Here is a 55799-nt window from a genome sequence, read left to right as displayed (position 1 = left end):
CCGCATCATCGGCGAGACCCGGAAGGCCGGCATCATCGTCGAGGGGCGCGACATCACGACGGTCGTGGCGCCGACCGCCGGGGTGCGGATCCTCCTGACGGCGAGCGAAGAGGCTAGGATGGCGAGGCGTTCGCGCGAAGTCACCACGCAATCCGCTGAAGCGACGGGTCAGGCACTGCGGTCCAGGGACCGCGCCGACTCCCAGGTGGTGGACTTCATGAACGCCGCAGACGGAGTCACTCTTCTCGACTCCACTCACCTCGACTTCGAGCAGACCGTCGATGCGGTCATCGCCGAGGTCCGAACTTCGAGAGCAAGGGCCGATCATGGCACAGGACACGCACGTCGGTGACGACGAGCTGAACTTCGGAGACGACGACCTCGTCGAGCGCCTCGGCGACCTCGACGAGCAGCTCGCCTCCTCGCGCGCCCAGGCGCTGCGCAGCGGACTCGAGGACTACGACCTCGACGAGGAGGACCGCGACCTCCTCGAGTACGCCACCGAGGACCCCGACGAGGTGCGCTACCTCCCGGCGCTGCCGGTCGTGGCGATCGTCGGCCGTCCCAACGTCGGCAAGTCGGCGCTGGTCAACCGCATCCTCGGCCGCCGCGAGGCCGTCGTCGAGGACACCCCGGGCGTCACCCGCGACCGCGTCTCGTACAAGGCCGACTGGCTCGACCGCCAGTTCACCGTCGTCGACACCGGCGGCTGGGAGCCCGACGCCCGCGGCATCGACGCCTCCGTCGCGATGCAGGCCGAGATCGCGATCGACCTCGCCGACGCCGTGATCTTCGTCGTCGACGCGAACGTCGGCGCGACCGCGACCGACGAGCACGTCGTGAAGCTGCTCCGCAAGACCAGGAAGCCCGTGTTCCTCGCGGCCAACAAGGTCGACGACGTGCGCCAGGAGCCGAACGCCGCCTCGCTGTGGTCGCTCGGCCTCGGTGAGCCCCACCCCGTCTCGGCCGTGCACGGCCGCGGCGTCGCCGACCTGCTCGAGACGGTGCTGGAGAAGCTGCCGCTCGAGTCGCTCGTCGCCAAGCGCGAGGTCGGCGGCCCGCGCCGCGTCGCGATCCTCGGCCGCCCGAACGTCGGCAAGTCCAGCCTGCTGAACAAGGCCGCGGGGGAGGAGCGGGTCGTCGTCAACGAGCTGGCCGGCACCACCCGCGACCCGGTCGACGAGCAGGTCGAGATCGCCGGCAAGATCTGGCGCTTCGTCGACACGGCGGGCATCCGTCGCCGCGTGCACCTTCAGCAGGGCGCCGACTTCTATGCGTCGCTGCGCACCTCGACCGCGCTCGAGAAGGCGGAGGTCGCGGTCGTCGTGATCGACGTCTCCGAGCCGATCTCGGAGCAGGACGTCCGCATCATCGACCTGGTGCTCGAGTCGGGCCGCGCGCTCGTTCTCGCCTTCAACAAGTGGGACCTCCTCGACGACGAGCGCCGCCGCTATCTCGAGCGCGAGATCGAGAAGGACCTCGCGCACGTGGCGTGGGCGCCGCGCGTCAACATCTCGGCCAAGACGGGCCGTCACCTCGAGAAGCTCGTGCCCGCGCTCGAGCTCGCCCTCGAGTCCTGGGACACCCGGATCCCGACCGGCAAGTTCAACGCGTTCCTCGCCGAGCTCACCGCGGCGCACCCGCACCCCCTGCGCGGCGGCAAGCAGCCCCGCGTGCTGTTCGGCACCCAGGCGTCCTCGCGCCCGCCGACATTCGTGCTGTTCACCACCGGCTTCCTCGACCCGGGCTACCGCCGCTACATCGCGCGCCGCCTGCGCGAGATCTACGGCTTCCAGGGCTCACCGGTGAACGTCAACATGCGCGTGCGGGAGAAGCGCGCGCGCTGACACGTTCTGTCGCGGCGGCTCCGGCTCGTCGTTCCGCGTCCGGCTCGTCGGGATCCTCGGATCCCGCGAGCCGGACGCGTTTCTGCGTGCCGGAGGTCGACCGCGAGGGCTGCTGACGTTGGACGGTCTCGATACGCCCCTGCGGGGCTACTCGACCAGCATGGGTCGAAGCTTGCTGATCGAGTAGCCCGCGCAGCGCGGCGTATCGAGATCCGCCCCCGCCCGCGCATCCGGCGATCGATCGGTCAGGAACGGTCGTGCTCCGCGCGCCGACCCGACCACTCGTGACGGATCGATGCCCGCGGGCGTCAGTCCTGCGTGGCGAACGGCCACCAGGACGGCAGCAGCCGCCGGTACGCCGCGAGGTAGGTCTCGGGAGTGCGCGGCTCGGGGAGCCGCAGCCACGCCTCCATCAGGCCGGTCGAACCGGCGGCGAGGAAGGAGGCGGTGCCGTCCGCGAGGAACGGGGTGATGTCGTCGCCGTCGGGCAGCTGCAGCGTCCCGGTCTCGAGCGTCGCGAGGACGGCCGCGCGGAAGTGCAGCGCGAGCATCGCACGGACACCCGAGTCGCCGCCGGGAGCGTCGAACGCGCGCAGGTAGAGGTCGCGGCGCGTCTCGAGGTGACCGAGGATCCGCGCCGTGCCCTGGCGGATGGTCGAGTCGGTCGCCGCCCCCGCTCGGAGGGTGTCGAGATACTCGTCGCGGATCGCGTCGAGCTCGTCGGCGAGTGCCGCACAGAGCAGCTCGGCGGCCGAGGTCGCGTGCGCGTAGAAGGTGGAGCGGTTGACGCCGGCGCGGTCGGTGATCTCGGAGACCGTGAGGCTGGAGACGTCTCTGGCAGTCGCCAGATCGATGATGGCTCGGTGCAGGGCCACCTGCGATCGCTTCTGCCGCGCGTCCACTGCTGCTGCCTCCTGTAGGGCGCTCGCTCCGGTCCGCCCGGCGCGCGCCGCCTCAGCGATTCTACGGGCGCCGAGCGTCGGTCGTTTTCACTCTCGGCCCCGCGATCCGCTAAGGTAGTCGAGTTGCCCGGGCCTCGGTCCGGACTGCCACGGGCTGTGGCGCAGCTTGGTAGCGCACTTGACTGGGGGTCAAGGGGTCGCAGGTTCAAATCCTGTCAGCCCGACAGAAAGCCCTGATGAGACGTCCGTTCGCGGACAGCACTCGTCAGGGCTTCGTCGTTTCTGGCGCCGCCGTGCGCGCGTGCCGAGCCGCTCAGCGCAGCAGCTCCGCGACCTCCGCGAAGGCCGCCTCGCGGCGAGCCACCCGCGCCGCCCGCTCGATCGGGTCCTTCGTGAAGAGGGCCTGCGGAGACGGGTGGAACGTGCGCACGACGGCCAGGCCGCGCTCGCGCTCGATGCCCGGGTGCAGCCGGAGCAGGCGGCGCCAGCCGTGGTCGGCGTCGGCGCCCTGCAGCAGGACGACCTCGATGGTCGGTGCGAGGTCGAGCAGGTGCAGGACCGTCGGGATCCCCGCGTCGAGCTGCTCCGCGGTCGGTGCCTTGCCGATGTACCAGGGGTAGGCGTTCCAGGGCAGGAGATCGAACGGCGACAGTCCGACGTCCGTGAGGAGGCGCGACATCAGCTCGGCGGAGCTGTCGTCGTTCTCGGTGCAGAGGAACCCGCTGCCCGCGCCGTCCCGAGTGCCGGGGCCCGGATCGCGGAGGATGCTCAGCACCCGCGCCTCGGTGCCGCCGTGCAGGGGAGCGACGTAGGGGAGCCAGCCGCGGTCGTACGGGTTCCGCAGCTCGTCGATCCAGCGGTTGATCGGGGCGACGTGGGGCGCGTAGCGCTGCTCCCACTGCTGGCGGCGGAATTCGAGGTCGGCCATGGCGCGGGGCATGACTGCACCCTACGGCGGACATCCGACTTCGCGGGTCCCCAGAGCCGCAGGCGGCCCTGATCAGCGGGGGTTCGAAACTTCGATGGACTGGGTCGGGAGTATCCTGCCGCCGACTCGCTGTGGTGAGAACTGCGGAGATGCGAAGGGATCGGAGCGGTGAGTGGGGAGAGTGCGAGCCTTCAGCTCTGCGACTCCTGTCGCTCGTGGAACCAGTCGTCGAGATCGACGCCGTTCACTCCGAAGAGTCGTGTTCTGTAGGCGTCGAGCTCGACCGCGGCTCGCTCTGCTGCGTCGAAGGCAGTCGTGCGTCGAGCTGCCACCTCCGCCGGCAGCAGCTTCGTGGTCGGGTCGTTCTGCCACTTGTAGTGCGCGAAGGCGTTCCGTCTGTTCGCGACCGTCTCGATGTCGGTACGCAACTGCTGCGGGAAACTCTCGTCGAAAAGGAGCTTCCAGGTCAGCCCGGTCTTGTCGTGAAGTGAGCGCCGCATGAGATCCACTGCCTCGTTCTCTGCGAGACCGAGCTGGATCGCACGGTCACGAATGGCGAGGTTCAACGTGTGTTCGATGTAGAGGCCGTGGAAGACCAAGGAGTACTCGTCCCTGCCCTCGAGGAAGAAACTGCGGGCATGCTCGAGCGTCGAGGACCGGTGATCGATGGTGAACGTGAAGCCGGCGCCTCCTTCGAAATGCTCCCTCAGACGCTCCATCGCGAGTCCGTGGACATCGGACGGACTCGTCACTGTCGGATCGACCTCGCCGGTCAGCACCATTCGCCGGGCGATCTCGCTGAGGAATGTCTCCGCGACGCTGTGTGCGAGGTCCTCGAACTAGATCCGCGCGGACCCGTTTCCTTCTCGGGTGGTCATAGCGTTCGCGAGGGGAAGCGCTGGGCAGCGGCCCCGCATGCGCCGGCCCGGCCAGCGAGTTCATTCAGATGTGCAGCGATTGCGGAGTTCATCCGCACATCCTCACAGTCGCTCACCACCGCGGCCCTCGCTGTCGCGTTATGCAGCTTGGCGGGAGTCGACCTATCCGGTGCGGTTCGATGCGCATCGTGGCTGTCGAGGCCAGCAATCGTTGCCGGGATCGCCGGCGGGGCGAAGGATCGCTCGACTAGCGTCCGAGCTTCGCGTGGGAGCGGGAGTAGGCGAAGTAGATCGCGAAGCCGATGGCCAGCCAGATCAGGAAGCGCAGCCAGGTCTCGATGGAGAGGTTGAGCATCAGGTAGGTGCAGATCAGGGCGGAGAGGCCGGGCAGCCAGGGGTTGAGCGGGACGCGGAAGCCGCGCTGGAGCTCGGGGCGCTTGCGGCGGAGCACGATGACGCCGACGGAGACCAGGACGAAGGCGGAGAGGGTGCCGATGTTCACCATCTCCTCGAGGACGCCGATCGGGGTCAGGCCGGCCAGCAGGGCGACGATGATCGTGACGACGACGGAGGTGACCCACGGGGTGCGCAGGCGGGGGTGCACCTTCGCGAGGCGCTGGGGGAGCAGGCCGTCCCGCGACATCGCGAAGATGATGCGGGTGGCTCCGATGAGGAGGGTCAGCACGACGGTGGTGAGGCCGGCGACGGCGCCGGCGGAGATGACCGTCGCCATCCAGGTCTGGCCGTGGTAGGCGAAGGCGTTCGCCAGTGCGGCGGAGGGGTCGAGCTCGCGGTAGGGGACCATGCCGGTGACGACGAGGGCGACGGCGCAGTAGAGCACGGTGCAGATGATCAGCGAGGCGATGATGCCGATGGGCATGTCGCGCTGCGGGTTGCGGGTCTCCTCGGCGGTGGTCGCGACGACGTCGAAGCCGATGTAGGCGAAGAAGACCAGCGAGGCGCCGGCGATGATGCCGCCGACTCCGAAGGTCGCCGGCTCGATGCCGGAGAGGAACTGCAGCAGCGGCTGGGCGAGGCCGGACGCGGCCTGGGACGCCTCCGCGGGCGGGATGAACGGCGAGTAGTTGCTCGCGTTGATGAACTGCAGCCCGGCGATGATGACGAACAGCACGATGAAGAGCTTCACGGCGACCAGCACCAGGTTGACGCGCAGGGACTCCTTGATGCCGAAGGTCATCAGGGCGCCGAGCACGAGCACCAGAAGGATCGCGGGGACGTCGACCACGCCGCCGTAGGAGATCGCCGCCGGCAGGACGATGCCGAGCTGCCCGAGGAAGGAGCCCAGATAGGCGCTCCAGCCCTGGGCGACCACGCTCGCGCCGAGGAACAGCTCGAGGATCAGGTCCCAGCCGATGATCCAGGCGAAGAGCTCGCCGAGCGAGGCGTAGGAGAACGTGTAGGCGGAGCCGGAGACCGGCACCGTGGAGGCGAACTCCGCGTAGCACATGGCCGCGAGCGCGCAGGCGAAGGCGGCGACGATGAAGCTCAGCACGATCGCGGGCCCGGCGATGTCGTGCGCGGCGCGGCCGGTGAGCGTGAAGATGCCGGCGCCGATCACGACGCCGACGCCGAAGACGGTGAGGTCGAGGGCGCTCAGCGACTTCTTGAGGCGGGTCTCGGGCTCGTCGGTGTCGGCGATGGACTGCTCGACGGACTTGGTGCGGAGGAGGCTCACGGTGGTTCTCTCTGGTGAGGTGACGCGGTGTGCAGCGGGTCGCGATGCGACGGCACTCCGGGAGACTAGCGGCGCGACGGGTCGGTGCGGCAGCCCTCGCACCGATGCCGGGTGACGGACGCCCGGAATGCGTCGACCGGGCGGAGGATCAGTCCGTCGTGAGCTCGGCCTTCGCCGCTTGAGTGCCGATCATCCCGGGAAGCGGCGGTCCGGTGTACACGGGACCCCGGACGACGGTCACCGTCACCAGGGAGCGCTGCGGGGGATCGTTGTAGAAGAGGAGATGCGGAGAGCCCCCCGTCAGCGCCGCTACCTTGGCCGCCCCGCCGACGAGGTACGGAAGGGAACCCGGGTAGGAGCCCGCCGGGATGATGATGTGCCCGGCGCGGCGACTGTCGCGGACGACCTGCCTCGACAGGATGACGAAGTCGTGATCCGTCGCGAAGTCCACCCGGGCCTCCTCCGGGAGGACGACCGGTGTTCCCGCGACGCCGTCGCCGTTCACGAAGACGGAGAGGGTGAAGCGGCGTCGGGCGCCGACATCGGTGGTGCCGAGCCCGTCGTCGACAGCACGGACGCCCAGGAACAGGGCGGGGAGGACGGGGGAAGGAGGGACGGACGCGGCGGCTCCGGGCGCCGCCGCGCAGGCGGCGACGACGGGCGTCGACCATGCGGCGGCTAGAGTGGCTCGGCGGGCGACTCCCGCTGCCGGAGCGGAGTCGGATCCGTCCTGATCTCCGGGATGCTCGTCGAACGTCATTGCACGGCCTCTCGTCGGTGGGTGGCGATCCGGAGGCCGTCCTGGACGGGAGCCGGAGGAGCGGTTCGGGATCGCTGCAAGGGTCCGACACCGATCGTCGGCGCGGCGAATCGGTGACGGGGAACGAGCGCTCTGGCGGGTTCTGCGAGCGCCGGAGAGGCTCAGTCGTGCGAGGTCCCGTGAGCAGCTTCATCGTGGCCTTCCCCCTTGGGCTGGGGTCGACGCCCGCGGTCTGCGCGGCGCGAGCGCGGGGTCGATCGCCGGGGGCTGCTCGGTGCGGCCTCGCCGTGGTCGGGGGTGCGCGGCTACCCTTCGACGCATGCACCGGATCTTCACGACGAGCGTCGCCTCCGTGTACCCGCACTACGTGGCGAAGGCCGAGCGGAAGGGGCGGACGAAGGCCGAGGTCGACGAGGTGATCGTGTGGCTGACCGGCTTCTCGGACGAGGAGCTGCACCGCCACCTCGAGGCCGGGACGACCTTCGAGGACTTCTTCGCCGCGGCGCCGATGAACCCGAGCGCGGCCCTGATCACGGGAGTCGTCTGCGGCGTTCGCGTCGAGAGCGTCGAGGATCCGCTGATGCAGCGGATCCGCTGGCTGGACAAGCTGGTCGACGAGCTGGCGAAGGGCAAGGCGATGGCGAAGGTGCTGCGCGGCTGACATCGCGGCTGCTCGCGGCGCGGTCACTCTCCGGCGGCCCGGCTCCTGACACTGCTCGCACTCTCGCCCGCGCTTCCGTCGGCGCCCTCGCCCCGATCTGGGCCCGGCCGACCCGAAGTCGGCGCGCCGGTGGGCGGTCCGCGTCGACGGCGGACGGCCACCACCAGGAGCGCGACGACGGCGACGACGGCGAGCCAGGGGAGGAGGAAGCCGAGGCCGATGAGGGCGCCGTTCGCGGCGACGACCAGACCGTTCCAGCCGGCGAGCAGGCCGTCGAGGAAGCCGGTGGGCCGGGCGGTGACGGGCGACGACTGCGGAAGGACCGTCACCGTGAGGGTCGCCAGTGACACCTGACCCTCGAGGGCGGCGAGCTGCTGCTGGGAGGACTCGAGCGAGGCCTGGCGATCGGCGAGGGCGGACTCCGCGGCGAGGAGGTCGGCGAGGCTGCCGGCCTGGGCGATCAGCTCGGTCAGCCGGTCGACGGAGGCCTGGGCGGCTTCGACCCGCGCGCGGAGGTCGATCGCCTGGGTGGTCACGTCGCGCCGGTCGATCGACGAGCCGGTCACCGTGCCGAGGGCCGCCAGCGACTCTCGAGCGTCGGTGAGCCGGTCAGCGGGGACCCGGATCGAGACGCTCCCCGCGCCCTCGGGGAGGGGCGCGTACTGCGACGGGTCGAGAGCGGGATCGGTTCCGGCCGTCGACGCGCTGGTGCTGGAGCTGATGGTGGAGCTGGAGCTCTCGACGTAGCCGCCGAGCGCGGCGGCGGTCGCGCTGAGCGCGGCGATCGCGTCGGCGACGGAGTCGGCCTCGAGCGTCGCGTTCGCCGTGGACACGACCTCCCGGCCGGTCCCCTCCGCGGACGCGTCGCCGGGCGCCTCCGCCGCGCCCTGCGCCGAGCCGTCGGCGAACTGCGGTGCGGACTCCGCGCCCGACTGCCCGAAGTCGAGACCGCCTGCCTCGCTCGAGGACCCTGCCGCGCTCGAAGCGGACCCCACTCCGGCACCGCCTCCGACCAGGGGACCTACGACGACGGCGACCACGAGGAGGCCCGCGGCGACGCTCCCGATCGCGGCGACGCGTCGGCGACGGGCTCCCCGCTCGCGGCGGGCGGCTGCGACGGCGCGGAAGACGCGCGCCTCGAGTGCCGAGACGCGGTCCTCGTCGAGGGTGTCGAGCTCGGGCGCTGGGCGATCTGAGGCCTGGATCTCGGGAGGTTCAAGCTCGGAGGCCTGGAGCTCATCTCCCCGCGAGTCTGTGGGTTCGGTCATGACGTCTCGGCTCCTCGGAAGTCGTCGACCACCAGGCGGAGGCGTCGACGGACGCGGGACAGGCGGTTGCGGACGGTGGCGTGCGAGACGCCCAGGGTGACGGCGGCCTCCTCGTACCCGCGCCCCTCGGTGGCGCAGAGGCGGAAGATCGCGCGATCGAGCTCGGCGAGCCCGGCCGTCTCGCGGAGGATCGCCTCGGCGAGCGCGGCGGTGACGATCTGCTGCTCGAGGTCGTGCGGCGAGGGCGTCTCGTCGTCGGCCTCGACGGTCCGCTCCCGGTCGCGGAGGCGGGAGCGCAGGCGGTTGGCCGCCTGGAAGCGGCAGATCGTCGCGAGCCAGGGGAGGAGGGAATCGCTCACCAGCTCGAGCCCGCCGAGCCGGCTCCAGGCGAGGACGAAGGTCTCCTGCGCGACGTCCTCGGCGTCCCGGGGGTCGCGGAGGATCCCGTGCGCGAGCCAGTAGACGGGGCGGACGTACGCGCGATAGAGGGAGCGGAAGGCGAGCTCGCTGCCGGCCGCCGCGCGGCGGACGAGCTCCGCGTCGGTCTCCTCCGGCGGCAGCTCCGACGGCGGCTCTCGCGGCGGCTCGGACGGCCCGGCCGACTTCTGCGCTGCCGTCGTTCCCCCGACAGACGTGCTCTCCTGAGTGGGCGTCATCCGCGGACCTCCTCTCCCTCTCACTCTGACAGTGTCGGGCCAGCGCGGATCGTCTCAGAATCCGATCCGGCCGCCGAGGAGAGCGCCGCCGCTACGACAGATCCGGGATCACGATCTGCTGCAGTGCCCAGGTGTTGCCGTCCGGATCGGCGAAGTGCACGAACTCGCCCCAGGGCTGCGAGTCGACCTCGGACACCTCCGCACCGCGGGCCAGCAGCTCCTCCCGGGCCTTCGCCGCGTCCGCGACGACCATCTGCAGGCCCTTCTGCGAGCCGGGCGCCATCTCGGTGATGCCGATGCCGAGGACGATGGAGCAGGCCGACCCCGGAGGCGTCAGCTGCACGAAGCGCAGCCCCTCGTGCACGACGTGGTCGTGGTCGGCGACGAAGCCGATCCGCTCGACGTAGAAGCGCTTGGCGCGATCGACGTCGGTCACCGGAACGGCGACGAGCTCGAGCTTCATGTCCATGATGTCTCTCCTGCTCCATGTCCTTCGAGCGCCCGGCCGGGCTCTCGGGGACGACGCTAGAGCGGCATCAGGTCGGTTGACGTCCTGATGGAGGAGCAGGATGTCGGCATGGCCGCGACCACCTCCCGCGCACTCGCTCTGCTCGCCCTGCTGCAGACCCATCGGCAGTGGTCGGGGCCGGTCCTCGCGGCGCGCCTCGGCGTGACGGAGCGGACTCTGCGCCGCGACATCGAGCAGTTGCGCGAGCTGGGCTACGCCGTGGCGGCGACCCGCGGCGCACTCGGCGGCTACCGGCTCGAGCCGGGCAGCCGCGTTCCCCCGCTGCTCCTCAGTGACGACGAGGCCGTGGCCGTGGCGGTCGGACTCCGGCTCGCGGCCGACGAGGGGCTCGCCGACGGCGAGCGGACGACGCTGAGCGCCCTCGCGAAGTTCGAGCAGGTGCTGCCGAGTGCTCTGCGGGAGCGCGTCAGCGCGGTCGGCGGGGTGCTCCGGTCCGCCAGGCCGCGCGCCGCGTCGATCCCGCCGGAGATCCTCGGCCGGATGGCGCTGGCCTGCCGCGACCACGAGCGGCTCCGCTTCCACTACGTCGCGGCGGACGGGGCCGAGAGCGACCGCGTCGTCGAGCCGCACGCGGTCGTCTCCACGCACCGCTCCTGGGTGCTGGTCGGCTGGGACCGGCAGCGCGAGGACTGGCGGACGTTCCGGCTCGACCGGGTGAGCCGGCTGCTCGAGACGCGCGTGCACTTCGAGCCGCGGCGGCTCCCCGAGGACGACGCTGCGGCGTTCGTGGCCTCGTCCGGGCGGACGGCGCGGTACGAGCTCGTGGTCGACCTGGCGATGCCGCTCGACGAGATGGTGCGGGTCTTCGGGCGGTGGTCGGCGGGATCTGTGGCGCTCGACGCTCGGTGGACGCGCTGGCCGGTGGAGGCGGAGACGGTGGCCGGTCTGCTCGCGGCGCTGGTGTGGATCCCGGTGGGCGTGGAGCATCGGGTGGACGGGGATCCGGACACGCTCGCGGCGGTGCGCGCGGCTCTCGAGCGGATGCACGCCGCTGCATCGAGGTGACGCCGTCCCTCCACAGGAGAGGAGTCGCGGCGGCTCTCCACGGATCCGCCGACCGGCTCCCACGGCGGGCGCGGCGACGACGACCGTTGCCGGCATGATTCCTACCGATCGCCTCGCCACCGCCCGCCACAGCCCCTCCCGGGAGCCGGAGCTCCTCCGCGTGAGCGGGCTGCCCGACCTGCTCGCCGCCGTCCCCTCGATGATCGGCCTCCATCCGGAGGACGCCCTCGTCGTCGTCCCGTTCCTCGGGAACCGGGCCGGAGGCGGTTTCCGCTTCCCGATCCCTCATCGACTGCGCCGAGCGGAGGTCGACCAGCTGGCGGGCCGGTGCGAGCGCTTCACGGCGTCGATCTCGCGAGCGACCGGGGTGCTGGCCATCGTCTACACGCGGCAGAGCTACGCGACCGCGCACGGCATCCCGCTGCTCGACCTCGGCCGCACCGTCCTCCGGCGGCTGGAGCGGACCGACCTCGGGATCGTCGGCGTGGCCTGCGTCGCCGCCGACGGCTGGGGGCGCTACACCTCGATCGAGGAGACGCGCGAGCCTCGCCCGCTCGCCGAGATCGAGGAGAGCCGGACCGGCGTCCTCGCGCGCGCGGCGGCTCCCGAGCCGCTCGACGTGACGGCGCTCGCCGCACTGCCGACGGTCTCCGACTCCGATCGCGCGACGGTCGAGGCGATCGTGCGTCATCCCGCCTCGGGGGCGCACGACGTGATCGGCCTGGTCGAGCGGTGGCTGCACGGTCCGCCGGCACCGCGGCAGGAGGCCACGCTGATCCGGGTGCTGCAGTCCCCGGCGCTGCGCGATCAGGCGACCCTGCAGATCGCCCTCGGCTGCGAGACGGCGATCGAGGAGCGGCGGCGTCAGAAGCGGCTCGAGGAGCAGCAGGCGCGCACCGGCCGCCCGATGGACGAGCTCGTCGAGGGCGACGCCGACGCGGGACTCGAGGACGCGCACGACCTGCTCTCCGCGTCGCTGATGATGGGGACGGGGCCCGGCCCGGATCTCGAGCGGACCGAGCGAGCGACAGGTCGGCTCGCTCGGGCGGCAGCGCTCGCGCCCGTCGAGGCGCGGCCGCCGGTGCTGACCGTCCTCGCCTGGTGCTGGTGGGCGCTCGGCGTCTCCTCGATCGCCACCCGGCACCTCGAGGAGGCGCTCCGGATCGACCCGCACTACTCGCTGGCGAAGCTCCACCGGTCGGTGCTCGAGATCCGCGCCGTGCCCGACTGGGTGCTCGACTCCGCCGCGCGGTCGCTGGACCGGGCGGCGGCGCACGTGTGACCGGCGCGGAGAGCACGTGGTGACGCGGTGCCGAGCGCGGCTCTTGCCTCCTCGGACGAGCGCGAGTAACGTGCAACCATATGGTTGTACGAATCGAGGACGAGAGCGATGTCGACCGGCTGTTCCAGGCGCTCGCCGACAGGACGCGGCGCGACATCGTCGCACGGGTGCTGGAAGCGGAGCAGTCCGTGACAGTGCTCGCGGCACGCTACGAGATGTCCTTCGCCGCGGTGCAGAAGCACGTCGCGGTGCTGGAGCGGGCGGAGCTCGTCCGCAAGCGCCGCAGCGGGAGGGAGCAGCTCGTGAGCGGAGAGGTCGCCTCGCTCAGGAGGGCGGCGCGGCTGCTCGAGGCCTACGAGCTGCTCTGGCGCGATCGCGTCGACCGCATCGCCGACGTCCTCGCCGAGGACGAGGTGCGACCGCCGGAGGAACGAAGGAAGGGACGTGCAGGATGACCGTTGTGGAGTCCGTCAAGGACATCGAGAACCTGACCATGACCATCACCGCCGAGTTCGAGGCGCCCGTCGAGCGGGTGTGGCGGATCTGGGCGGACCCGCGGCGGCTCGAGCGCTGGTGGGGACCGCCGACCTGGCCGGCGACCTTCGAGACGCACGAGGCGGTGGAGGGCTCGCGGAGTCGGTACTTCATGACGGGGCCGGACGGGGAGAAGGCCCGCGGCTATTGGGTGGTGACGAAGGTCGAGGAGCCGACCCGGTTCGAGTTCGACGACGGCTTCGCCGACGAGGAGGGGCGCGCGGACGACTCGCTGGGCGTCACCCATGCGGTCGTCACCCTCGCCGAGGTGGACGGACGCACCCGGATGACCGTCCGCTCCTCCTTCGAGACCCTCGAGCAGCTCGAGCAGATGGTGCAGATGGGCATGGAGGAGGGGATGAACCAGGCGATGGGGCAGATCGACGCGCTGCTCGCGGAGTGAGCAGGGCCGAGCGCCCGCGGCGGTGGGCGCGCCGTCCGGCGACCGGCCGTCTCAGCTCTGCGGCGCCGAGTCCGTGAGATCGGCGGCGTAGGCGGCGACCGAGCGGCGGTAGCGCGGCAACGTCGGGGCGAGCGCCTCGATCGCGGTGCGCAGCGCCTCGTCGGTGCGACCGGCGCTGTGCAGGGCGAGTGCGAGGAAGACCTCGCGCGCCGCACCGATCGACGGGTGCTGCTGGGCGGAGGAGAGGAGGACGATCGCCTCATCGGTCCGGCCGAGGTTCCGCAGGGTCGAGGCGTACTGGATGCTCAGCCGGGCGAGGCGCTCGTCGTCGAGACCGGCGACGACGGCGCGCTCGTACTCCACGGCCGCCTCCGCCTCGTGGCCTGCGCTGTCGAGGGCACCGCCGAGCTCGAAGTGAGCGACGCCGTCGCTGCCCGGGTAGCGCGCGGCGAGCACTCGCATCCGCTCGACGACACCGTCCGGATCCTCGAGGCCGTCGAGCCGGTCGACGGCGCGCTGCCAGAGGAGGAGCTCGTCGTCCGCGTCGTCCTCGGGCGCGGCTCCGAGCTCCTCGAACAGCGTCAGCTGCAGGCCGTCGGGGGATCGCAGGCGGGAGTTGAGCGAGCGCCAGGGCGTCTCCCGCGGGGAGGCGACGAGTTCGGCGCCCGCGTCGGCGAGGGCCGCGGTCGCGGCGGCGGCGTCGTCGACCTCGAAGGCGATGCGGAGGGGGTCGCTCGTGTCGCCGTCCGTCTCGAGGCCGTCGATCATCCGCACCTGCGCGGGGTTCGCCAGCTCGAGGGTGGCGACGCCGGCCTCGAGGATCGCGACGCGGGCGTCGCCGTCGCCCTCGAAGGCGGCGCGCTCGGTCAGGCCGAGGGCGTCGCGGTAGAAGCGGAGCGCCGCGTCGATGTCGTCCACCTGGACGACGAGGCGGAGCTGGCGGACGGCGGGAGGAGTGGAGGCGGTCACGTTGCGACGCTACCGGGTCTCGATGCGCCGTCCTGCGGACGGCTGCTCGACCGGCAGGGGTCCCCATCCGCTCCTTGCGGATCGGGTGCGGCTCCACGCCGCATGTCGGCCCCCCCGCATGCTGGTCGAGTAGCCCCGCCGGGGCGTATCGAGACCCGGCGCCTACAGTAGGGCGGGTCTGCAGAGCCTCCTTCGGACGACGGTGGATCTCGATACGCCCGCTTCGCGGTCTACTCGATCAGCATGGCTGCACTCATGCGGAAGCGTCGATCAGCATGGCTGCGCTCATGCGGAAGCGTCGATCAGCGGGGGTGCGCTCATGCGGTGGCGGTGTCGTCCGGCGCGGCGGGGGTCTCGCTGCCGGAGTCCTCGACCTCGGCGGGTGCGGCGCGGCGTCCGGCCTCGATCACGGCGGTGGAGGCGGCGGCGCCGGCGACCAGGGCGAAGAGCGCCCAACCGGCCCCCCACTTCCGCTTCCCGACGAGGCCGTCGAAGGAGAGCGCGCCCGGGCCGTCCGCGACGATCGCGGTCGCGGCGGCCGCGAGCAGGCCGTTGTACTCCCAGCCCCCGCCGCTGTTCCAGAGGCCGTTCGACCAGTGCACCTTGCGGACGGCCGTGACCATGGTCGCGATCAGCCCGGCCGCCGCGACCGGCGTCGCCAGGCCCAGGGCGAGCGCGGCGCCGCCCGCGGTCTCGGTGACGGCGGCGGCGACCGCGTTCCGGCGCGCCGGGTGCAGCTCCAGGCTCTTCATCATCTGCTCGGTGCCGTCGAGGCCGGGCCCGTCGAACGAGCCGCGGAGCTTCTGCAGTCCGTGTCCGACGAACAGACCGCCGACGGCGAGACGGAGAACGAGCGAGCCGACCTTCATGGTGACCTCCGGGAGGGGTGGGGTGGTGCGGGACGTGTAGAGCGAGCGTCGCGGCTCGACCGGGCCGGGTCAAGGGGTCGCGCCGACCGCGGGAATCGAGCAGACACGGCCTAGGCGGTCAACCGGTTCGCCTCCTATGATCGGAGCAGATCGACTCGAAGGAGAGCACGCATGACCGGACGCCTCACTGGCAAGACCGCCCTCGTCACCGGAGCCGGCTCCGGCATCGGCCGGGCCGTGGCGGAGCGCTTCGCACGCGAGGGCGCCCGGGTCGCCTTCACCGACCGCGACCTCGCCGCGGCGGAGGACGCAGCGGCCGCCTTCCCGGACTCCGTCGCCGTCCGGCTCGACATCTCGGACGAGAGCAGCGTCGAGCAGGCCTTCGCCCGTCTCGCGGCCGACGGCTTCGCGGTCGACGTGGTCGTCGCGAACGCCGGCGTGCAGCTCTTCGGCCAGGACGCGAAGATCGCCGACCTCGACCTCGACGTCTGGCGCCGCACGATCGACATCAACCTCACCGGCACCTTCCTCACCGTCAAGCACGCCGTCCGTGCACTGCGAGGCCGCGGCGGCTCGATCGTCCTCACCGGCAGCCCGACCGGGCTCAACGGCGAGGGCCAGGACTTCACCGCCTACAGCAGCTCGAAGGCCGGCATGCACGGCCTCGCCCGCACCGTCGCCGCCGCCTACGCGGGAGAGGGGATCCGCGTGAACACGGTCGTCCCCGGCTACACGGAGACCCCGCTGGTCACCGCGATCTCGGGCGACGCCGAGGCCCGCGCCGCGATCACCTCGCGCATCCCGCTCGGTCGACCCGGCTCCGCGGCGGACGTCGAGGGCATCATGGTCTACCTCGCCAGCGACGAGTCGAGCTACGCCACCGGCGCGCTCTTCCGCGTCGACGGCGGCATGACCACCCTCTGATCGTGCCCGCGATCGAGATCTCGCCGGCCGCGCCGACGGTCCCGGCCGGGCTCCTCCAGGCCGCCGAGCGCGACGCGCGGACGGTCCGAAGCGGCCCGTGGTCGCTGCGGTACTCCGACGGCCGGCTCGACGACCTCTGCTTCGGCGCCGCGCGGATCCTCCGCGGAGTCCGGTTCGTCGTCCGCGACGAGGACTGGGGGACCTTCGCGACCGTCCGCGCAGCGCTCGACATCGAGGGCGGCACTCTCGTGGTCGAGGGCGAGAGCGCTCAGGGGGAGGCGCGCGTCACCTGGACCCTGCGCGCCGACTTCTCCGGTGACTCGCTCACGATCGCACTCGAGGCACGCGCGAGCACGCCCTTCCTCCGCAACCGCCTCGGGCTGATCGTGCTGCACGGCACGGAGAGCGCCGGAGCGGTCGTCGAGGCGCGCCACCCGGGCGGCACCGCCGATCGCCTCGCCTTCCCCGAGCGGATCGCGCCCCATCAGCCCGCGCAGGACCTCGCCGGTCTCGCCTGGACGGCCGATGGCGTCCCGGTCGAGCTGACCCTGGAGGGCGACGTGTTCGAGACGGAGGATCAGCGCAACTGGACCGACGCGTCGTTCAAGACCTACTCGACGCCGCTGAGCCTGCCGTTCCCGGTGCCGGTCGACGCGGGGGAGATCGTCCGGCAGAGCCTGCGGATCGACTGCGGCGGCGCGCCGCCGACCGTCACGCGGGTATCGCCCGCGTCCCCCTCCGTCCTGCGGATCGGAAGCGCCGGGCACCCGCTCCCCGAGATCCGCACCTCCGCCGCGAGCGCGCCGACGGACCTCCGGCCGGACGTGCGACCGGCGCTCGATCTGCTGGTCGAGTGCGACGTGCGCTGGGCGGGCTGGCGTCGCGCGTTGCAGCGCGCGCTCGAGGACGCCGACGGACGCCCGATCGATCTGCGCGTCGTCGCGTCCGGCCCGGAGGACGTCCGCACGGTCCTCGACGAGCTCGGCGGCGCGCCGCTCGCCCGCCTCGGCGTCTTCGCCGCCCGGGGCCACCGCAGCACACCCGACCTGTTCGAGGCGGCGCGACGGGCGGCGGCCGAGCGCGGGGCGGAGGTCGTCGGCGGCGTCCGCTCGCACTTCACCGAGCTGAACCGCGGCGCGGACGCGCTCGCGCAGGTGGACGCGCCGCTCGCCTTCAGCATCACCCCCTTCATGCACGACCGCTCCGGGCACCAGCTCGTCGAGTCCCTCGCCGTGCAGCGCACGGTGGTGCGCGACGCGACGGCGCTCGCGCAGGGCCGCCGCCTGCACATCGGTCCGGTCACGCTCGGTGCGCGGATGAACGCGGTGTCGACCTCGCCGTTCGACCCCGGCGCCGCCGACATCGACCGGTCCGGCTACGGCCCGCAGATCGTCCCGGGTGCGGACGACGTGCGCCAGCACGCGCCCGAGCTCGCGGCCTGGGTCGTCGGCAGCCTCGACGCGCTCGCGGCCCCGGGCGTCGCCTCCCTCGCCTACTTCGAGCAGTGGGGACCGCGCGGTGTCGCCGCGGCGGCCGGCGTCACGGCCGCCGGCGCGGTGCTGCAGTGGGCGGCGGCCCTGACCGGGACACCTCGTCTGGACGTGGACGCGCCGGGACTCGTCGCGCTCGGAGCCGTCGCCGCGGACGGCCGGGTGGTGCTGCTCGGCAACCCGGGCGGCGTCGCGGTGGCGGTCGATCCGACGGGGATCGAGCGCTGGGAGGCGGTCGGGGAAGCGGTCGGCGAGCCGTTCGTGCTCGAACCGGGCGGAGCCGCGCGCGTGCTGCTGACGCCGTAGCCGCGTCCGCGAACCGACGTTCCACGCCGCAGGAACCGCTCGACGTGGGCGTCCCGCGGCGGGTCGACCGACGTGCGACGCCAGAGCCCGCCCCGACCACACGGTGGTGAGGATCCGTCGGTATCGTCGTCGGCGGCGCGCGAGCGCGGGACCCCCGCCCGCGCCGCGCGCCCCCGAACGAGAGGGACCTCCGTGAAGCATCGACGCCGCGCCCACCTGACCACCGCACGCTCGGCACTGGCACTGTCTACTCTGGCGCTGTCCGGCGTGCTGGCGCTCTCCGGCTGCTCCGCCCCCGCCGAGGACGCGAAGACCGAAGAGCCGACCTCTCCGCTGGTCGAGTACCTCGGAGCGCTCTACGGCGGGGACCTCTCGCCCGAGGAGCAGGAGGAGAAGTACAGGGAGCAGGACCGCAAGCGCGAGGAGCTCGTCGCGACCTGCATGCAGGAGTCGGGCTTCGACTACACCCCGAGCGTGCAGTCGGCGTCGTTCTCCTCCGACGACGACTCCTACAAGCCGGACGACCGCGAGTGGGTCGCGCAGTACGGCTACGGCGTCGTCGACTCTCCCGGTCGCTACGACTCGGCCGAGCCGGAGGACGAGTACGTCGACGCCAACTCCGAGTACTACGACAGCCTCTCGGAGTCCGAGAAGGCGGCCTACTCCGAGGCGCTCCACGGCCCGGCGGAACCGGAGGACGCCGCGGCCTCCGAGGACGGGTCGTACGAGTACGACTGGACGACGGCGGGCTGCTTCGGCGCCGCCCAGCACGAGCTCGAGGGGGAGGACCCGGCGTCGGCGGAGAAGCACAAGCCGGTGATGGACGCGCTGAACGAGTTCTACACCGATCTGCAGTCGGTCCCCGAGCTGGCGGATCTGGATGCGGCGTGGTCCTCCTGCCTGAGCGACGCGGGCTACCCGGGCTTCGCCACCCCCTGCGACGCCGTGAACTCGATCAGCGACAAGCTGACCGCGGTCTTCGACGCGGCCGGCGACCAAGTGGTCGAGCCGACCGACCCGAAGCTCGTCGCGGTGAAGGACGAGGAGATCGAGCTCGCCCTCGCCGATCTGGACTGCCGGGAGAAGACCGACTACACCGCGGTGCACAAGAAGGTCCAGGACGAGCTGGAGCAGCGGTTCATCGACGACCACCGCGCCGAGCTCGACGCGCTGAAGGCCGATGCCGAGCAGGGCGAGTAGATGCGCGTTCCCCGCCGCCCGGGCTCCGGCGATCCGACGCCGTCCGACTCGGAGCCGACCGGTCGACCGACCTCCGATCCGACGCCGACCGATCCGCTCGACCTCCTCGCGGTCACCGAGCCCGCCGACGATCCCGACCACGGCTCCGAGACTCCGCGGCGTCGCGGCCGCTTCGCCGCACTCGCCGCCGTCGTCTCGCGCAACCGCGTCCTCTGGATCGTGGCCGCCGCCGCGCTGCTGAGCCTCGTCGCGGGACTGCTCGTCGGGAGGTTCGTGGTGTCGCCCGCCGAGGCCGCCGCGAACGCGGAGCCGCCCGCCCCCGGCCTGATCACCGCGCCGGTCGAGTCCGGCGAGCTGAGCAACGACGTGACCCTCCGCGGCGAGGTGCGCTACGCGGACGCCGTCGAGGTGACCATCGACACGACCGGGATCCAGGGCGCGGCAGTGGTGACCGGTCAGGTCCCGGCGGCCGGCACCGAGCTGTCGCCGCTGTCGATCGCCCTGGAGATCGCCGGCCGCCCCGTCATCGTCCTCCCCGGCGATCTGCCGGCCTACCGGACCCTGCGGTTCGGGGTGTCCGGGCCGGACGTGGTGCAGTTCAAGACGGCGCTGCGCGGCCTCGGCATCGACGCCGGCGACCCGGCCGACGACGTCTTCGACGAGACGGCCGCGAACGCGGTCACCGAGCTGTACGCCCAGGCCGGCTACGCGCCGCCCGCGACGCAGGAGGACGGCGAGGACGTCGTCCGCGCCGCCCAGGAGACGCTGCGCTCGGCCGAGCAGGGACTCGTCGCCGCGCAGAAGGAGCTCGACGCCGCTCGGGCGGGCTCCTCGCCCGTCGAGGTCCGCGAGGCGGACAACGCGGTCGCGAGCGCACGACGCGAGCTGGAGGCCGCCCGCGCGGCCGAGCCGCCGGACGGCCTCCGCATCGCGGACCTCGACGACGCGCTCGGCCTCGCCGAGCTCCGGCGAGCCCAGCTGGGCGCGAGCACCGACACCGGCGCCCAGCGCGGCGCCGTCGAGTCGGCGCAGTCCCAGGTGACGCAGGCCCAGGAGGACCTCACCCGCGCCCGCCAGTCCGTCCTCCCGGCGCTCCCCGCAGGCGAGGTGCTGTTCCTCACCTCGCTCCCGCGGCGGGTGGACGCCGTCACCGCCAAGCGCGGCAGCGTGCTGTCCGGGGCGGCGATGACGGTCTCCGGCGCGCAGGTCGAGCTCTCCGGCTCCGCCGCCGAGGCCGACGCGCGGCTGCTCTCGGTCGGGCAGAAGGCCTCGTTCGAACTTCCCGACCGGTCGTCGCACGGCGCCACGGTGTCGGGTGTCGATCCCGCGAAGGACGGCAAGGGGCGCTGGACGGTGACGCTCACCCCCGATCCGCTCTCGCCCGAGCAGATCGAGCAACTGCGCGACACCAACGTCAAGGTCACGGTCGCGGTCGGAGCGACGGAGGGCGCCGTGCTCTCGGTCCCGGTCGCCGCGCTGTCCGCCGGCTCCGGCGGCGAGAGCCGGGTCGAGGTCGTCGACGGCGATCCGCGCGATCCGGGCGCCGCCACCCGGCTCGTCGTCGTGACCACCGGTCTCGCCGCGAAGGGCGCGGTCGAGGTGTCGCCGGTGGACGGCACGCTCGACGAGGGCGACCTGGTCGTGGTCGGCCGGTGACCGCTCCGCTGGTCGAGCTTCGGGACGTCACCCGCTCGTTCCCGGGTCCGCCCGAGGTGCAGGCGCTGAAGGGCGTCAGCCTCCGGATCGACGCGGGCGACTACGTCTCGATCGTCGGTCCCAGCGGCTCGGGCAAGTCGACGATGCTGAACATCCTCGGTCTGCTCGACCGGCCGAGCGTCGGCGAGTACCGGCTCGACGGCGCGCTCACCGGGGCGCTCGACGAGGACACCCGGGCGGCCGTGCGGGCGCAGCGCATCGGCTTCGTGTTCCAGTCCTTCCACCTGCTGCCGCGGCGCACGGTGCTCGAGAACGTGATGCTGCCGATGCTCTACAGCGGGACGCCGCGCGCCGACCGCGAGGCGCGCGCCCGCGACGCCCTGCTCCGGGTCGGCCTCGGGCACCGGCTCGGCTTCCTGCCGACGACGCTCTCGGGAGGCGAGCGCCAGCGCGTCGCCGTGGCACGCGCCGTGGTCGCCCGCCCGAGCCTCCTCCTCGCCGATGAGCCCACCGGCAATCTGGACGGCTCGACGACCGCGGACGTGATGCGGCTCTTCGAGGAGCTGACGGACACCGGACTCACCCTGGTCGTCATCACCCACGACCTCGCCGTCGCCCGGCGGGCGCGCCGGTGCCTCCGCATCGCCGACGGACGGATGCAGGAGGTGACCGCATGAGCCCGGCACTCGCGGCGCTGCGCCGGCGGCTCGGGCGCCGGCGACCGCGCTCGGCCGCCGCGTCCGCGCTGCTGCGGCCGGTCCGCCGCGCGGACCGCTTCACCGCCGCCGACCTGCTCGCCGAGGCCACCTCCGACATCGGCACGCGGCCGGCCCGGCTGGTGATGACCCTGCTCGGCACGGTGCTCGGCATCGGCGCCCTCGTCGCCACGATCGGCTTCGCCCAGACGACCGCCGATCAGCTCGCCCGCCGGTTCGACGCGTTCGCCGCCACCCAGGTCGTCGTGCAGCCGGCCGAGGCGAAGGACTCCTCCGGCGACAGCGTCGCCACCGGGCGCCTGCCCTGGGACGCCGTCGACCGGGTGCTCCGGCTCGCCGGTGTCGAGCAGGCGGCTCTCGTCGGCGAGGTGTCCCTCCGCGAGGGCGCGAGCGTCACCGCCGTCCCGGTCAACGACCCCTCGGCGCCCGCCGCCGCCCCGCCGCGGGTGTTCGCCGCCTCCGCCGATCTCCTCGGCACCCTCGAGGGCGACGTGACCACCGGGCGGATGTTCGACTCCGGACACGACGCGCGCGCCGACCGCGTCGTCGTCCTCGGCAGCCGCGCGGCGGAGCGGCTCGGTGTCGAGCGCGTCGACTCCCGGCCGTCGATCCTGATCGACGGAGTCGCCTACTCGGTCCTCGGGATCTTCGCCGACGTCCACGCCCGCGCCGAGCTGCTCGACGCGGTCGTCCTCCCCACCGGCACCGCGCGGGCCGACTTCGCGCTCGCGACGCCGGGAGACCTCCAGGCGCGCATCGACATCGGCGCCGGCCCGCAGGTCGCGGCGCAGGCTCCGCTGACCCTCGCCCCGGACGCACCCGACTCCGTCTCCGTCTCCGCGCCAGGCGGCCGGTCCGAGCTGGCCGGCGACGTCCGCGCCGACGTGGACCTGGTGTTCCTGATCCTCTCGGTGGTGGTGCTCCTCGCGGGCGGCGTCGGCATCGCCAACGTCACCACGCTGTCGGTGATGGAGCGCGTCGGCGAGATCGGCCTGCGCCGTGCCCTCGGCGCCACACGACGCAGGATCGCGCAGCAGTTCATCGTCGAGTCGGCCGTGATCGGCCTCCTCGGCGGTCTGCTCGGTGCGGCGACCGGCGTCCTCGCGGTGCTCGCGGTCTCGCTCGCGCAGCAGTGGACCCCGGTGCTCGACCCCGGGGTGGCGTTCGGCGGCGCACTCCTCGGCGCCCTGATCGGACTGCTCGCGGGCAGCGTGCCGGCGCGGCGCGCCTCCCGCATCGAGCCGATCGCGGCCCTCCGCGGGACGTGAGCGCCGCCGCCGACGCCCGGGTCGCGATCGGGGCGTCAGCCCCGATCCGCTGCCCGGGTGCCGCCGGAAGCAGCCCGACGCTCAGGCGTCGAGCGTCCAGCCCGGACGCACCCAGTGGCAGGTGTAGCCGCCGGGGTGCTTCCGAAGGTAGTCCTGATGCTCCTCCTCCGCGTCCCAGAACTCGCCGGCCGGCTGGACCTCGGTGACGACCGGGCCCGGCCAGCGGCCGGAGGCGTCGATCTCGGCGATCGTCTCGCGGGCGACGCGCTCCTGCTCGGGCGAGAGGGCGACGATCACGGAGCGGTAGCCCGTGCCGATGTCGTTGCCCTGCCGGTTCCGGGTGGTCGGGTCGTGGGCCTGGAAGAAGAACTCGAGCAGGTCGCGGTACGAGGTCTGCTCGGGGTCGAACTCGATCTCCACCGCCTCGGCGTGGTCGCCGTGGTGGCGGTAGGTGGCGTTCGGGGTCGTCCCGCCGGAGTAGCCGGCGCGGGTCTCGAAGACGCCCGGCAGGTCCCGGATCAGCTCCTGCAGGCCCCAGAAGCAGCCGCCGGCGAGGATCGCGCGCTCCTCGGCCATCAGACGGCGACCGTCTCGGACAGCAGCGAGTGATCGCCGGAGCGGGTGGCCGGCGCGGAGGGCAGGCGGGTGGACCGGGCGCGGGCGCCGGCGTCGTGCGGGGGGATGAGCATGGGTTCTCCTTGTCCTCGTCCATTCCACCACCTGGGCGCGGTCCTCGGGGGACCGGCGCAGGACCTAGCCGAGCAGCGTGTAGGTCGAGGCGTCCAGGTACACGGTGCTGTCGGTGCAGACCTCGATCGCGGCGGGCGCGCGGACGGCGGCATCGGCCGCGTCGATCACCTCGGCGACGAGGAAGGTCGACGTCGCGGTCGGGCAGCCGAAGGCGCCGGGGGAGTGCCAGGCGACGCGGACATCCGCCTGCGCCGCCGGCGCGAGGGCGAGCAGGCCGTCCGGGTTCGGGCCGTCGGCGGAGGCGACCGCGCCAAGGCGGCCGCCGTCGGCCCCCGCGGCGTAGACCCCGGGGATGCCGGCGAGCGTGCAGGTCCGGTCGGTCGTGTTCGTGAAGATCAGGTCGAAGGCGCTGCTGCCCGCGCCGGACGCGTCGGGGTCGGCGCGGTACTCGAGCGAGAGGTCGCTCCCGACGCAGCGGACGGTCTCCGGCTCCGGCTCCGGCTCGGGCGCGGGTGCCGGGGGCCGGGTCGCGGTCGGCAGCGGTGCGGGAGGCTCCGGTGCCGCCGTCGGCGCGGCGGTCGGCTCCGCGGTCGGGACGATCGAGGCGGGTGCCGACGTCGTCGCGGTGGGCGAGGTCGTGGGCGCCACCGTGGCCGTCGCGCTCGGCCGCGGCAACGGCGAGGTGGAGGAGGCGCTGTCGGCGCGCCCCGCGCAGCCGGTGACGAGGAGGCCGACCGCGGCGAGGGTCAGGGCCGCCGCGGCACCGCGGCGCAGGAGGTCGCTCATGGGCCGAGTCTGCCACCGCGGGCCGCGATCGGCAGCCCCGGATCGGGGGCCCCGCACCGACGGCCCGCGATCAGCTCCCGGTGTCCGCCAGGCGCCGGGACGCGGTGCTCATGTGCGCCTCCATCGCCCGCGCGGCGGCGGACGGGTCGCGCGCCTCGATCGCCTCGAGCACGGCGCGGTGCTCGGTGAAGGCGTCGAGGGCCTGCTCGGGGCTGCTGAGCGCGCGCTCGACCCAGAGTCGCAGCAGCGAGCGGATGGTCTGCAGCAGATCGCGCAGCACCACGTTCTCGGCGCTGACCGCGATCTGCAGGTGGAAGCGCACGTCGGCCTCGACGAACGCCGCGATGTCGTCGAGGTGCGACTCCATCGCCGCCAGGTGCGCGCGCAGGCGCTCGAGTCCCTCCTCGTCGATCCGGAGCGCCGCCAGCATCGCGGCCTGCACCTCCAGGGTGCCGCGCACCTCGATCAGCTCGGCCGTGCGCCCCGCGGAGAGCATCAGCCCCCAGCTCAGCGTCGTCGGCAGCAGCTCGGAGGTGCTGTCGCGCAGGTAGGTGCCGGAGCCGGGCCGCACCGTCACGATGCCGAGGATCTCCAGCGCCGCGAGCGCCTCGCGCACCGCCGACCGGCCGACGCCGAGGCTCTCGGCGAGCTGGCGCTCCGGGGGGAGGCGCGAGCCGGGCACGAGATCGCCGCGGGTGAGCAGCGAGGTGAGCTGCTTGGCCACCTCGGCGACAGCGGTGCCGCGGGGCAGGACCTGCAGCTCCAGGCGCACGAGGGACGGATCGTCTTCGGGGTACGCCGGCATGGTCCGACCGTAGCAACCGCGCCGGCACCCCACCCGCAGCGACGCGACCGGAGAACCGGTTGACAACCGGCTACCCGGCACGGCATCCTCTAATTGGTCAACCGGTCAGCCAATTCCCCCGAAGGCGGCCCGAGCCACACCGCACCACCCAACACAGTCGTTGACACGGATCAGGAGATCGACGTGGACCTTCCCTCCCGCACAGGCGGAACCGCGACGGCGGACGCCGCCGTCGAGAAGAGCGCCATCAGGAAGGTGTCGATCCGGCTCGTGCCGTTCGTCGCCCTGATGTTCTTCATCAACTATCTCGACCGCACGGCCATCGGCTTCGCCGCGCCGAACGGCATGGAGGCCGACCTCGCCCTCTCTGCGGCCCAGTTCGGCTTCGCCTCGGGCGTCTTCTTCATCGGCTACATCCTGCTGGAGGTGCCGAGCAACCTCGCGCTGCACCGCTTCGGCGCTCGCCGCTGGCTCGCCCGCATCATGGTCAGCTGGGGCATCGTCGCGCTGCTCTTCACCTGGGTGCAGAACTTCGAGCAGCTCGTCGCGCTGCGCTTCCTGCTCGGTGTCGCCGAGGCGGGCTTCTTCCCGGGCGCGATCCTCTTCCTCAGCCTCTGGGTGCCGGCCAAGCACCGCTCGAAGATCCTCGCGCTCTTCTACCTGGCGCAGCCGCTCACCACGGTCATCGGTGCCCCGCTCGCGGGCCTGCTGATCGAGCAGGACGGCATCCTCGGCCTCGAGGGCTGGCGCTTCATGTTCCTCGGCGTCTCGCTGCCGGCGATCGTCATCGGCGTCATCGCCTGGTTCTACCTCAAGGACAAGCCCTCCGATGCGAAGTGGCTGACCCGCGAGGAGCAGGTCTGGCTCACCACCGCGCTGCAGCGCGAGGAGGACGTGAAGACCAAGGGCGTCACCACGCACCCCAAGATGTCGTCCGCCTTCAAGAGCGGCCGCGTCTGGATGCTGAGCTTCGTCTACTTCGGCTTCATCTACGGCCTCTACGCCCTCGCCTTCTTCCTGCCCACGATCATCGAGGGCTTCCAGGAGCAGTACGGCACCACCTTCGGCATCTTCGAGAAGGGCCTGATCACCGCGATCCCCTACGTGCCCGCGGCGATCGCCCTCTACCTCTGGTCGCGCGACGCCACCCGCCGCGGCGTCCGCACCTGGCACATCGTGATCCCCGCGATCGCCGGTGGCCTGTCCATCCCGCTCGCGCTCTTCGCCGGCTCCCCGGCGGCCACGATCGCCGTGATCACCGTCACCGCGATGGCGATCTTCTCGGCGCTGCCCAACTTCTGGACCTTCCCGACCCGGTTCCTCACCGGCGCGGCGGCCGCGGCGGGCATCGCGCTGATCAACACGGTCGGTAACCTGGCCGGCTTCTCGGCCCCGTACATCACGGGCGCCCTGAAGGACGCGACCGGCGGCTACGAGGTCCCGATGTTCATCGTCGGCTTCTTCCTGCTGCTCTCGGCCGTGCTGATGTCCCTGCTGGCGCGCCGCTACAAGGACGCACCGCTCGACGCCCCCAGCGTCGACGTGATCGCGCACTGAGCACCCCGCGCGATTTGCCGACCGTCCGACGCCCGACGCCCCTCCTCGAACAGGACCCCTGATGACCCGGCTCTACAACGACCCGTCCGACTTCGCCGACGAGATGATCGACGGCTTCGTCGCCGCGAACCGCCGCTTCGTGCGGCGGGTGCAGGGCGGCGTGGTGCGCTCGACCGTGAGCGCGCCCGGCTCGGTCGCCCTCGTGGTGGGCGGCGGCTCCGGCCACTACCCGGCGTTCGGCGGACTCGTCGGGCAGGGTCTCGCGCACGGCGCGGCGATGGGGAACCTCTTCGCCTCGCCGTCCGCGCAGCAGGTGCACGCGGTCGCCGCGGCGGCCGAGCACGGCGGCGGCGTACTGCTCAGCTACGGCAACTACGCGGGCGACGTGCTGAACTTCGACGCGGCCGAGCGGCGCCTGCGCGACGAGGGGATCGACGTCCGCACCGTGACGGTGACGGACGACGTCTCGAGCGCGAGCGTCGCCGAGAAGCACAAGCGCCGCGGAATCGCAGGGGATCTGACGGTCTTCAAGGTCGCGGGCGCCGCGGCGGAGGAGGGCGCATCGCTGGAGGAGGTCGAGCGCATCGCCCGCCTCGCCAACGAGCGCACCCGCTCCTTCGGCGTGGCCTTCTCCGGCTGCTCGCTGCCCGGGGCGTCCGAACCGCTGTTCACCGTGCCGGAGGGCCGGATGGCGGTCGGCATGGGCATCCACGGCGAGCCGGGGATCCGCGAGGACGACGTGCCGACGGCCGACGGTCTCGCCGAGCTGCTGGTCTCGTCCCTGCTCGCCGAGCTGCCCGACGGCGTCGACGCGGCCGAGGGCTCGCGCCTGGTCGTCGTGCTGAACGGGCTCGGCTCCGTGAAGTACGAGGAGCTGTTCGTCGTCTACGCCGGCGTCGAGCGGCGTCTGCGCGAGCGCGGGCTCGAGGTGCTCGAGCCCGAGGTCGGCGAGCTCGTCACCAGCTTCGACATGGCCGGCGTCTCGCTCACCTTCTTCTGGGTCGACGACGAGCTCGAGCGCCTCTGGGCCGCGCCGGCCGAGGCTCCCGCGTACCGCAAGGGCTCGGTCCGCCCCGCCGAGCAGGCCGCGGTGACGGAGCAGGAGACGGCCGCGGTCGTCATCGGCGAGGCGAGCGACGACTCCCGTGACGCCGCCCGCACCGTGCTCGCCGCCCTCGAGGCGACGCAGTCCACGATCGACGAGAACGCCGACGAGCTCGGCCGGATCGACGCGGTCGCCGGCGACGGCGATCACGGCATCGGCATGCAGCGCGGCGTGCACGCGGCGGTCGCCGCCGGCCGGGCCGCGCTCGAGGCCGGTGCCGGGGCGGGGACCGTGCTCGCCCATGCCGGCGACGCCTGGTCCGACCGGGCCGGCGGCACCTCCGGAGCGCTCTGGGGCGCCGCGCTCGCCGCGGTCGGCTCGGCGCTCGGCGACACCGCCGCACCCACGGCCGCCGCGGTGGTCGAGGGGGTCGACGGCGCCCGCGCCGCGATCCTCCGCTTCGGCGCGACGCCGGGGGACAAGACGATGGTCGACTCCCTCGTGCCCTTCGCCGACGTCCTCGCCGAGGCCGTCGCCACGGGCGAGGAGCTGCCCGCGGCCTGGACCCGGGCCGCCGAGGCCTGCGCCGCCGCCGCCGCCGCGACCGCGCAGCTGCTGCCGAGGATGGGCCGCGCCCGGCCGCACGCCGAGAAGAGCCTCGGCACCCCCGACGCGGGCGCGCACTCGCTCGGGCTGATCGTCACCGCGATCGGCGCGGTGCTGCGCTCGGGTGCCGCCGCCCCCGGCTCTGTCGGCAGCGGCGCGTAGCGTCGACACCGTCCCCGAATCCGCTTCCAGCAAGGAGAGAACACTCATGAGCGCACCCTTCCGCCTCGTCGTCGGCTCCGATGACGCCGGTCTCGACTACAAGGAGATCGTCAAGGCCGACCTGGAGAAGGACTCCCGCGTCGCGTCCGTCGTCGACGTCGGCGTGGACGCCTCGTCGCACACGCCCTACCCGAGCGTCGCCATCGCCGCCGCCGAGATGGTCGCCCGCGGCGAGGCCGACCGCGCGATCCTGATCTGCGGCACCGGGCTCGGTGTCGCGATCGCCGCCAACAAGGTGGCCGGCATCCGCGCCGTCACCGCGCACGACTCGTTCTCGGTCGAGCGCTCGATCCTCTCCAACGACGCGCAGGTGCTCTGCATGGGCCAGCGCGTCGTCGGCATCGAGCTGGCTCGCCGCCTCGCGAAGGAGTGGCTCGGCTACGAGTTCGACAGCTCCTCCGCCTCTGCGGAGAAGGTGCGCGTGATCGAGGCGTACGAGGCCGGCAACCCGGTCGCCGACGACGCCGCCACGGTCGGCTCGTGCTGAGCCGCGCCGCCGGGGACGCCCCGGCGTTCACCGTCGGCGTGAGCCTCAAGATGTACTTCGGTCACGCACGGACGCTCGAGTGGATGCGGCGCATCGCCGAGATCGCGCGGACGCACGAGGCGACCGCCTCCGGAGCCGTCGAGCTGTTCGTGGTGCCGACCTTCCCCGCGCTGGTGCCGGTCGGCGCCCTCGCGGCGGACGCCGGCGTCTCGCTCGGCGCCCAGGACCTGTTCTGGGAGGACGCGGGAGCGTTCACCGGCGAGGTCAGCGGTGCGGAGCTGCGCGAGGTCGGCTGCCGGCTGGTCGAGATCGGCCACGCCGAGCGGCGCGCGCTCTTCGGCGACGACGACGAGCGCGTGCGCGCGAAGGTCGCGGCGGCGTTCCGCAACGACCTCGTGCCGCTGCTCTGCGTCGGCGAGACGGAGCGCGGCTCCGTCGAGGACGCCGTCGAGCTCGTGCTCGCGCAGATCGGCTCCGCCCTCGCGGACGCGGACGAGGCCGGCGCCGTCGGCCCGATCCTCGCCGCCTACGAGCCCGTCTGGGCGATCGGCGCCCCCGAGCCGGCCGAGCCGGCCTTCATCGCCGGCGTCGTCACCGCACTCGAGGCGGCCCTCGCGGAGCTGCCCGGCCGCGTCGGCAGCCGCGTCATCTACGGCGGCAGCGCCGGACCCGGCCTGCTGACCGCGCTCGAGGGCCGCGTGCCCGGGCTGTTCCTCGGCCGCTTCGCGCACGACCCGGAGGCGGTCGGGGCGATCCTCGACGAGGCGCTCGCCCTCGTGCGCGCAGACTCGGAGGCCCGCCCGTGAGCCGCATCGGGCTGAGCAGCTACGCCTTCTTCTGGCGCTCCTCGGACCGCGTCCCCGAGCCGCTCGGCGTCGAGGACATGGTCCGCGAGACCGCCGCGCTCGGCGTCGACCTGCTGCAGCTCTGCGACGTGCCGGCGCTCGAGGAGTACTCGGACGAGCAGCTCGCGTCGCTGCGCGCGGTCGCGGACGCCGAGGGGGTCGCGCTCGAGCTCGGCACCCGCGGCACCGATCCCGCGCACCTGCGCCGCTGGCTCCGCCTGGCGCGCGCGCTCGACGTCGTGCTGCTGCGCAGCATGTGGACGTCGGGGGAGGACCGGCCGGACCGCGCGGAGACGCTGCGGCGCCTGCGCGAGATCGCGCCCGAGCTGGAGGAGGCCGGCGTCACGCTGGCCCTGGAGACCTACGAGCAGGTGAGCACGGCCGACCTCGTCGACGTGATCGCGACGCTCGATCACCCGCGGATCCGGATCTGCCTCGACCCGGCGAACACCGTCGCGAACCTCGAGCTGCCGGCGGACGTCACCGCCCGCTGCGCCCCGTACGTCGCGAACTGGCACGTGAAGGACTTCGACTTCAGCCGCAATCCCGGCTGGGTCGGCTTCGTGTACACCGGCACGGCGCTCGGCGACGGCCGTCTCGACTACGACGGCATGCTCGCGCTGCTCCGGCCGGCGGAGCGCGGCATCACCCAGATCATCGAGTTCTGGCTCCCCTGGCAGGACACCGTCCCCGCCGCGGAGCAGGCGCTCGTCACCACCCGGCTCGAAGCCGAGTGGACCCGCACCACCCTCGACCAGCTCAGGAGAAGGAACTCATGACCGACACCACCGCCACCACCGCCCCGGGCACCGCCGCCTCCGCCCTCACCGTCGCCGTCATCGGCGCCGGCGGCAAGATGGGCATGCGGGTCTCGAACAACCTGCAGAAGTCCGATTACAACGCCCTCTACAGCGAGGCCTCGCCCGCCGGCCAGGAGCGCACCCGCGAGGCCGACCGCGAGATCACCGCGACGCCCGACGCCGTGAAGGACGCCGACGTCGTCATCCTCGCCGTCCCGGACGTCGTGCTCGGCGCGGTCTCGGAGGATGTGATCCCGCAGATGAAGAGCGGCGCGATCATCCTCACCCTCGACCCGGCCGCCGCGTACGCGGGGCTGCTGGCGAAGCGCGAGGACATCCACTACGCCGTGGCGCACCCGTGCCACCCGTCGGTGTTCCTCGAGCGCACCACTCCGGAGGAGTGGGCCGACACGTTCGGCGGCATCGCCGCGCCGCAGGAGGTCGTCGCGGCCCTCGAGGATGCGGACGACGACGTGCGGGCCATCGCGGAGAAGGTCATCTCGACCATCTACGCGCCCGTCATCGCCGTGCACTGGGTGACCGTCAAGCAGCTCGCCGTGCTCGAGCCGACCCTGGTCGAGACCATCGCCTGCATGGTCGGCGAGTTCCTCAAGGAGGCGCTGGACGAGACCGTCAACGGCGTCGGCGTTCCCTACGAGGCCGCCCGCGCGATGCTCTACGGCCACACCTGGATCGCGCTGACCAACGGTCTGCGCGGCTCGAACCCGTTCTCCGAGGCGTGCCACATCGCCATGGGCTACGGCCGCGAGGCGCTCATCAAGGACGACTGGAAGAAGATCTTCGACGACTCCGAGCTCGACTCCGTCATCGCCAAGATGCTGAAGATCGACGCCGTCAAGCGCTGACCGGCGTTCGCGCGCACTTCATGCTGATCGAGTAGCCCGCGGAGCGGGCGTATCGAGATCCGCCGTCGGTCTCCTAGGAAAGATCACCTAGTACGTATGGGGACAGCCATGCTGATCGAGTAGCCCGCGGAGCGGGCGTATCGAGATCCACCACCGTCAGGACGCTGAGTCTGCAGACCCGCCCTGCTGGTGACGGTGGGTCTCGATACGCCCCTGCGGGGCTACTCGACCAGCATGACGCGGCGCAGCCGCGTCCTTTCCCTCACCACCGAGACGCGAAGCGGCTTCGCCGCTCGATACGCCGCTCTGCGGCTACTCGACCAGCATGGGCCGAGCGAGGCGTCCCCGGACGGTCGAGACAGCCCGCAGTAGCGGGACGTCTCGACCGTCCGGGGACGCCTCGGCGTCGCACTAGAGGCGGACGATCATCTTGCCGGTGTTGCCGCCGCGCATCATCGAGAGGAAGGCGTCGACCGCGTGGTCGATGCCGTCGACGACGGTCTCGTCGTAGGCGATGCTCCCCTCCTGGAACCACCCGCCCATCAGGCGGTTGAACTCCGGGGCGTGGTCGAGGTACGCCGCGAGCGTGAAGCCGCGCAGGGTCAGGGCGCGGGTGATGACGTTGGCCATGTTGTCGGGGCCGGCCGGCTTCTCGGTGCTGTTGTAGCCGGCGATCGCGCCGCAGAGCGCCGCGCGTCCGCCGTCGTTGAACGCGTCGAGCGCCGCCTCGAGGTGGTCGCCGCCGACGTTGTCGAAGTAGACGTCGATGCCCTCGGGTGCCGCGGCGGCGAGCTGCTCGCGGACGGGGCCGGCGTGGTAGTCGAACGCGGCGTCGTAGCCGTACTTCTCCGTCAGCAGCGCGACCTTCTCGGCTGAGCCGGCGGAGCCGATGACGCGCTTCGCGCCGAGCAGTCGGGCGATCTGGCCGGCGGCCGAGCCGACGGCTCCCGCGGCGCCGGAGACGAAGACGGTGTCGCCCTCCTTCAGCCCCGCGATGGTGGTGAGGCCGACGAAGGCGGTGAGGCCGGTCATGCCCAGGACACCGAGCCGCAGCGACAGCGGGGCGCCAGGGATCTCCGGGACGACGCGGAAGGCCGAGGTCTCGGCCTGCACGATGTCGCGCCAGCCGAGCTGGTGCAGCACGACGGCGCCGACCGGGAACTCCGGGTCGCTCGACACGGTGACGCGGCCGATCGCGCCGCCGGTCATCGTCTCGCCGAGTGCGTAGGGCGGGGTGTAGCTCTTGACATCGTTCATCCGCCCGCGCATGTACGGGTCGACGGAGAGGAAGGCGTTCTCGACGCGGATCTCGCCGGCTGCGGGCTCGCCGTACTCGACCTTCGCGGTGCGGAAGTCCTCGGCGACGGGCCAGCCGACGGGGCGGCGGACGAGCTGGATCTGGGTGCTGGTGACGGTGCTCATGGAGCCTTTCAGGGGGTCGTGGGGGATGGAGATCAGGAGGCGGCGAGGCCGATGCCGAGCGCGAGGACCGCGAGCAGTCCGGGCGCCATCTGGGTGAGGGCCGCGCGCCGCTTGCCGGGGGAGGAGAGCAGCAGCACGAGGGCTGCGGCGACCATCGATCCGGTGCCGGTGAAGACGAGGGCGGCGCCGACGGCCGTCGCTCCGGAGGCGAGGACGATCACGCCGACGATCGTCACGATCGCGAGGAACAGGTTGTAGAAGCCCTGGTTGAAGGCCAGCTCCTTCGTCGACTCGGCCTCTCCTGCGGTGGTGCCGAAGGTGGAGCGGGCGCGCGGGGTCGTCCAGAGCAGCGACTCCAGCACGAAGATGTAGACGTGCAGCAGCGCCGCGAGGGCGGCGAGAACGAGTCCGATGACGATCACGGCGTGGCCTCCTGATTGTGTATCGCTCGGTTCACTACCGAACGGGCTCACTCTATACTGGAACGACCGGTTCACAACAGTCCACCGGTTCCGGGTCGTCAGTAGAGGGAGTCGCCGTGGGACGCACGCAGAGCTTCGACACCGACCAGGTGGTCCGGTCGGCGCGCGCCGTCTTCTGGGACCGCGGCTTCGAGGAGGCGTCGCTGCCCGAGCTCGAGGCGGCGACCGGACTCGGCCGCTCCAGCCTGTACCACGCGTTCGGCAGCAAGCGCGGGCTCTTCGACGCGGCGGTGCAGAGCTACCTCGACGAGATCGTGCGGCCTCGGCTGGAGCCGCTGACGCGCGACGAGGTCTCGCCGACGGCCCTCGAGGACTACTTCTCGGGGCTGCGGGACGCGCTCGCCGATCCGCGGACCGTGTCGGCGCAGAGCGGGTGCCTCCTGCTCAACGCGGCGGGGGCGCCGATCGCGCGCGACGACGCGGTGCGCGAGGTGATCGCGGAGTACCGGGCGGAGCTGCAGCGGGCGATGCTCGCGGGGGCGGCGGCGCGGTGGCCGCGGGAGTCCGCCGAGTGGCGGGGGCGGCAGGCGGGGGTGCTGGTGTCGCTGCTGGTGACCTCGCTGGTGCTGGCGCGGGTCGATCCGGGGCAGGCGGTGGCGACGGCGGAAGCGGCGCTGGGGCTGGTGCGGGGGGACTGACGGCTCCCGGGTGGTGACTGCTGGCGTGCTCGTCGCTTCGCGACGTCGCGCTCGGCGCGGCCGGGGTGGACGCGGTGCCTCGTCGCGGCTCCTTCCCGCGCGCCTGCGGCGCGCCCGCCAGACCCGAGCCAGGAGCCGCGACGAGGCACCGCGACCACCCCTCCGGTCGGAGGAGGTGGCGGCACGGTGGGCTGGTATCGGAGAGCGGGCGGACGTTCGGCTCGTGGGGCCGCGTTCGGCTCGGGGGAACCGGCCGTTCCGACGTGCCGAGGGGTGTTCTGTGTGCCGGAGGTACCCGGTGGGAACCTTCGGCTCGTGGATCGAGGGTCGGCTCGGGGAATCCGGGGGTTTCGGCGTGCCGAGGGTCGGTTCGCGTGCCGGAGGTGGCGGGCGGGACGGTTCGGCTCGCGGGATGACGTTCGGCTCGCGGAAGCGGGCCGTCTCGGCGTGCCCGGGAGGGTTTCGCGTGCCGGAGGTGGCGGGGCGGTGGGTTCGGCTCGTGAAAGCGTGTCCGGCTCGCGGAATCCGGGGGTTTCAGCGTGCTCGGGGCGGTTTCGCGTGCCGGAGGTGGGGCACGGGCCGCGGGTACCGAGAAGGGCCGGCGGAGGAGTCCCCGCCGGCCCTTCAGGAGGGGGGGCGTCAGTCGGTGCCGGCGTCGAAGGCGGCGCCCTCGGAGGCGAGGTCGGTGGCGCGGCCGAGCGCGTCGGCGGCGGCGGAGCCGTTGCCCTCGGTGATCGCCTCGGACTCGCCGATCTCGAGGTGGCCGACCAGCTCGGCGGTCGAGCCGCCGACCAGGCCAGCGGCGGCGTACTGCTCGAGGCGCGAGCGGGAGTCCGCGATGTCGAGGTTGCGCATGGTCAGCTGGCCGATGCGGTCCTCGGGGCCGAAGGCGGCGTCGCCGACGCGCTCCATCGACAGCTTGTCGGGGTGGTAGCTCAGCGCGGGGCCGGTGGTGTCGAGGATCGTGTAGTCGTCGCCGCGGCGCAGGCGCACGGTGACCTCGCCGGAGACGGCGGAGCCGACCCAGCGCTGGATGGACTCGCGCAGCATCAGCGACTGCGGGTCGAGCCAGCGGCCCTCGTACATCAGACGGCCGAGGCGGCGGCCCTCGGAGTGGTACTGCGCGATGGTGTCCTCGTTGTGGATCGCGTTGAGCAGGCGCTCGTAGGTCAGGTGCAGCAGCGCCATGCCGGGCGCCTCGTAGATGCCGCGGCTCTTCGCCTCGATGATGCGGTTCTCGATCTGGTCGGAGTTGCCCAGGCCGTGGCGGCCGCCGATCGCGTTCGCCTCGAGGACGAGGGCGACCGGGTCGGAGTACTCGACGCCGTTGAGCGCGACCGGACGGCCGGCCTCGAAGCGGACGCTGACCGTCTCGGCGGCGATCTCGACGTCCTCGCGCCAGGCGGCGACGCCCATGATCGGCTCGACCAGCTCCATGCCGCTGGAGAGCTCCTCGAGGCGCTTGGCCTCGTGGGTGGCGCCCCAGATGTTCGCGTCGGTGCTGTAGGCCTTCTCGGTGGCGTCGCGGTAGGGGAAGCCGCGGGCGACGAGCCACTCCGACATCTCGGTGCGGCCGCCGAGCTCGTTGACGAACTGGACGTCGAGCCAGGGCTTGTAGATGCGCAGGCGCGGGTTGGCGAGCAGGCCGTAGCGGTAGAACCGCTCGATGTCGTTGCCCTTGTAGGTGGAGCCGTCGCCCCAGATGTCGACGCCGTCCTCGCGCATGGCGCGGACGAGCAGGGTGCCGGTGACGGCGCGGCCCAGGGGAGTGGTGTTGAAGTAGGTCTTGCCGCCGGAGCGGATGTGGAAGGCGCCGCACTGCAGCGCGACGAGCCCCTCCTCGACGAGGGCGCTCTTCGCGTCGACGAGGCGCGAGATCTCGGCGCCGTACTGCGCGGCGCGCGCGGGCACGCTGTCGATGTCGGGCTCGTCGGCCTGGCCGATGTCGGCGGTGTAGGTGCAGGGCACCGCGCCCTTCTCGCGCATCCAGGCGACCGCGACCGATGTGTCGAGCCCTCCCGAGAATGCGATTCCGACGCGCTCGCCCACGGGCAGACTGTTCAAGACCTTCGACATGGCTCCGATTTTAGGAGACTCGCGGGGATGCTCGTGACGCGGGCGGCCGCGGGAGCGCCGGGCGGCGCCGCAGCACCACCGCGATGTCGGGCCGGCGTCTCGGCCTTCTCCGCGAGCACATCACCGTGGGTGACCACGAGACGAGCCTCGACGGGGTCCCTCCGGTCGCGCCGAGAGGGCGCACAGCCCTGATGAGGAGCACTTCTGCCTCCGCGACGGGGAAGCCTGCGAGCCCCGACGAGAGGAGCCTCCGCCGATCTGGAGCACACTCCGCCGGACGTCCGGCGATCTGATCCGAGCGCCTCCGAGCACCGTGGCAAGGGAGGAGTGGGGCTGCTGCGATCCGACCTGGAACCGATACCGTGCGAGCGGGATCGTCGCGCCCGTGCGACGGCCGTGAGAGGGGAATCACATGCTCCGACAGTCCAGCCGCCGAGTACGCCTGACATCCATCGGAATCGCCGCCATGACTTTCGCCACCGCACTGACGGTCGGTGCCGCCGTGCCGGCACAAGCAGACGTGGCGTACGGGACGCTGCAGGGAACGGTGAGCGGCGACGGAGCCGGTCCGGTCGCCGGCGCGAACGTGATCCCCATCAGCGAAGAGGGGTACCAGGTCGGGGACGGTGCGACGAGCGACGCGCAGGGCCACTACTCCGTGCGCGTCGAGACCGGCACCTACCAGTTGGCGATCCAAGCGCCGAGAGGGACTCAGTGGGCGTCGCAGATGTGGGACGGGGTCCTCACCACCGCGGAAGCGACCGAGGTCGACATCACTGCCGGTACCGTCGCGACGGCCGACGCGACTCTGATCCTCGGCTCGACCGTCTCCGGCCGGGTCACCTGTGACGGCGTCCCGACCGGGGGGATCACCGTCGTCGCGGTGAATCGCATCAACCTCTTGCTGGGGCGTTCCGAGGTGACGGAGCCGGACGGCACCTACGCGATCACCGGCGTCATCCCGGGCGACGTCGAGATCTCGTTCCAGCCCTTCCCCGCCGATTGCATCGGGGAGTTCTGGAAGGACGTCCCCCTCGAAGGGACTCCCACGCCTCTCCTCGTGACCGCAGGAGAGGACCGCACCGGCATCGACGGTGAGCTCTCGAGCACCGAGGCACCCCAGCCCGCCGTCCCGGCGAAGGTCGCCGCGGTCCTCAAGCGCCTGGGCATCGACGCGACCGACCCGCGCATCGCCGCCGCCTGCACGACCACGACCGACTCCGCCCTGCAGCGCAGGATCGAGCGCCTCGGCGCGAACGTGTCGCTGTCCACCATCCGCCAGGTGCGCGCAGCGCTCTGCTGACCCCGCACCGGCCGACCATCTCGATGAGACGGATGACCAGCCGCTGAGAGAAGCGGTCGTCGGCGAACGCCGGCGGCCGCTTCTCCTCGTTCCGAGCACGAACACACAGCGCGAGCGCAGCGCCGCGCTCGTCCGGCCACGAAGACCGGTGGCGTCCGCGACGCACCGCTCGTGGGCCTGCGCGGAAACGCTCCGGTCGCCGCGCAGGAATCGGCTGAGCAGCGCGGACGCGCGGGGCGCGTCGAGCCCGCCGTCCCCAGCAGGGAGGGTCTGCAGGCCGTCCATCGGCGCTGGTGGATCTCGATACGCCCGCGGCGCGGGCTACTCGATCAGCATGCAGGTCCCCATGCGGGCCGGGGTCTGCAGGCGCGCACCTGGGCGCTGGTGGATCTACTGGGAGGAGACGCCCGCAGACATGCCGGTCGAGTAGCCCCGGAGTGGCGTATCGAGACCCACCACCGCAGGGACGTCGGGCCTCAGCAGGGCGGGTCTGCTGGCTCGTCGTCGGGCGCTGGTGGATCTCGATGCGCCCGCTGTGCGGGCTACTCGATCAGCACGGGCCGCGGGGCGCCGCCGCGCAGGCCGACCGCGGGCAGGAGCACGTTGTCGACGAGGGAGATCAGGTAGTCGCGGTCGACGGGCTCGCGCATCAGCAGCACGCGGTAGGAGACCATCGAGGGGGTCAGCACCGCGAGCATGTCGACGTCGACGTCGGCCGGGATCTCGCCGCGGTCGATGGCGCGGCGCAGGAGCGTGCGGTTGGCGCGGGCGCGCGGCTCGACGATGGCCTGGCGGACGGCGTCGGCGAGCTCGGGCGCCTTGGAGATCATCGCGACGACGCCCGACATGATCCGGAGCTTGCGCTCGGCGTCCTCGATCGCGCGCGGGCGGATCAGGGCGACCAGATCGCCGCGCAGGGTGCCGGTGTCGGGGAGCGCGTCCTGGTCGAGGTCGGCGCCCTTCAGGCAGGCGACGGCCTCGAGCACGAGCTCGGCCTTCGACTCCCAGCGGCGGTAGAGCGTGGCCTTGCCGGCCTTCGCGCGGGCGGCGACCATGTCGATCGTCATGCCGTCGTAGCCGGTCTCGGCGAGCACGTCGAGGGCGGCGGTGAGGATCTCGCCGTCGCGGTTGGGGTCGCGGCGGCGCCCGGGACGCGCGGGAGCATCGCAGGTCGTAGCGGCGGGGGGAGTGGGCGGCGTCATCGCTGCTTCTCCAATCGGTTCGGGAGGGCCGCGCGAACGGCCCGTGTGAACACCATGCTAATTGAAGAACTCCGCAGTTCCGAAACTAGCGAGTCTCGTATATCGTCTCCTCCATGTCGCAGACCACATCACTGCCGGACTCCGCCGCCCCCGCGGTTCCGGCCCCGTCCTCCCGCCGCTGGTGGACGCTCGTCGCCGTCGGGCTCGCCCAGCTCATGGTCGTGCTCGACTCCACCGTCGTGAACATCGCCCTCCCCGCCGCCCAGGCCGACCTCGGCTTCTCGGACGGCGACCGCCAGTGGGTCGTCACGGCCTACTCGCTCGCGTTCGGCAGCCTCCTGCTGCTCGGCGGGCGCCTCTCCGACCTGATCGGCCGCAAGCGCACCTTCATCATCGGCCTGATCGGCTTCGCCATCGCCTCCGCGCTCGGCGGCGCCGCCCCGAACTTCGAGCTGCTCATCGCGGCCCGCGCCCTGCAGGGCGTGTTCGGCGCTCTCCTCGCGCCGACCGCCCTCGCCGTGCTCACCACCACCTTCACCGTCCCGAAGGAGCGGGCGCGCGCATTCGGCGTCTTCGGCGCGATCGCCGGGGCCGGCGGCGCGGTCGGCCTCCTCCTCGGCGGCGTGCTGACCGAGAGCTTCGACTGGCGCTGGAACCTCTACATCAACGTCGTGATCGCGGTCGTCGCGGTCATCGGCGCCATCGTCTTCGTGCCGACGATCGACCGGGTCGGCCCGCGCCCGCGGCTCGACGTGCCCGGGACGATCCTCGTCTCGGCCGCCCTCTTCGGCCTGGTCTTCGGCTTCGCCAACGCGGAGACCGACGGCTGGGACTCGCCGATGACCTGGGTGCCGCTCGCCGCGGCCGTCGTGCTCCTGGTCGGCTTCGTGCTCCGCCAGCGCAGCACCGAGCACCCGCTGCTGCCGCTGCAGATCGTGCTCGACCGCGACCGCGGCGCCGCGTACCTCTCAGTGCTGATCGCCGGCGCGGGGATGTTCGGGATCTTCCTCTTCGTCACCTACTACCTGCAGGTCTCGCTCGGCTACTCGCCGATCCAGACGGGGCTGTCGTTCCTGCCGATGATCGGGATGCTCGTGCTCGCCGCGCAGCTGTCGACCAACCTGCTCCTGACGCGCTTCGGGCCGAAGATCATGGTGACCTTCGGCATGCTGCTCGGCGTTGTCGGCATGCTCCTGCTCACCCGCCTCGACCTCGACAGCGGCTACGCGGCCGACGTGCTGCCAGCGCTGATGGTGCTCGGCTTCGCGATGGGCTCGATCATGCCCGGCTCGATGCAGACCGCCACCCGCGGAGTCGACATGCGCTTCGCCGGCGTCGCCTCGGCGATGGTCAACACCAGCCAGCAGGTCGGCGGCTCGATCGGCACCGCGCTGCTCAACACGCTCGCGGCGACCGCGGTGACCGACTACCTCCTCACGCACACCCCGACCACGGCGGCGACGGCGGCGGAGGCGGCGGTGCAGAGCTACGCGGTCGCCTACGGCTGGGGCGCGGGCTTCTTCGCCCTCGGCGCGGTGCTCTCGGTGCTGCTGTTCCGTCGCCGCTCGGCGGGCCTCGCGGTCTCGACCGGAGCCTCCGCGGAGCCGGTGCTCGCGCACTGACCGGCGGACTTCGGTCCGATCGGCGCACTCGTACGGCCGGGACTCCCGCATCAGCGTGGGCCCCGGCCGTTCGCCGTTCCCCGGACGTGTCGGCGTGTTGCGCCGCGGGTCGCCCCGGGTCGGGCGCGTGCGTAGCGTCGGGGGATGCCCGAGACGCTCGACATCGTCCACCTGCGCACGCTCGTGGCGATCGCCGACTGCGGCGGGTTCGGCCGGGCGGCCGTCGCCCTGCACATCAGCCAGCCGACGGTCTCGCAGCACGTCCGCACGCTCGAGCGGCGGCTCGAGCGCACCTTCATCGAGAAGGTCGGGCGCCGGGCCCGCTTCACGCCGGCCGGCGAGCGCCTCCTGGTGCAGGCCCGCCGGATCCTGGCCGTGCACGACGACGCGCTGGAGCTGCTCGACGCGGCGAGCGAGAACCCGCTCGCCCTCGGCCTGACCGAGCCGGCCGCGGAGCAGCTGCTGCCGCGCCTCCTCGAGACGCTGCACCGCGCCTTCGACGACCGGCCGCTCACCTTCACGCTCGACCGCTCCACCCACCTGGCGGAGGCGGTGGCCCGCGGCGTCGTCGATCTCGCGGTCATCCTCGGCGTGGGCGGCGACCTGCCGGGCCGCCAGGTCGCGACGCTGCCGCTCGACTGGTACTCGGCGCCCGGCTGGCAGCCGCCGGAGGACGCGCCGATCCCGCTCGTCGCCTACTCCGAGCCGTGCGGGATGCGCCAGCGCGCGCTGCAGCAGCTCGGCGCCTTCGGTCACGAGGTGCGGGTGGTCGCCGAGTCGACGGGGCTGGAGGGCGTGATCGCGGCGGCCCGCGCCGGTGTCGGAGTCGCGGTGCTGCCGACCGCGCACCGCGGCGCGGTCGCCGAGGGACTCGTCGAGCGCCACGACCTGCCGGCCCTAGGCTCGGTCAACCTCCGCCTCGTGTCGCGGCGCGGCCTGGCCCCGGACGTCGAGGACACGGCGCTCGCCGCCCTCGCCGGGGTCTTCGGCACGGTGCGCGCGAGGCCGGTCGCGGTGCCCGCGGGCGCGCGAGTGTGACCTCCGTCGCCGGCCGCCAGCGCGGGTGTGACGAATCGTTACCAACGATCGGGATCGCCGATCGGAACGCATCCGGAATCATCGTTGGACGCCCGGAGCACCCCGGCCGTAGCGTCGGAGCCATGACGTTCCCGCCCGCCCTCACCGCCGCTGCGCCGCTCGGCGCGACCGGTGCAGCGAGCCGCGGGAGCATCGGCACTCGAATGTCCTCGGACGGGAACCCCCTCGCGCCGGTGCGCGGATGTTCCTGTCCGGTCTCCCGCTGACGCCTCCGCGTCGCCCGACTCCTCCGCCCGACGGCCGGCCCTCGCCGCTCCCGTCCCGGCCTCTGCGCGCCGCCGCCCGCCTCCGCGGCCGCCGCGCGTCCCTCTCTCCGCGCCGTCCCGCGCTCCTCCGGCGTGCCCGCGCGCCTCCGATGCGCCTCCGCACCCTCTCGAAAGGACCTCCCATGACCGTCGAGTTCATCTCCGCGATCAACGTCAACCACTCCAACGAGGTCAACGGCCTCGCGGACCCGGCCATCGACGTGGCCTACCTGCGCCGCTACTCCCGGATCCTCGAGGACGGCGGCTTCGACTACACGCTGGTGCCCTACGGCTCGGCCGGGCACGACCCGTTCACGATCGCCGCCGCCGTGACCCAGTACACCGAGCGCCTGAGGCCGATCGTCGCGCTGCGGCCCAACACCGTCTACCCGACCGTCGCGGCGAAGGCGCTCGCCACCCTCGACCAGCTCTCGGGCGGACGGGCCGTCGTGCACTTCATCGCCGGCGGGAACGACCACGAGCAGGCCCGCGAAGGGGACCGGCTGAGCAAGTCCGAGCGCTACGCGCGGCAGGAGGAGTACCTCCGCATCCTCCGGAAGGTCTGGTCGGCGACCGAGCCGTTCGATCACGAGGGCGAGTACTACCGCTTCGAGGACTTCGTCTCGCGGGTGCGGCCGGTGCGCGGCACCATCCCCATCTCGGTCGGCGGCTCGAGCGACGAGGCCTACCGCCAGGGCGGCGCGCTCGCGGACATCTTCGGCCTGTGGGGCGAGCCGCTGGCCGACACCCAGCAGCAGATCGACCGGATCGCGGACGCGGCGCTCGCCGCCGGCCGCGCCGACACCCCGCGCACCTGGGTCACCTTCCGGCCGATCATCGCGCCGACCGAGGAGCTCGCCTGGGAGAAGGCGCACCGGATCCTCGGCATCCTGCAGAGCCGCGGCGGCACGACGAGCCCGCGGAAGGGCGAGAAGGGGCTCTGGGTGCAGACGCCGAGCGCCACCGGCCCGGCGAACGTCGGCTCGCAGCGCCTCCTCGACATCGCGCGGCGGAAGGACCTGCACGACCGGGCGCTCTGGACGCCGACCGCGACCGCCACCGGGGCGGCCGGCGCCTCCACGGCGCTCGTCGGCACGCCGGAGACGGTCGCCGCGGCGATCCTCGACTACGTCGACCTCGGTGCCGACCTGATCTCGATCCGCGGCTACGACAACCTGAACGACGCGGTCGACTACGGCCGGTACGTCATCCCTCTGGTCCGCGAGGAGCTCGCGCACCGCGGGGCGACCGGGCGCCGCGGCCAGGTCGTCGCGCAGCCGCCGCTCGAGGCCGAGCTCGCCGGGGCGATCGCGTGACGTTGCTCACCGGAGCGCCCGCCGCCGCGGTCCGCCCCGCCGTAGCCGTCCTCCCCGCGCCCGACCTCTCCGACCGCGCGCTCGCCCGGATCACGGCCCGCCTGGCCGAGACCGCCGAGCACTACGACCGCACCGCCGAGTTCCCCTGGCAGGGGATCCAGGCCGTGCACGAGGCGGGACTGCTCTCCCTGGGAGTCGGCACCCGCTACGGCGGCACGCCCGCCTCCACCGTCGACCTCGTCCGCGTCTTCGGCGCGCTCGGACAGGGCGACCCGGCGGTCGCGCTGATCTCGGCGATGACCGTGCTGCAGCACGCCGCGCAGGACCGCGCCGCGCTCTGGCCGGAGGAGCTCTACCGCTCGGTGCTCGCCGACTCCGCCGAGCGCCCCGTGCTGCTCAACGCGGTGCGCGCCGAGCCCGAGTGGGGCGCTCCGGCCCGGGGCGGCCTGCCCGCAACGACGATCCGCCGCGACGGCGACGGCTGGCTGCTCGAGGGCCGCAAGGGCTTCGCCACCGGCTCGGAGGGGCTGGCGTACCACCTGGTCTGGGCGGTCGATCACGGCGGGGCGTCGGGCGAGCCCGAGCTCGCGCACGCGATCGTGCCCGGCGACGCCCCCGGCGTCCGGATCGAGCGGACCTGGGACCACCTGGGCCAGCGGGCCTCGAGCACGCACGACGTGCTCTACGAGCAGGTGCGCCTGCCGTTCGAGCACTTCCGCGGGACGCCCCGCTCGCAGCTCGCGCCCGAGGCCGGAGCGGCCGGCGGTTTCGGTCTCGCGGTCGCGGCCCTCTACGTCGGCGTCGGACGGGCGGCGCAGAGCTTCTTCGTCCGCTTCGCGAACGAGCGGGTCCCGACCTCGCTCGGCCGGCCGATCGCCACGACGGAGCGGATCCGCTCGGTCGCCGGCGAGATCCAGGCTCAGCTGGTGCAGGCCGAGGAGGTGCTGCTCTCGCTGGCCGCGCGAGTGGACGCGGGCGATCCGCGCGCCGCCGAGCGCCTCGTGGTCGGCAAGCTGCTCGCCACCCGCTCGGCCGTCACCGCGGTCGAGACGGCCGTCGCCGCGCTCGGCAACCCCGGCCTCACCCGGCACCACCCGCTCGAGCGGCACCTCCGCGACGTCCTCGCCTCCCGGGTGCACCCGCCGCAGGACGACGCCGCCCTCCTGATCGCCGGTACGCGCTCGCTCGCGGCCGCCGCGCTCTGACAGCCGCGCTCCGACACCCCCGCACTCCGGCACATCCGCACTTCGACTTCTCTGCACGGGAGACCACCCTCATGACGTTCCACCGCTCACGCCCCCTCCGACGATCCGGCACCGCCGCCGCCGCGCTCGCCCTCGCCTCCGCGCTTGCCCTCTCCGCCTGCTCGGGCGCCTCGGGCGCGGGCGCCGTCTCCGACGACGCGACCCCCGTCGACGGCGGCCGGCTCTCGCTCGCCTTCTTCCCCGACAACGCCGCGTTCTCCTGCGTCGACCCGTTCCAGACCTACTGGATCGAGCACCGCACGGTGATCCGCAACGTCGCCGACTCGCTCACCGACCAGGACCCGGAGACCGGCGAGATCCAGCCCTGGCTCGCGACCGACTGGAGTGTCAACGACGCGGGCACGGAGTACACCTTCGACCTGCGCACCGACGTCACCTTCTCGGACGGCACGCCCTTCACCGCGGAGAGCGTGAAGACCTCGTTCGACAACGACAAGGCGACCCTCGCGCAGCTGCCCTCGGCCTACGGCGGCGTCTACCTCGCCGGCTACTCGGGCACGGAGGTCGTGGACGCCGACACCGTGAAGGTCGTCTTCTCCACGCCCAACGCCGCGTTCCTGCAGGGCACCTCGACCACCAACCTCGCCATCCTCGCCGCCTCCTCCTACGAGAGGACGCCCGAGGAGCGCTGCCTCGGCGGGATCGTCGGCTCCGGCCCGTTCACGCTGACCGAGTACACCCCCGGCACCGGCATCACGCTGGACAAGCGCGACGGGTACGCCTGGGGCTCGGCCCTGCGCGAGAACACCGGGGAGGCGCACCTCGACGGGATCGACATCAGCTACGTCGCGGAGGACAGCGTCCGTGTCGGGCAGCTGACCAGCGACGAGGTCGACATCGCCTGGCCGCGGAACCCGATCTCGGAGAACGACCAGGCCGTGATCACCGGCTCCGGCGACACCGTCGAGAGCCGCTCGCTGCCGGGCCCCGCGAGCAACTACTACCCGAACGTCGCCGAGGGGAAGATCCTCTCGGACGAGAAGGTGCGGCAGGCCGTGCAGAAGGCGATCGACCGCGAGACGTACGCGACGACGGTCTTCGGCGCCGGCTACCCGGCCGCGACCAGCATCTACAACACGACCACGCCGTTCTACACGGACGAGTCGTCGAAGCTCGCCTTCGACGCCGAGGGCGCGGGCGAGCTGCTGGACGAGGCGGGCTGGGAGCTCGGCGACGACGGCTACCGCTCGAAGGACGGGCAGCGGCTGACTCTCTCGGTGCCGATCGTCACCCAGTTCGGCGCCGGCGATCAGCTGATCCAGGACCAGCTGAAGCAGGTCGGCATCGAGCTCGAGCTGAACGTGATCACCAACGCCCAGCGCGCCGACGTGCTGAACGACGGCGACTACGACCTGATCTCGACCTACTACACGCGGGCCGATCCGGGAGTGATCCAGTGGATCATCGACTCCCGCTACGCCGGGTCGAAGGCGCAGGCGACGAACGGCCTCGACGCCGAGCAGGCCGCGACCGTGCAGGCCCTGCTCGACGAGGGCGTGCAGACGGTCGACACCGCGGCGCGCGCCGAGGTCTACGGCGAGCTGCAGGACTACCTGATCGACAACGCCCTGGTCTTCCCGTTCGCCGAGCGGGTGCAGCTGGCGGGCGTCTCGTCGGCGGTGCACGGCTTCCGCTTCACCTCGGAGGCGTTCGGCGACTTCGCCGACGCCTGGATCCAGCCGTGACCGCGCTCGGCTCGGCTTCGGCCCCGGCTGCGGCACCGGGGATCGCACCGGGGAGGCCGGGCACCCGCTCGGCCCCCTCGGGCCTCGGCCGCTACCTCCTCGGCCGGCTCGGCCAGGCGGTGCTGGTGCTCTGGGCCGCCTACACCGTGACCTTCGCGGTGCTGTGGCTGCTGCCGAGCGACCCGCTGGCGCTCCTGCTCTCGGCCAACAACGTCGAGGTGGACTCGCTCACCCCGCAGCAGCTCGCGGAGGCTCAGGCGCGCTACGGACTGGACCAGCCGGTCTGGCAGCAGTACGCGACGATGCTCGGCAATGCGCTGCGGGGCGACTTCAGCACCTCGATCACCAAGGGGATCCCGGTCACCGACCTGATCGCCGAGAAGCTGCCCGGCACCCTGCAGCTCAGCGCCCTGGCGATCGGCCTCGCGCTGATCGGCGGCACCGTGCTCGCCTACCTGGCGGCGTACGTCCGCTGGGCGCCGCTGAAGACGGTGCTCGGCCGGCTGCCCTCCGCGGGTGTGGCGTTCCCCGGCTTCTGGATCGGCCTGCTGCTCATCCAGTTCTTCGCCTTCTCGCTGCACCTGCTGCCCTCCACCGGCAGCGCGACCCCGGCGAGCCTGATCCTGCCGGCGGTGACCATGGCGATCCCGACCTCGGCGATGCTCGCCCAGGTGCTGATCCGGAGCTTCGCGGACGTCGAGGCGGAGGCCTACATCACCACGGCCCGCGCCAAGGGCCTCTCCCGCGGCGCGGTGCAGTGGCGGCACGCCTTCCGCAACGCCTCGCTGCCGACGCTGACGATCCTCGGGATCCTGGCCGGCAACACCGTCACGGGAGCGATCGTCGCCGAGACGATCTTCGCCCGGCAGGGCATCGGCACGCTCGCCCAGGAGTCGGTGCTCACCCAGGACGTGCCGGTCGTCCAGGCGATCGTCGTGCTGGCGGCCGTCGTGTTCGTCGGCATCAACCTCCTGGTCGACCTGCTCTACCCCCTCCTCGATCCGCGCATCACCTCGACACCGAAGGCGAGCCGACCATGACTCTCGAACTCACCCGGCCCGAGGCGCTCGTCGTCCCCGAGCCGCTCACCCGCGCGGCGCACGGCCGGGGTGCCCGCCGCGTGCGGATCCTCCGCCTGCTGCTGCGCCGCCCGGGCTTCGTCCTGGCGCTGGTCTTCGTGCTGTTCGTCCTGGCCTCGGCGATCGCTCCCGCGCTCTTCACCGGCGTCGACCCGACGGCGACCGCGCCGGCCGACAAGCTGCAGGTGCCGAGCCTCGTGCACCTCTTCGGCACCGACGAGCTGGGCCGCGACCTGTTCGCGCGGGTCCTGCACGGCGGGGCGCTGACGGTGCAGGCGACGGTGATCGCCCTCGCGATCGCCCTGGTCGGCGGGCTGACGCTCGGCGTGGTCTCCGGCTCCGCGGGTGGAGTGGTGGACGCGGTGATCATGCGGATCGTCGACGTGCTGCTCGCGATCCCCGGGCTGCTGCTCGCCCTGGCGATCGTGACGGCGATCGGCTTCGGCACGCTGCCGGTGGCGCTCGCCGTGGGGATCGGCATCCTGCCCGGCTTCGCGCGCACCACCCGCGCCGAGGTGCTCCGGGTGCGCACGCTGCCCTACGTCGAGGCCGCGCGCACCGGAGGTGCGAGCCGGCTGCGCGTGCTCGTGCGGCACGTGCTGCCCAACTCCTGGGGGCCGGTCGCCGTGCTGGCCGTGCTCGATCTCGGCACCGCGATCATCGCGATCGCCGCGCTGAGCTTCCTCGGCTTCGGCGCGGCGCCGCCCGCAGCGGAGTGGGGGACGCTGATCTCCAGCGGCCGCAACTACCTCGTCACCAGCCCGTGGCTCTCGCTGCTGCCGGGGCTCTTCGTCGGGCTGCTGGTCTTCGCGCTCAACCACGTGGCCAAGAGCCTCGAGGAGGTGCAGCGATGAGCGCCGGCGTGGTCCCCTCCGCAGGGCCCGCCGCGGCCGGCCCGCTCGTGCGGCTCGACCGGCTCAGCGTCGCCTACGGCGAGCGCACCGTCGTGCACGAGGTCTCGCTCGAGATCGCGCCCGGCGAGATCGTCGCCGTGGTCGGCGAGTCCGGCTCGGGCAAGTCGACGACCGCGAACGCTGTGCTCGGCCTGCTGCCCTCCGGCGGCCGGATCACCGGCGGGTCGATCGCGCTCGCCGGCGAGGACGTGACGCACGCGGCGGAGAAGCGGCTCCGGCACCTGCGCGGGCGGTTCGTCGGCCTCGTCCCGCAGGACCCGATGGTCGGGCTGAACCCGACGCTGCGCATCGGCGCCCAGGTGGCGGAGGCGGTGCGCCTGCGCGGCGTCGACCGCCGCTCCGTCGACGCCGAGGTGCTCGAGGCGCTGCGGCAGTCGGGCATCGACGATCCGGAGCTGCGCGCCCGGCAGTACCCGCACGAGCTGTCCGGCGGGCTGCGCCAGCGGGCGCTGATCGCGATCGCGCTGGCCGGGCGCCCGCGGCTGATCATCGCCGACGAGCCGACCTCGGCCCTCGACGTCACCGTGCAGAAGCGCCTGCTCGACCACCTGCAGTCGCTCGTCCGCGAGCAGGGCATCGCGCTGCTGATCATCACCCACGACCTCGCCGTCGCCGCCGACCGGGCCGACCGCGTCCTCGTGCTGCGCGAGGGACGGGTGGTGGAGCAGGGCCCGCCCGCGCAGATCCTGGTCGCGCCGAGGGAGGAGTACACCCGCGAGCTGCTCGCGGCGGCGCCCGGACTCGGCGGCGAGCTCGTGCCGCGCTTCGAGCACGTCGAGCCCGCTCCGGAGATCGTCCGGGTCGAGAACGTCGTCAAGGACTTCGAACTGCCGGGCCGCCGCCCGCCGTACCGCGCGCTCGACGACGTCTCCTTCTCGATCCGCGCGGGGCAGACCCTCGCGCTGGTGGGGGAGTCGGGCTCGGGCAAGACGACCGCGCTGCGGATCGCTCTCGGCCTCGAGCGGGCGTCGAGCGGCCGGGTGCTCGTGGAGGGGGAGGACCTCACCGCGGCGAGCGACCGGCAGTGGCGGCCGCTGCGCCGGCGGATCCAGCTGGTGCAGCAGAACCCGTTCGCCGCGCTCGACCCGCGCTTCACGGTGCTGGAGTCGGTCGTCGAGCCGCTGGTCTCCTTCCGGATCGGCGACCGCGCCTCGCGGCTGGAGCGCGCCCGCGAGCTGCTCGACCGGGTCGGGCTGCCCGGCTCCTTCCTCTCCCGGCTGCCGGCCGAGCTCTCCGGCGGTCAGCGCCAGCGCGTCGCGATCGCCCGCGCGCTCGCCCTCGGCCCGGACCTCGTGCTCCTCGACGAGCCGGTCTCCGCGCTGGACGTGTCCGTGCAGGCGCAGATCCTCGAGCTCCTGGTCGAGCTGCAGCGCGACCTCGGCGTCGCCTACCTCTTCGTCTCGCACGACCTCGCCGTCGTCGCCGAGGTCTCCCACGAGGTCGTCGTCCTCGACCGCGGGCGGGTGCAGGAGGCAGGCACCACCGCCCGCGTCTTCGGCGCGCCCGCGGCGGAGTACACCCGCACCCTGCTCGCGGCGATCCCCGGCCGAGCGGCGGTGCGCCCGTGAGCGGCCGCTTCCTCGTGATCGGCGGCGGGGCCGTCGGCTCCGTCCTCGCCGCGCAGCTGCATCTGGCCGGGCAGCCGGTCGTGCTCGTGGCGCGCGGGGAGCACCTGCGGCTCCTCCGCGAGAACGGGCTGCGCGTTCGCCGGCCCGCGGGCGACGAGATCGTGCGGCTGCCCGTCGCCGGTGGCCCGGCGGAGGCGGCGCCCGCGCGCGGCGATGTCCTCGTGCTCGCGGTGAAGGCGCAGGACGCGGAGGCGGCGCTCGCCGAATGGGCCTGGACCCCGCTCGCCGGGGGCGGGGCCGGCGCCGGGCTGCCGGTGCTGACCCTGCAGAACGGACTCGCCACCGAGGACAGCGCGCTGCGCCGCTTCGCCACGGTCTACGGGGTGTCGATCGGCATCGCCGCCAGCTTCCTGGTGCCCGGCGAGGTCGTCTCGCCCTCCTTCCCGACGGTCGGCGTGCTCTGGATCGGCCGGCACCCCGACGCCGCCGACCCGCGGGCGGAGGAGTACGCCGCGATCCTCCGCGGTGCCGGCTTCGCCGCCCGCGCCGTGCCCGACATCGGCGCCTGGAAGGCCCGCAAGCTGCTGGCCAACGCGGCCAACGGCCTCGACCTGTTCGAGGGCCCGGCCGAGCAGCACGCCGCCGCGCGCGAGCTGCTCGTCGCGGAGGCGCGCGCCGCCCTCGCCGCGAACGGCCTCGCGGTCGCTCCCGACGACGGCACCCGCCTCGCCGTCGATCCCGTGCCCGGCCACACCGCCGGCCGGCTGTCGACCTGGCAGAGCGCCGCCCGCGGCACGAGCAGCGAGATCGACCACCTCACCGGCGAGATCGTGCTGCTCGCCCGCCGCGCCGGCGTGCCGACCCCTCTGAACGAGCGCCTGCAGCTCCTGCTCGGCCGGCACGGCCGCGCCGCGGCTGCCGCGCCCCTCCCGCTCGCGGATCTGCTCGCCCCCGTCCCCGTGCTCGTCGAGTAGCGCCGTCCTCCTGCTGGTCGAGCAGCCCGGTCCTCATGCTGGTCGAGTAGCCCCGCAGGGGCGTATCGAGACCCACCCCCCTCCGAACACTCACCCGCCCGTCCTTCCGCCTTACCAAGGAGCCCCCCATGCCCCTCACCCACCCGCCCACCGCAGCCCGCGCCTTCGACGAGCCCGAGGGCATCGCCCAGCGCGGCACCCTCGTCGTCCTCGGCGGCCGCGGCGAGACCCCGGCCGTCTACGAGCGCTTCGGCACCCGCATCGCCCGCGACGCCTACCGCGTCCGCGCCTTCGGCGACGCGACGGCCCCCGGCGTCCGCGACGCCGCGCTCGCCGTCCTCCGCGACCCCGCGACCATCGCGCCGCTCGTGCTCGTCGGCTCCGACGTCGGCGCGGCGGTCGCCCTTGAGCTCGCCGCGACGGAGCCGGTCGACGCCGTCGTCCTCGCCGGCCTGCCCGTCCGCGCCGAGGGCGGCGAGGGGATCGGCGAGCGGACCGCCTGCCCGAACCACGCCGGCGTCCTCGAGCGCGAGACCGACTCCGCCGCTCGCTACGCCGCACCGCCGCCCGAGCTGCTCACCGTCGCCGCCAGTGCCATCACCGTCCCGCTGCTCGCGCTGCACGGCGCGGCCGACGCGATCAGCCCGCTCGCGGAGGCGGTCGCCGTCTACCGCACCGCCCCGCGGGCCGAGATCCACGTCCTCGCCGACGGCCGCCACGACGCGCTCAACGACGCGACGCACCGCTCGGCCGCCGCGACGGTGGTCCTCTTCCTCGAGCGGGTGAAGGCGTCGGCCGCCGCCGCGCCGATCATCGAGCGGATCGCGGAGTGAGCGCGCTCGCCCCCGCCGCGGATTCCACCGACGACACCGCCGTCGACCCCACCCCCGTCGAGATCACCGCCGACGTCCCCACCGCCGACCGCTCCGGCTGGTCACCCGGCGGTACCCCGCTCGGCGTCGTGCGCGCCCGCACGGTCGACGACGTCCGCGCCGCGCTCCGGCACGCCTCCGCTCACGGCATCCCCGTCGTCACCCGCGGCGCCGCCTCCGGACTCGCCGGCGGCGCGAGCGCGGGAGAGGGCGTGCTCGTCCTCGACGTCTCGGGCCTGGACCGCATCCTCGAGATCGACCCCGTCGACGGCGTCGCCCGCGTCGAGCCGGGCGTCATCACCGCCGATCTCGATCGCGCCGCCGCCGTGCACGGCCTCCTCTACGCCCCGGACCCGGGCAGCGTCGAGATCGCGACGATCGGCGGCACCATCGCCACCAACGCCGGCGGCCTGCGCGGCGCGAAGTACGGAGTCACCCGCGACGCCGTCCTCGCGCTCGACGTCGTCCTGGCCGACGGCTCGCTCGTCCACCTCGGCCGCGACACCGTGAAGGGCGTCGTCGGCCTCGACCTCACCGCGCTCGTCGTCGGCTCCGAGGGCAGCCTCGGCGTGGTGGTCGGCGCGACCCTCCGCCTCCTGCCCCGGCCGCGGGCGACCGCGACCGCGGCCGCCTTCTTCGCCGACGTCGCCGCGGGCGCCGAGGCCGCCGTCGCCCTCGCCCGCGCCGGCCTGCGCCCGAGCGTTCTCGAGCTGGTCGACGACCGCACGCTCGAGGCCATCGACGCCCTGCGCGGCTCCACCCTGGCCGGCCGCGGCGGCGCCTTCCTCCTGGTGCAGACCGACGGCTTCGGCGCCGCCGAGGAGATCGCCGAGATGCGCGCGGTGCTCGCCGCGACCGCGCTCAGCGTCGAGACCACCCTCGACCCGGCCGAGGGTCTCGCTCTCGCGAGCGCCCGCCGCGACGCCCTGCCCGCGATCGAGGCCCGCGGCCGCGTGCTGATCGAGGACATCGCCGTGCCTCGCTCCCGCCTCGCCGAGGCGATCCGCCGCGTGCACGCCATCGCCGCGGACACCGGCGCCGACGTCTACGTCTTCGCCCACGCCGGCGACGGCAACCTGCACCCGATCATCCGCCTGCGCGACGACTCGGAGCAGTCCCGCCGCCAGGCCGACGCCGCGGCCGAGGCCGTCTTCGCCCTCGCCCTCGAGCTCGGCGGCACCGTCAGCGGCGAGCACGGCGTCGGCGCCCTCAAGCGCGAGTGGGCCCGCCGCGAGCTCGGCCCCGACGTCGTCGCCCTGCAGCGCGCGGTGCAGCGGGTCTTCGATCCGCAGGGCATCCTGAATCCCGGTACCGCGCTGTGAGCGCACCCCTCGAGAGGACCGACATGACCACCACCCTCCGCTCCGACGTGCTCGTCACCCCCGACGAGCTGGAGGCGGCACTCGCCTCGCCCGAGCCGCCGCTCGTCCTCGACGTGCGCTGGCGCCTCGACCGGCCCGACGGCCGCCCCGCGTACCTCGAGGGCCACCTCCCCGGCGCCGTGTACGTCGATCTCGACCACGAGCTCGCCGCGCACGGCGCCCCCGAGGACGGCCGCCACCCCCTGCCCCCGATCGAGGCCCTGCAGGAGTCGGCGCGCCGCTGGGGCCTGCGTCAGGGTCAGGCCGTCGTCGTCTACGACGACCTGAAGAACCTCTCCTCCGCGCGGGCCTGGTGGCTGCTGCGCGCCGCCGGAGTCGCCGACGTGCGCCTCCTCGACGGCTCGCTCCGCGCCTGGACCGGCTCGGGCCGCGCGCTGGAGTCGGGCCCCGTTTCGCCGGTCGTGGGCGACGTCGAGCTGGCCTACGGCGCCCTGCCGGTGCTCGACATCGACGAGGCCGCCGCGCTGCCGTCCACCGGCGTCCTCCTCGACGCCCGCGCCCCCGAGCGCTACCGCGGCGACGTCGAGCCGATCGACCCGCGTGCCGGCCACATCCCCGGCGCTCTGAACGCCCCCGCGACCGGCAACGTCGACGCCGACGGCCGCTTCCTCGACGCCGCCGCCCTGCGCGCCCGCTTCGAGTCCCTCGGCGTCCGCCCCGACGCCCCCGTCGGCGTCTACTGCGGCTCCGGAGTCACGGCCGCCGCCGACGCCGTCGCCCTCACCCTCGCCGGCTTCGCCCCGTCCCTCTACCCCGGCTCCTGGTCCCAGTGGTCGACCACAGCCGACCGCCCCGTCGCCACGGGCCCGGACGCGTAGGGCGCCGCAGGCTGGTCGAGTAGCGCGCGGCGCACCCCATGCTGGTCGAGTAGCGCGCAGCGCGTATCGAGACCCACCCTCCGGGGGAGGGCCGACACCCGTGAGCACGTCGTCATCGCGACGAGCCGACACGGGATCTCGATACGCGCCCTGCGGGCGCTACTCGATCAGCATGAACTCCCTGCGCGTGGGCGTCGGCGTCGGGCGTCGCGCTTCTACAAGGCCGCGGGCGCCCCGTGCTGGCCGAGGACGCGGCCGCCCCATGCTGGTCGAGTAGCGCTCTGCGCGTATCGAGACCCGCCCCCGACCAGAACATCAGCCGAGAGCCCTGCTCACCGGTCATCACTCCGCAGAACTTGTCGCAGCGGCCGCTCGAGGACGACGACTTCTGCGCACCCGCGCCCGCGGGCGCGGTCAGCGCCGTCGACTCCTCGAAAGTTGCGGTAGTCGCGCCCGGATACCACGACTTCTGCGTACTCGCCGGTGCCGCGTGCGCCCGCGTCGAGTCGGCTCCGCCGCTGACTCAGCAGAAGTCGCGGTGGTCGCGTTCGACTACCGCAACTTCTGCGGAGTGGGGGCCGGCCGCCGGGCGTCAGCCCAGGCGGGAGTGCTCGCCGAGGTGGTGCCAGGTCCGGTTGTGGTACACCAGCGGCGCCGTGGCGTCGGAGTCGTCGGGGACGTGCGCCTCGAGGGCGTGCACGGCGACGATCGTCGACGAGCCGGCCTCCATGCGGTTGATGACGGTGCCGCGGATCCACGCGGACGCGCCGGGGAAGTACGGCTCGCCCGTGGGGAGCCGCGACCAGATCGAGGTGTCGGCGAAGCGGTCGATGCCGCTGGTCGAGCCGAGGCGGGCGAGATCGAGCTGCTCGGCGCCGAGCAGGTGCACGACGAGGGTCTCGGACGCCTGGATGGCCGGCGAGCTCGACGAGGCCGACGACAGCGAGAAGACGAACAGCGGCGGCTCGGCGCTCACCGAGAAGACGGAGGTCGCGGTCAGCGCGACCGGCCCGGTGCCCGGATCGGCGGTGATCAGCGCCACACCCGCGGCGTGGTTGCGGAACGCGAGCTTGAAGTCCGCGGGCGAGAGCCCGGCGAAGGCGGCGTGCGGCCGGCCGTCGGCAGGTGCGGACGCAGCAGGATCGGACGCGGTGGCGAGGTTCTCACGGCTCATCGGAGACTCCAGATCGATCGGGGATGCGGCGCGGAACGGGCCCGTCATCCCGCCGCAGCACGGCCCCTCCAGCCTGTCGCACCGGGCGGAGTCCGTTCGCCTCATTGCGGAGTATGACACCCGCGCCTCCGTCCCCCCCGCCCCCCCCGAAGCCCGCACCGCTCGTCCGATCTGCAGGCGACGCGACGGCGAGAGCCCTCCCACCCGCGCACGGGGGCGGCACAACCCCCGGATCGCCTGCAGATCGAACACCCACCCCCGCGTCCGCTCGAGGCGCAACCCGTGGCACCCCCGCCCGCACGCGCGCAGACTCGACACCATGGCCCACCGCCCCCGCGAATCGAGCACCCGCCCCGAGAACAAGACCTGCGCCTCCTGCGGCCGCGAGATCGAGTGGCGCGCGAAGTGGGCGCGCGACTGGGAGAACGTCCGCTACTGCTCCGACGCCTGCCGCCGTCGCGGCGTCGGCCCGGAGGAGGCGCGCCTCGAGGAGGAGATCCGCACCGTCCTCCTCGCCCGCGCCGCGTCGTCCACCGCGTGCCCGTCCGAGGTCGCCCGCCGCGTCGGGGGAGAGGAGTGGCGGCCGCTGATGGAGCCGGTCCGCCGCGCCGCCCGCCGCCTCGTCGACCGCGGCGAGATCGACATCGTCCAGGGCGGGCAGATCGTCGACCCGTCCCGCGCGAAGGGCCCGATCCGCCTGCGCCGCCGACCCGGGGGACCGCTGTCGCCCGACGGCGGCGCCCGCTAGCCTCGCTGACATGCCCAGCAGCGACGCCGTCGTCCTCACCGTCCCCGGACCGCACGGCGACAGGGAGGTGCGCGTCTCCAGCCCGGGCCGCGTGCTGTTCCCGGAGCCGGGCATCACCAAGCGCGAGGTGGCGGAGTACCTGATCGCGGTCGGCGAGGCCTTCGTCGCCGCCAACGGCGACCGGCCGATCTCGCTGCAGCGCTTCTCCTCCGGCATCGACGGCGACCAGTTCTTCTCGAAGAACCCGCCCAAGGGCGCGCCGGAGTACGTCCGCTCCGTCCCCGTCACCTACCCGAGCGGCCGCGTGCACCCGCAGCTCGTGATCGACGAGCCCGCCGTCGCCGTCTGGGCCGCGCAGATGAACACCCTCGTCTTCCACCCGTGGGCGTCCCGCGCCGAGGACTCCGACCGGCCCGATCAGCTCCGCATCGACCTCGACCCGCAGCCGGGCACCGATGTC

At 73.2% G+C, this 55799-nt stretch carries 53 protein-coding genes and 1 tRNA gene (2 of these 54 cut by a window edge); 36 read left to right on the top strand and 18 right to left on the bottom strand.

Annotated elements, in window-relative coordinates:
* Positions 1-352, top strand: partial view of a (d)CMP kinase gene (cmk, locus tag EDF17_RS13065; protein ID WP_243582657.1) — the end only. It extends 488 nt beyond the left edge of the window; only the last 352 of its 840 coding nucleotides appear in the window; its start codon lies off the left edge, out of view; the stop codon is at positions 350-352.
* Positions 327-1847: a ribosome biogenesis GTPase Der gene (gene der / locus EDF17_RS13060; protein ID WP_123446043.1), complete on the top strand. Its 1521-nt coding sequence runs from the start codon at positions 327-329 to the stop codon at positions 1845-1847. The genes cmk and der overlap by 26 nt, the downstream gene beginning before the upstream one ends.
* Before the next feature lie 308 nt (positions 1848-2155).
* Here the strand turns inward: der and EDF17_RS13055 are convergent, their stop codons facing one another.
* The gene (locus tag EDF17_RS13055; protein WP_159422433.1) at positions 2156-2722 is read right to left on the bottom strand and encodes a TetR family transcriptional regulator; all 567 of its coding nucleotides are present in this window, start codon (positions 2720-2722) and stop codon (positions 2156-2158) included.
* A 177-nt stretch (positions 2723-2899) separates the two neighbouring features.
* On the opposite strand from EDF17_RS13055, the gene EDF17_RS13050 reads away from it, so the two are divergent.
* Positions 2900-2973 (top strand) — tRNA-Pro (locus tag EDF17_RS13050).
* 89 nt (positions 2974-3062) lie between these two features.
* Here the strand turns inward: EDF17_RS13050 and EDF17_RS13045 are convergent.
* The 4 genes from EDF17_RS13045 to EDF17_RS13030 all read right to left on the bottom strand — a co-directional run bounded on the left by EDF17_RS13045 (position 3063) and on the right by EDF17_RS13030 (position 7011).
* Positions 3063-3689 (bottom strand): uracil-DNA glycosylase, encoded by a 627-nt coding sequence (locus EDF17_RS13045; protein ID WP_123446045.1) that lies wholly within the window; start codon positions 3687-3689, stop codon positions 3063-3065.
* A 179-nt stretch (positions 3690-3868) separates the two neighbouring features.
* The gene (locus EDF17_RS13040) at positions 3869-4459 is read right to left on the bottom strand and encodes a hypothetical protein (protein ID WP_123446046.1); all 591 of its coding nucleotides are present in this window, start codon (positions 4457-4459) and stop codon (positions 3869-3871) included.
* 343 nt (positions 4460-4802) lie between these two features.
* Positions 4803-6251 (bottom strand): amino acid permease, encoded by a 1449-nt coding sequence (locus EDF17_RS13035; RefSeq protein WP_123446047.1) that lies wholly within the window; start codon positions 6249-6251, stop codon positions 4803-4805.
* A 148-nt stretch (positions 6252-6399) separates the two neighbouring features.
* The gene (locus EDF17_RS13030; RefSeq protein ID WP_123446048.1) at positions 6400-7011 is read right to left on the bottom strand and encodes a hypothetical protein; all 612 of its coding nucleotides are present in this window, start codon (positions 7009-7011) and stop codon (positions 6400-6402) included.
* Positions 7012-7330: 319 nt separating this feature from the next.
* Here EDF17_RS13030 and EDF17_RS13025 point away from each other — a divergent pair, with 319 nt between their 5' ends.
* On the top strand, positions 7331-7672 hold the full coding sequence (locus tag EDF17_RS13025) for a DUF2200 domain-containing protein (RefSeq protein WP_123446049.1): 342 nt from the start codon (positions 7331-7333) through the stop codon (positions 7670-7672).
* A gap of 23 nt (positions 7673-7695) precedes the next feature.
* On the opposite strand, the gene EDF17_RS13020 is transcribed toward EDF17_RS13025, so the two are convergent.
* From EDF17_RS13020 to EDF17_RS13010, 3 genes are all read right to left on the bottom strand, one after another.
* A complete protein-coding gene (locus EDF17_RS13020) occupies positions 7696-8940 on the bottom strand; it encodes a DUF4349 domain-containing protein (RefSeq protein ID WP_123446050.1) in 1245 nt (414 codons plus the stop codon).
* A complete protein-coding gene (locus tag EDF17_RS13015) occupies positions 8937-9596 on the bottom strand; it encodes an RNA polymerase sigma factor (RefSeq protein ID WP_123446051.1) in 660 nt (219 codons plus the stop codon). Before EDF17_RS13015 ends, EDF17_RS13020 begins: the two co-directional genes overlap by 4 nt.
* A gap of 91 nt (positions 9597-9687) precedes the next feature.
* Positions 9688-10065 carry a VOC family protein gene (locus EDF17_RS13010; protein WP_123446052.1) on the bottom strand — a complete coding sequence of 126 codons (378 nt, stop codon included), beginning with the start codon at positions 10063-10065 and terminating at the stop codon, positions 9688-9690.
* Between the two features lie 108 nt (positions 10066-10173).
* Here EDF17_RS13010 and EDF17_RS13005 point away from each other — a divergent pair, with 108 nt between their 5' ends.
* From EDF17_RS13005 to EDF17_RS12990, 4 genes are all read left to right on the top strand, one after another.
* A complete protein-coding gene (locus EDF17_RS13005) occupies positions 10174-11130 on the top strand; it encodes a YafY family protein (RefSeq protein ID WP_166649673.1) in 957 nt (318 codons plus the stop codon).
* 94 nt (positions 11131-11224) lie between these two features.
* Positions 11225-12412, top strand: coding sequence for a DUF4192 family protein (locus tag EDF17_RS13000; RefSeq protein WP_123446054.1), 1188 nt, complete (start codon positions 11225-11227; stop codon positions 12410-12412).
* Positions 12413-12492: 80 nt separating this feature from the next.
* Entirely contained in the window at positions 12493-12867 is a 375-nt protein-coding gene (locus EDF17_RS12995) for a helix-turn-helix domain-containing protein (RefSeq protein ID WP_123446055.1), read from the top strand.
* On the top strand, positions 12864-13349 hold the full coding sequence (locus EDF17_RS12990; protein ID WP_123446056.1) for an SRPBCC domain-containing protein: 486 nt from the start codon (positions 12864-12866) through the stop codon (positions 13347-13349). Before EDF17_RS12995 ends, EDF17_RS12990 begins: the two co-directional genes overlap by 4 nt.
* 51 nt (positions 13350-13400) lie before the next feature.
* Here the strand turns inward: EDF17_RS12990 and EDF17_RS20305 are convergent, their stop codons facing one another.
* The gene (locus EDF17_RS20305; protein WP_243732885.1) at positions 13401-14318 is read right to left on the bottom strand and encodes a tetratricopeptide repeat protein; all 918 of its coding nucleotides are present in this window, start codon (positions 14316-14318) and stop codon (positions 13401-13403) included.
* Positions 14319-14635: 317 nt separating this feature from the next.
* Complete coding sequence (locus EDF17_RS12975; RefSeq protein WP_123446057.1) at positions 14636-15187, bottom strand: DoxX family protein; 552 nt, start codon at positions 15185-15187, stop codon at positions 14636-14638.
* A 171-nt stretch (positions 15188-15358) separates the two neighbouring features.
* On the opposite strand from EDF17_RS12975, the gene EDF17_RS12970 reads away from it, so the two are divergent.
* The 6 genes from EDF17_RS12970 (at position 15359) to EDF17_RS12945 (ending at position 22747) form a co-directional block, all read left to right on the top strand.
* Entirely contained in the window at positions 15359-16111 is a 753-nt protein-coding gene (locus EDF17_RS12970) for an SDR family NAD(P)-dependent oxidoreductase (protein ID WP_123446058.1), read from the top strand.
* Positions 16112-16113: 2 nt separating this feature from the next.
* Positions 16114-17907 carry a hypothetical protein gene (locus tag EDF17_RS12965; RefSeq protein ID WP_123446059.1) on the top strand — a complete coding sequence of 598 codons (1794 nt, stop codon included), beginning with the start codon at positions 16114-16116 and terminating at the stop codon, positions 17905-17907.
* 192 nt (positions 17908-18099) lie between these two features.
* Entirely contained in the window at positions 18100-19107 is a 1008-nt protein-coding gene (locus EDF17_RS12960; protein WP_133672054.1) for a hypothetical protein, read from the top strand.
* Entirely contained in the window at positions 19108-20763 is a 1656-nt protein-coding gene (locus EDF17_RS12955) for a hypothetical protein (protein ID WP_185019965.1), read from the top strand. It begins immediately after the preceding gene.
* The gene (locus EDF17_RS12950; protein ID WP_123446061.1) at positions 20760-21440 is read left to right on the top strand and encodes an ABC transporter ATP-binding protein; all 681 of its coding nucleotides are present in this window, start codon (positions 20760-20762) and stop codon (positions 21438-21440) included. The genes EDF17_RS12955 and EDF17_RS12950 overlap by 4 nt, the downstream gene beginning before the upstream one ends.
* Complete coding sequence (locus EDF17_RS12945; protein ID WP_123446062.1) at positions 21437-22747, top strand: ABC transporter permease; 1311 nt, start codon at positions 21437-21439, stop codon at positions 22745-22747. The genes EDF17_RS12950 and EDF17_RS12945 overlap by 4 nt, the downstream gene beginning before the upstream one ends.
* A gap of 81 nt (positions 22748-22828) precedes the next feature.
* Here EDF17_RS12945 and msrA read toward each other — a convergent pair whose 3' ends face one another.
* From msrA to EDF17_RS12930, 3 genes are all read right to left on the bottom strand, one after another.
* Complete coding sequence (gene msrA / locus EDF17_RS12940) at positions 22829-23323, bottom strand: peptide-methionine (S)-S-oxide reductase MsrA (RefSeq protein ID WP_123446063.1); 495 nt, start codon at positions 23321-23323, stop codon at positions 22829-22831.
* Between the two features lie 177 nt (positions 23324-23500).
* Positions 23501-24223 (bottom strand): DUF4232 domain-containing protein, encoded by a 723-nt coding sequence (locus tag EDF17_RS12935; RefSeq protein ID WP_123446064.1) that lies wholly within the window; start codon positions 24221-24223, stop codon positions 23501-23503.
* 70 nt (positions 24224-24293) lie between these two features.
* Positions 24294-25028 (bottom strand): FadR/GntR family transcriptional regulator, encoded by a 735-nt coding sequence (locus tag EDF17_RS12930; RefSeq protein WP_123446065.1) that lies wholly within the window; start codon positions 25026-25028, stop codon positions 24294-24296.
* A 288-nt stretch (positions 25029-25316) separates the two neighbouring features.
* Between EDF17_RS12930 and EDF17_RS12925 the strand changes: the two genes are divergently transcribed.
* From EDF17_RS12925 to EDF17_RS12900, 6 genes are all read left to right on the top strand, one after another.
* The gene (locus EDF17_RS12925; RefSeq protein ID WP_221181810.1) at positions 25317-26585 is read left to right on the top strand and encodes an MFS transporter; all 1269 of its coding nucleotides are present in this window, start codon (positions 25317-25319) and stop codon (positions 26583-26585) included.
* Between the two features lie 61 nt (positions 26586-26646).
* Positions 26647-28398, top strand: a complete 1752-nt coding sequence (locus EDF17_RS12920) for a dihydroxyacetone kinase family protein (protein ID WP_123446067.1) — start codon at positions 26647-26649, stop codon at positions 28396-28398.
* Between the two features lie 46 nt (positions 28399-28444).
* Positions 28445-28945, top strand: a complete 501-nt coding sequence (locus EDF17_RS12915; RefSeq protein ID WP_123446068.1) for a ribose-5-phosphate isomerase — start codon at positions 28445-28447, stop codon at positions 28943-28945.
* The gene (locus tag EDF17_RS12910; RefSeq protein WP_243732884.1) at positions 28939-29751 is read left to right on the top strand and encodes a triose-phosphate isomerase family protein; all 813 of its coding nucleotides are present in this window, start codon (positions 28939-28941) and stop codon (positions 29749-29751) included. Before EDF17_RS12915 ends, EDF17_RS12910 begins: the two co-directional genes overlap by 7 nt.
* Complete coding sequence (locus tag EDF17_RS12905; protein ID WP_243732883.1) at positions 29748-30569, top strand: sugar phosphate isomerase/epimerase family protein; 822 nt, start codon at positions 29748-29750, stop codon at positions 30567-30569. The genes EDF17_RS12910 and EDF17_RS12905 overlap by 4 nt, the downstream gene beginning before the upstream one ends.
* Complete coding sequence (locus EDF17_RS12900; protein ID WP_123446069.1) at positions 30566-31456, top strand: phosphogluconate dehydrogenase C-terminal domain-containing protein; 891 nt, start codon at positions 30566-30568, stop codon at positions 31454-31456. The genes EDF17_RS12905 and EDF17_RS12900 overlap by 4 nt, the downstream gene beginning before the upstream one ends.
* 411 nt (positions 31457-31867) lie before the next feature.
* Here EDF17_RS12900 and EDF17_RS12895 read toward each other — a convergent pair whose 3' ends face one another.
* Both EDF17_RS12895 and EDF17_RS12890 read right to left on the bottom strand, forming a co-directional pair.
* Positions 31868-32878, bottom strand: a complete 1011-nt coding sequence (locus EDF17_RS12895; RefSeq protein ID WP_123446071.1) for an NADP-dependent oxidoreductase — start codon at positions 32876-32878, stop codon at positions 31868-31870.
* A 32-nt stretch (positions 32879-32910) separates the two neighbouring features.
* A complete protein-coding gene (locus EDF17_RS12890; protein ID WP_123446072.1) occupies positions 32911-33300 on the bottom strand; it encodes a DUF1304 domain-containing protein in 390 nt (129 codons plus the stop codon).
* A gap of 116 nt (positions 33301-33416) precedes the next feature.
* Between EDF17_RS12890 and EDF17_RS12885 the strand changes: the two genes are divergently transcribed.
* Positions 33417-33998: a TetR/AcrR family transcriptional regulator gene (locus tag EDF17_RS12885; RefSeq protein ID WP_123446073.1), complete on the top strand. Its 582-nt coding sequence runs from the start codon at positions 33417-33419 to the stop codon at positions 33996-33998.
* A 639-nt stretch (positions 33999-34637) separates the two neighbouring features.
* Here the strand turns inward: EDF17_RS12885 and argG are convergent.
* On the bottom strand, positions 34638-36074 hold the full coding sequence (argG, locus tag EDF17_RS12880; RefSeq protein WP_123446074.1) for an argininosuccinate synthase: 1437 nt from the start codon (positions 36072-36074) through the stop codon (positions 34638-34640).
* Positions 36075-36540: 466 nt separating this feature from the next.
* Between argG and EDF17_RS12875 the strand changes: the two genes are divergently transcribed.
* The gene (locus tag EDF17_RS12875; protein ID WP_166649672.1) at positions 36541-37377 is read left to right on the top strand and encodes a carboxypeptidase-like regulatory domain-containing protein; all 837 of its coding nucleotides are present in this window, start codon (positions 36541-36543) and stop codon (positions 37375-37377) included.
* 542 nt (positions 37378-37919) lie between these two features.
* Here the strand turns inward: EDF17_RS12875 and EDF17_RS12870 are convergent.
* A complete protein-coding gene (locus tag EDF17_RS12870; protein WP_123446076.1) occupies positions 37920-38579 on the bottom strand; it encodes a TetR/AcrR family transcriptional regulator in 660 nt (219 codons plus the stop codon).
* Positions 38580-38692: 113 nt separating this feature from the next.
* On the opposite strand from EDF17_RS12870, the gene EDF17_RS12865 reads away from it, so the two are divergent.
* From EDF17_RS12865 to EDF17_RS12810, 12 genes are all read left to right on the top strand, one after another.
* Positions 38693-40201: an MFS transporter gene (locus EDF17_RS12865; RefSeq protein WP_123446077.1), complete on the top strand. Its 1509-nt coding sequence runs from the start codon at positions 38693-38695 to the stop codon at positions 40199-40201.
* A 144-nt stretch (positions 40202-40345) separates the two neighbouring features.
* Positions 40346-41239 carry a LysR family transcriptional regulator gene (locus EDF17_RS12860; RefSeq protein ID WP_123446078.1) on the top strand — a complete coding sequence of 298 codons (894 nt, stop codon included), beginning with the start codon at positions 40346-40348 and terminating at the stop codon, positions 41237-41239.
* Positions 41240-41687: 448 nt separating this feature from the next.
* Entirely contained in the window at positions 41688-42860 is a 1173-nt protein-coding gene (locus EDF17_RS12855; protein ID WP_123446079.1) for an LLM class flavin-dependent oxidoreductase, read from the top strand.
* On the top strand, positions 42857-44065 hold the full coding sequence (locus EDF17_RS12850) for an acyl-CoA dehydrogenase family protein (RefSeq protein WP_243732882.1): 1209 nt from the start codon (positions 42857-42859) through the stop codon (positions 44063-44065). Before EDF17_RS12855 ends, EDF17_RS12850 begins: the two co-directional genes overlap by 4 nt.
* 71 nt (positions 44066-44136) lie before the next feature.
* Positions 44137-45810: an ABC transporter substrate-binding protein gene (locus EDF17_RS12845; protein WP_123446081.1), complete on the top strand. Its 1674-nt coding sequence runs from the start codon at positions 44137-44139 to the stop codon at positions 45808-45810.
* Positions 45807-46850 (top strand): ABC transporter permease, encoded by a 1044-nt coding sequence (locus EDF17_RS12840; RefSeq protein WP_243732881.1) that lies wholly within the window; start codon positions 45807-45809, stop codon positions 46848-46850. Before EDF17_RS12845 ends, EDF17_RS12840 begins: the two co-directional genes overlap by 4 nt.
* The gene (locus EDF17_RS12835; protein ID WP_123446082.1) at positions 46847-47743 is read left to right on the top strand and encodes an ABC transporter permease; all 897 of its coding nucleotides are present in this window, start codon (positions 46847-46849) and stop codon (positions 47741-47743) included. Before EDF17_RS12840 ends, EDF17_RS12835 begins: the two co-directional genes overlap by 4 nt.
* Positions 47740-49371 (top strand): ABC transporter ATP-binding protein, encoded by a 1632-nt coding sequence (locus EDF17_RS12830; protein ID WP_123446083.1) that lies wholly within the window; start codon positions 47740-47742, stop codon positions 49369-49371. Before EDF17_RS12835 ends, EDF17_RS12830 begins: the two co-directional genes overlap by 4 nt.
* Positions 49368-50345 carry a 2-dehydropantoate 2-reductase N-terminal domain-containing protein gene (locus tag EDF17_RS12825; RefSeq protein WP_123446084.1) on the top strand — a complete coding sequence of 326 codons (978 nt, stop codon included), beginning with the start codon at positions 49368-49370 and terminating at the stop codon, positions 50343-50345. Before EDF17_RS12830 ends, EDF17_RS12825 begins: the two co-directional genes overlap by 4 nt.
* Positions 50346-50473: 128 nt before the next feature.
* The gene (locus tag EDF17_RS12820; protein ID WP_123446085.1) at positions 50474-51178 is read left to right on the top strand and encodes a lysophospholipase; all 705 of its coding nucleotides are present in this window, start codon (positions 50474-50476) and stop codon (positions 51176-51178) included.
* Complete coding sequence (locus tag EDF17_RS12815; protein WP_123446086.1) at positions 51175-52539, top strand: FAD-linked oxidase C-terminal domain-containing protein; 1365 nt, start codon at positions 51175-51177, stop codon at positions 52537-52539. The genes EDF17_RS12820 and EDF17_RS12815 overlap by 4 nt, the downstream gene beginning before the upstream one ends.
* Before the next feature lie 23 nt (positions 52540-52562).
* A complete protein-coding gene (locus EDF17_RS12810; RefSeq protein WP_123446087.1) occupies positions 52563-53417 on the top strand; it encodes a sulfurtransferase in 855 nt (284 codons plus the stop codon).
* A gap of 592 nt (positions 53418-54009) precedes the next feature.
* On the opposite strand, the gene EDF17_RS12805 is transcribed toward EDF17_RS12810, so the two are convergent.
* Complete coding sequence (locus EDF17_RS12805; protein WP_123446540.1) at positions 54010-54591, bottom strand: flavin reductase family protein; 582 nt, start codon at positions 54589-54591, stop codon at positions 54010-54012.
* A gap of 319 nt (positions 54592-54910) precedes the next feature.
* Between EDF17_RS12805 and EDF17_RS12800 the strand changes: the two genes are divergently transcribed.
* On the top strand, positions 54911-55339 hold the full coding sequence (locus tag EDF17_RS12800) for a DUF2256 and DUF3253 domain-containing protein (protein ID WP_123446088.1): 429 nt from the start codon (positions 54911-54913) through the stop codon (positions 55337-55339).
* A 10-nt stretch (positions 55340-55349) separates the two neighbouring features.
* Positions 55350-55799 carry the start of a non-homologous end-joining DNA ligase gene (gene ligD, locus EDF17_RS12795; RefSeq protein WP_185019966.1) on the top strand. The gene runs 603 nt beyond the window's last position, so the window shows 450 of its 1053 coding nt (coding positions 1-450); it begins with the start codon at positions 55350-55352; its stop codon lies off the right edge, out of view.

Origin of the sequence: Rathayibacter sp. PhB1 (assembly GCF_004362935.1) — a bacterium.
GTDB lineage: Bacteria > Actinomycetota > Actinomycetes > Actinomycetales > Microbacteriaceae > Rathayibacter > Rathayibacter festucae.
Note: the sequence above shows the minus strand (reverse complement) of the source record. Positions and strands in the feature narration are given on the sequence as shown.

Bases quoted from the DNA above. Each gene is read 5' to 3' on its own strand.
- EDF17_RS12800 (WP_123446088.1), top strand. From the start codon at position 54,911: ATGGCCCACCGCCCCCGCGAATCGAGCACCCGCCCCGAGAACAAGACC.
- EDF17_RS12805 (WP_123446540.1), bottom strand. From the start codon at position 54,591: ATGAGCCGTGAGAACCTCGCCACCGCGTCCGATCCTGCTGCGTCCGCA.
- EDF17_RS12875 (WP_166649672.1), top strand. From the start codon at position 36,541: ATGACTTTCGCCACCGCACTGACGGTCGGTGCCGCCGTGCCGGCACAA.
- EDF17_RS13020 (WP_123446050.1), bottom strand. From the start codon at position 8,940: ATGACCGAACCCACAGACTCGCGGGGAGATGAGCTCCAGGCCTCCGAG.
- EDF17_RS12955 (WP_185019965.1), top strand. From the start codon at position 19,108: ATGCGCGTTCCCCGCCGCCCGGGCTCCGGCGATCCGACGCCGTCCGAC.
- EDF17_RS12870 (WP_123446076.1), bottom strand. From the start codon at position 38,579: ATGACGCCGCCCACTCCCCCCGCCGCTACGACCTGCGATGCTCCCGCG.
- EDF17_RS12835 (WP_123446082.1), top strand. From the start codon at position 46,847: ATGACTCTCGAACTCACCCGGCCCGAGGCGCTCGTCGTCCCCGAGCCG.
- msrA (WP_123446063.1), bottom strand. From the start codon at position 23,323: ATGGCCGAGGAGCGCGCGATCCTCGCCGGCGGCTGCTTCTGGGGCCTG.
- der (WP_123446043.1), top strand. From the start codon at position 327: ATGGCACAGGACACGCACGTCGGTGACGACGAGCTGAACTTCGGAGAC.
- EDF17_RS12945 (WP_123446062.1), top strand. From the start codon at position 21,437: ATGAGCCCGGCACTCGCGGCGCTGCGCCGGCGGCTCGGGCGCCGGCGA.
- EDF17_RS12935 (WP_123446064.1), bottom strand. From the start codon at position 24,223: ATGAGCGACCTCCTGCGCCGCGGTGCCGCGGCGGCCCTGACCCTCGCC.
- EDF17_RS12975 (WP_123446057.1), bottom strand. From the start codon at position 15,187: ATGAAGGTCGGCTCGCTCGTTCTCCGTCTCGCCGTCGGCGGTCTGTTC.
- EDF17_RS12990 (WP_123446056.1), top strand. From the start codon at position 12,864: ATGACCGTTGTGGAGTCCGTCAAGGACATCGAGAACCTGACCATGACC.
- EDF17_RS13000 (WP_123446054.1), top strand. From the start codon at position 11,225: ATGATTCCTACCGATCGCCTCGCCACCGCCCGCCACAGCCCCTCCCGG.
- EDF17_RS13005 (WP_166649673.1), top strand. From the start codon at position 10,174: ATGGCCGCGACCACCTCCCGCGCACTCGCTCTGCTCGCCCTGCTGCAG.
- EDF17_RS12865 (WP_123446077.1), top strand. From the start codon at position 38,693: ATGTCGCAGACCACATCACTGCCGGACTCCGCCGCCCCCGCGGTTCCG.
- EDF17_RS12900 (WP_123446069.1), top strand. From the start codon at position 30,566: ATGACCGACACCACCGCCACCACCGCCCCGGGCACCGCCGCCTCCGCC.
- EDF17_RS12920 (WP_123446067.1), top strand. From the start codon at position 26,647: ATGACCCGGCTCTACAACGACCCGTCCGACTTCGCCGACGAGATGATC.
- EDF17_RS12915 (WP_123446068.1), top strand. From the start codon at position 28,445: ATGAGCGCACCCTTCCGCCTCGTCGTCGGCTCCGATGACGCCGGTCTC.
- EDF17_RS12925 (WP_221181810.1), top strand. From the start codon at position 25,317: ATGTTCTTCATCAACTATCTCGACCGCACGGCCATCGGCTTCGCCGCG.
- EDF17_RS12895 (WP_123446071.1), bottom strand. From the start codon at position 32,878: ATGAGCACCGTCACCAGCACCCAGATCCAGCTCGTCCGCCGCCCCGTC.
- EDF17_RS13040 (WP_123446046.1), bottom strand. From the start codon at position 4,459: ATGGTGCTGACCGGCGAGGTCGATCCGACAGTGACGAGTCCGTCCGAT.
- EDF17_RS13015 (WP_123446051.1), bottom strand. From the start codon at position 9,596: ATGACGCCCACTCAGGAGAGCACGTCTGTCGGGGGAACGACGGCAGCG.
- EDF17_RS12830 (WP_123446083.1), top strand. From the start codon at position 47,740: ATGAGCGCCGGCGTGGTCCCCTCCGCAGGGCCCGCCGCGGCCGGCCCG.
- argG (WP_123446074.1), bottom strand. From the start codon at position 36,074: ATGTCGAAGGTCTTGAACAGTCTGCCCGTGGGCGAGCGCGTCGGAATC.
- EDF17_RS12995 (WP_123446055.1), top strand. From the start codon at position 12,493: ATGGTTGTACGAATCGAGGACGAGAGCGATGTCGACCGGCTGTTCCAG.
- EDF17_RS12845 (WP_123446081.1), top strand. From the start codon at position 44,137: ATGACGTTCCACCGCTCACGCCCCCTCCGACGATCCGGCACCGCCGCC.
- EDF17_RS13030 (WP_123446048.1), bottom strand. From the start codon at position 7,011: ATGACGTTCGACGAGCATCCCGGAGATCAGGACGGATCCGACTCCGCT.
- EDF17_RS12930 (WP_123446065.1), bottom strand. From the start codon at position 25,028: ATGCCGGCGTACCCCGAAGACGATCCGTCCCTCGTGCGCCTGGAGCTG.
- EDF17_RS12855 (WP_123446079.1), top strand. From the start codon at position 41,688: ATGACCGTCGAGTTCATCTCCGCGATCAACGTCAACCACTCCAACGAG.
- EDF17_RS13045 (WP_123446045.1), bottom strand. From the start codon at position 3,689: ATGCCCCGCGCCATGGCCGACCTCGAATTCCGCCGCCAGCAGTGGGAG.
- EDF17_RS12970 (WP_123446058.1), top strand. From the start codon at position 15,359: ATGACCGGACGCCTCACTGGCAAGACCGCCCTCGTCACCGGAGCCGGC.
- EDF17_RS12820 (WP_123446085.1), top strand. From the start codon at position 50,474: ATGCCCCTCACCCACCCGCCCACCGCAGCCCGCGCCTTCGACGAGCCC.
- EDF17_RS13025 (WP_123446049.1), top strand. From the start codon at position 7,331: ATGCACCGGATCTTCACGACGAGCGTCGCCTCCGTGTACCCGCACTAC.
- EDF17_RS13010 (WP_123446052.1), bottom strand. From the start codon at position 10,065: ATGGACATGAAGCTCGAGCTCGTCGCCGTTCCGGTGACCGACGTCGAT.
- EDF17_RS12860 (WP_123446078.1), top strand. From the start codon at position 40,346: ATGCCCGAGACGCTCGACATCGTCCACCTGCGCACGCTCGTGGCGATC.
- EDF17_RS12810 (WP_123446087.1), top strand. From the start codon at position 52,563: ATGACCACCACCCTCCGCTCCGACGTGCTCGTCACCCCCGACGAGCTG.